The sequence below is a fragment of the Pseudomonas sp. Irchel 3H9 genome (assembly GCF_900187495.1).
GTDB lineage: Bacteria > Pseudomonadota > Gammaproteobacteria > Pseudomonadales > Pseudomonadaceae > Aquipseudomonas > Aquipseudomonas sivasensis.
In genome coordinates this window covers 397,745-446,894 of sequence record NZ_FYDK01000005.1, presented here as the reverse complement: position 1 = coordinate 446,894, position 49,150 = coordinate 397,745, and the positions used below count along the sequence as shown (strand labels likewise).

Genomic DNA, 49,150 nt, shown 5'->3' with positions numbered 1-49,150 from the left:
TGGAACCACCTGATCCCATCCCGAACTCAGTAGTGAAACGATGCATCGCCGATGGTAGTGTGGGGTTTCCCCATGTGAGAGTAGGTCATCGTCAAGATTAAATTCCGAAACCCCATTTGCGAAAGCAGATGGGGTTTTGTTTTGGGCGGGCGGAAAGTGCGAGGGCGGATCAGGGCGAGCTCTCGAATATCCTCAGGGACTGCGGGCCTGAACTGGCCTAATGATGTTGAACACTTCAATCGGGCGCTATATTGGTACCCAAGTCTGAGGTGTTTGGATACTTCGCCAAAAAGTGCGCCTGAAGTGCGCCTTTATCAAGCAGCGCACGGGCGACTACTCGATTCGACGGCTTTGCCTGACGCTGATAGTGCATCCCGGTGGTTATTACAGCGTGGTGGTCTGAGCCGCAATCTATACGCGCCAAAGACGACCAGCGACTGCTGGGTTTGATCAAGCATTCCTGGCTGGAGAGCGGCGGCGTTTACGGCTATCGCAAAATCCATGACGATCTGCGCTAGGTCTGTGAGGATTGTGGTGGTCATTGTGTGGCTAGGCTGATGCGTCTTTAAGGTATGCGTTCTCAGACAGGTTATCGACGCCGCCCCGGAAAGTGCGGCGGTAAGCCAGCGGTAGCATTACCCAATTTGTTGAAGCGCCAGTTCGATGTCTTGGAATCCAACAGGGTTTGGGTCACTGACATCACCTACATTCGTACGTATGAAACAACGTAAAACGCCGCCATGGTTTCAACAATCAGCTGCCATCGGTAGAGTTTGAAAAGCGTTACGCAACGAGCTTGCAAGGTGTCTAGAGAATCCGGGGCGATTCACACTGATTGAGAAGGCGCGGGATGACCGGCAAATAGTTAGGATTATTTTTGCCGTCCCAGTTCGGACGATCAATCGCATCTTGAACGTCAAGGATAACAATCAGGATAGGGGCGTATTGGTCCTTCATCTCATCTCCTTTGGGTAGGGCGGCAGGCCGAGTGTGCTGAGACGAGCCTCAACCAACAGTTGATTGCACTCGAAACCTGCCTACAGCTCTTTGCGAAGCCCTCCATAATGAATCTCAAACTTATGCAAGTTGAGTTCGGCAGACGCTTACCGATACGCGCACTGCCTGATGCGGAACATTTGCCAGGATTCCTACCGGATATTGCCTTCTACCTAAGCTAGAAATCTCTCAATGATCGAGCCTGGGTGTTGCCGACGCCTCGGCGTAGCCCAAATTCGTCCAATCGATAAGGCCGATATCGTAATTCGAGATTCGCGCGTTGGCTTATGCGTGATGGGAGGTGAGCGAGAGTGGGCTTTCGATGTCATCACAAGGCTTCTGGGGCGGGGCGTGAGCGCGCTCAACGATTTTTAAGGCGTGTAACTATCTTGTGGGCTGGTTTTGTCTGGTCTCGCCTTCTGGGCACCTTTGCCGGCCTCTGGCGACGTGACTTCACTTTTCCACAGACGAAAAAAAAGACCTTGAAATTCAAGGTCTTTTTTTAAGATGGTGCCCGAGGGAGACTCGCTTGCGCTATATATTACGGGGCATGCAAGCTAGTTTCAATCCTAGGGATACATGCGGGGATACAGTCCGGTGAGTGCTATGCAGCGACAGACTCAACGAGAAACCATTATCGCTCTCTCGTTGAGGAGCCAGCTGTTTTCCTGGCCAATACGTTTTTGATGATCACATAGCGATTCTTAGTCGGTAACAGGATCCCTGCCCGGAGATGTACACCGGAGGTTCTCCGGCTCGGCGTGAGTCGTGTCTTATGAGTTAACCTTACCGAAATACCGCTCGGAATGGATCTGATATGCGCCTGCTAGAGAACGGACCGGAGATTCCTGAATTGTTGATTGCAGCCCGTGAAGAAGGGCGTGTTGTCTTTTTCTGTGGCGCTGGTGTATCAGTGCCTGCTGGTTATCCTAACTTCTTGGATTTAACAATTGAAGTTATGACTCGGCTGGGCGTCTCATCTAGGGTGGATAATCAATTATTTGCCTATCTAACTATGATGGAAGATGCATGCAGTAATGAAGAGTCAAAAAAACAGAAACTGCCGTTCTCCTTTGACCAAGTCTTCTATTTGTTACAGCAGGAATATGGGGCAGCAGCTATCGAGCGAGAAGTTAGTGCTGTTCTAAAGGGGAAAAAATCTCCGTTCGTTGATTATCACAAGATTATTCTCCGGCTTTCAAGAAGTGCTAGCGGAGCGCCACAGGTTGTGACTACCAACTTTGATCTTTTGTTTGAGCATGCTCAGAAAGGAATAAAGGTACATGTGCAGCCAGCACTACCCGATTTGAACGTAGGTGTTGCACCTGAGGGTGTAGTATATCTGCATGGTCGATTGGATGCGAAAAGTCGTGCTGGCGGAAAGTCCAATCTCATAATTAGTAGCGCTGACTTTGGGCGTGCGTATCTTGCAGACGGCTGGGCTAATCGTTTTATAAAAGCACTTGCGAGCCAATATATTATAGTGTTGCTTGGTTATAGTGCGGAAGATCCTCCAGTGAAGTATTTGCTTGAAGGACTTCATGCAAAAAATGGGGATACCACAGGGTCGATATTTGCGTTTGAGAGGGGAGAAAAAGAGTCGGTTGAACAAAATTGGCGTCATCGTGGAGTCACGGGGATTGCTTACAATGAATATGATGATCTCTGGGACTCTTTAGCTTCGTGGGCTGAGTACTCTGACAATCCTGAGAAATGGCGATCTAATGCTTTGAAGCTCGCTCAAAATTCGCCTAGAACACTAACGGCATTTGAAAGGGGCCAGGTTGCACAGTTGATCAGTTCTGCAGTAGGTGCGGAGGAATTCTGTAACACAAATCCCCTGCCGAGCGCAGAGTGGCTTTGTGTTTTTGATCCCTATGTCAGAAATATGGAGGGTCGACTTGTAAGGCGTTACCCGGAGTCAGAGAGTTTTAACTTTTCTCCTAGGGATATTTTTGGTTTGGATCACGACCCATTGGTTGATTATAAAAGTAACGATAATCAATATTGGGGCGTAAATTATCTCTCGTCTCTAACTGATGATAAGTATGTTTTGTCTCGGGATAAGGCGTCTCTTGCGGGGGTCGCTCATAAAGAACTTCCTGCGCGACTGAAATTTATTGCCGGGTGGATTGCAAATAATGTAAATGACCCATGGGCTTTGTGGTGGGCGGCTGGCAAGTCAAATTTACATCAACATTTATTGAAGATGATCGAGTATAAACTAGGTCGTAAAGACCAAAAGCTCGATAAAAATGTCAATGAGTGGGGAGTGCTTATTGCTGAGAATGAACGTAATCCAAGTTCTAATTTAAATATGGAGTGGTATCAGTTTAAGGAGCTTGTCGGTGCGAGAGGGTGGGTTTTTTTAGCATTTCAGTACTTGGAAAGAGCGATTAAGCCAAGTCTTAAAATAAGGCGTAGTACTAGCCTGCCGCTGACAGAGATACAAGACGGTTTGGGCGTTGCAGAACTTGAATTAGAGTTGGTATCACTTAATGGCGAAGATTTTGATGTTCCGAGTGAGCACCTTTTGGAAGTGCTTTCATTGTGGAGGGACGCAATCTGTAGAGCTTCAAAACTTATCGGTGAGCTATCTTATTTTTCCGCTCCGGATATTTTTGAAGATAAAGACCGAGTAATTAATGATGAGGCATATGAATTTGTTAAAACTTTTTCAAATTTGTATGGAGAACTTGCAATAGCGGATCCGGAAAAAGCGAAATTAGAGTTCCTTATGTGGCCAGATTTTGAGCCGCATTTCTTTCCGCAGTTAAAAGTTTTTGCGCTTAATTTTCCAGGTTTGTTTAGCTCTGACGAAGTCTCGAAGTATCTCATGGCGCTCGGCGATTCTGGGTTTTGGCCTGAGGGATGTAGAAAACAGATATTGTTCATGCTCGTTAAGTTCTGGGGGCGGTTCACTGCAAACGCAAGAGCTCACTTGGAAGAGAGAATTATCAAAGGTCCGGTTGATAACGTTAATTTAAATGTATATCAAGCATACGATGGACAGTACGCCACCATTGATTTCCTCCTTGGTCTACGTGACGGTGGTTGCTCACTAAGTAGAACATCGCTCGATAGACTCGATGAGTTGAAGAAGATTGAGGGTTTAGATGATGATCTGGCGAGCACCAGTTTTAGAAACACCGTAAGACGTGCGGGGTGGGTAAACACAGATAAAGATGCAAGTCTTTTGATTGGGTGTGAATTAAAAGACGTAATCAAGATTTCTTTAGAGCGCATGCCTAGAATTGTTAATGGTTTTGTAGAGGAGCGACCTTTTGTCGGTTTAGTGGAGCAGAAGCCTTTAAGGGCTTTGAAGAGCTTGATACTCGAATCCAAAACGGCCTCTTATCCCTTAGTTCTTTGGCAAGAACTGCTTTCTGAATGGCCTAATACTGACGCCAGGCTCACCGCGCATGCCGCTCGGCGTTTGATTACCTTGCCTTCTAGTGAGGTTGCGAGGTTCTCTCAGGCATATTCCCAGTGGATGGGGAGTAATTTAAAGACAATCTTCAATCTGAACCCTGCGCTCGGGCTTTTTATTTGGGATTCGGCTGTTGATCTGCTAATTAACTGCGGAGATATCGCATTGGTAAGTGCGTATGACTTATCGGGATCTCCTACGTCAATTCCGCCAACGAGTATTCAAACGCTCGAAAGATCAAGAGCTTCGCCGATGGGGCGTATGACAGATGTTTTATTTGAAATGATGGATTACGGTGGGTTGAAGCAGGGCAAAGGTATTCAACCTGTTTTGAAAGACCGATTGAATCGCTTGTTGTCGATAGAGTTAGCTTGTCTTAAGTATATTGTTAGCGTTATCTCCCTTAAGCTAGGTTGGCTATTCTGGGTTGAGCCAGGGTGGACCACAGAAAAAGTTCTTCCTCTTTTCTCCATGGATAGTAAGTTTTCAGAAGTTGCCTGGGATGGCCGTTTGCATGACAACCGACACTTTAGCCCAGAACTATTTGCAGAAGTGAAGACGCAATTTATTAGTCTATTTAGTCGTCTTGGTGAATGGAAGTGGGGGCGAGATCGCTCTAGAATTCTCCATCAGCATCTAGTGTTGGCTTGTCGATATGGAATGCGTAAAGGTCTGGGGGTAAGCTTTCAGGAGGTTAGGGAGGTACTTCAGACTACTGATGATGCAGGTCGTGTAGATGTATTGAGATATTTATCTACATTGCTTAAGTCAAAATCTGATTGGAAAAAATTTGGAAGGCCATTTCTGGAAAGGGCATGGCCGCGAGAGTTACGTTATTTGAGTTGTGACACAACTAGATGTTTTATAAACTATGCTGATAAATCGTCCGATTATTTTCCTGATGTTGTTAGAATTGTTTTGCCATTGCTAACAGTAATGCCGCGATGTGACGCATTGTTTTTTAATTCTCATAATAATTCTCAGATTCCGTTATCTACTCAATATCCGGAGCAGATGCTCGCGTTACTCGATAAAGTTTTAGCTGATAACACGATACCTCCCTATGAGTTTGTGAAGATGCTTGGTCAGATAGTTGCGGCGGAACCTATGCTTGCTAGAGATAAGAGGTATCTCCGTTTAAGGAAGATATCAATTGAGAATGTTTGGTTTTAAACGTTTCGATTATCTTCGATTTCTTTTTTGATAAAAATCTCTCTCAGCCCGTTCTGACGGGCTTGAGAGTTTTGTTTTTTGGATTATTTCATTAATGGTTTATATAATTCATCAAGCAACTTATTTTGATTTATGATAGCCCTAGGTTTAAGGTATTCTATCTTTGAAGTTTCCGTTAAGGTCTCAGAGAAGACTTTGATTTCGCCATCGCCACCGGTTGTGTAATACCAGATTGAGTCTTTGTCCTTTCTGAATGCGCACCCAGTCGAGGTTTTCTCTCCTGATGTGACCTTTATTTCAAAACACTTAGATAGGAAAATCTGAGCTATTCTTGCTCCATCGGCCTGACCTTTTTCATAAGCTGCAAAACTTAAGTAAACTAATGCTCCTATGAAAATCAAGCTGCTCCAGCCGGCTATTGTTTTCAATGCAGATGTTAGATTGGCTGAGAAGCGACTGCTGCTAAGTTTTTTTAATAGTAGCGCCAATAGAATTATTATTGCTAATGTCGAAGTGACGTGAACGGTTAGATAAAGAGCTGCATTATAGAGCATCCTATAAAGTATTTCGTATATTATCATTCCGCCATCATAAAATACTTTATCCAGTGCAGGCTGGCTGAACTCAGGACTAAGCCTGAAGGAGCGCAAAAAAGCGTTATTTTGGCTCGTGCCGGCAGCGTAAACACATGCCGTGATTAGCAATGCGCTGCTTACCGGCTCTACTACTTTCATCAATTACTCCCAAGTTTTTGAAGTTTTATACCAAATTCAATGTTTTCCAAATTGCTTGTGTTCGGTTGTAGGAGTTCTAATTGCAGTGAGTCATTGATCGCTTTTGCGTATGTTCTTTCGCTAAGTTGGTTTATAGCGTTTTTTTGTCTTAATAGAGACTCTCTGATTTTGTCTAGTTCGGGCGTAGATGTTTGTTCGTCCCTGAACTTGTCGTTAAATAAGGTGTTTTCAATTTCTTCTGATGGTTTCGTAGAAGAAGGTGATATTCCACTTGAATCCACTTGGTTTTGAACGCTTGAGTTAGCGAGTGCGCTTTCTATTTCATGGATTCCAACAATGCCAGTGACTAACAAGCATGAGAGAACAGCGGTAGTTAGTGTTTTTGAGTTAAAGTTTCCTATCAAAGGAATCTTCGACCATGTGTCTCCCGGAGACATGAAGTCTGCTTTGGAAGTGGAGAGAACGACATTGGAAAAAATACTGAAGTCAACTTCTCTAAGAAGCTGTTCGGGATCTATATCTATATCGTTCAGCAATGCTGAAACAAGTGGGTTCACAAGTGAGATATTTTGGAAAAGCTTTCCAACTACTGCAGAATTAATGTCTCTTGTGCTTCTTATTTTGTTCGAAAAATATAAGTTTTGCCCGTCAGTATAAAAAGGGTATAAGAGGTGGTACACCATTTCTTTATATTGAGTTATTTCTGTCAGAGTGTTTCTGGCCAAGGAGTTTTTGAGGGCGTCGGGAATTTCACTCTCTCTGATTGTTGGCCCCCACGTTACATTTTTCCTCAGAGTGTATTTTAATTTAATCTTGTCCTGTGCGGAGGCACCCTCCACCTCCGCTGAAGCTAATGTAACTGGCTCTTTACTAAAATATGCTTCGTCTGAGTTGCAGATCCCGAACATGAATCCACCGGAAGCAGTTTTGGTAATTATTAAATCACCTATGCCAATGTCTTCCTTGAATTTGGTTATCGCGGCTTGAAGCTTCGCGCCGGACAGGTTTAATGATTTTGTTTCCTTTTTATCTTTGGTGTTGACTCGAAATTCGGAAAACTTGTCGTTAGTGAGCAGAGCACTTTTTATCGACTCTTTTGTGGGCATTACATCTAGTTCTGACTCATTGAAAACTTCGGAAAGATAGTCTGTGGCGATTAGTTTTCCAGATTTGAAGTGAGGTGCGTATCTTCCAGAAGATGATCTTACAAACCAAATTCGTTGTGTTTCGTCGAGTAGTGCTATTTTTATCGCGCTTAACATTGACTTCCCTTTCATTCTTCTGGAAAAGCCTAGAGTCTATAGCGACCAATTAAATTTGGGAACGCTCACCGTAAATTATGCTTGCGATGGATATTCGCATCAGTGTTGAGTTAGTCGGCACCTTTGGAGAGCTCATCCAGGTAAGACGGACATCCCTGCAGAAATTTGAGCTAGAGGAAACCTGCGAGTCTGATAACCCGTGTAGGGGGCCCCCCTTAGGGAGGACCCGTAAAATCCGCCGCTCCAACTCCTTCGCCTGGGAGGAGTTAGACACAGTAGATCGGTGGATCTGGAGCGATCCGTCGCGTCTGCTTGCGCTGAAGGTTCACGCCGTGAAAAGGGGCGAGGGGAATCCTAATCCTTGGGTGGCGAAAATGCGGTGTTCCATGTGTTCCATGTGTTCCGGAAACGCTAGAAGCCAAGTAAATAAAGGCTTTCAGAGGTGGAACACCAAATGCGATAAACCGGAACACCAGTAATGCGGAACACGTTTTGTGTTCCGCGAGTGATGCTCCGGTTTAGGAGGGAGCGTCACGACTGGTAGTCGCGACGCGGGCAATCAAGCGGCGATCAGTTGCTCAATGGAAATTGCACCCGCCTTCGCAGTGACCGTATCTTCATTGATGGCCATCGGTCCGAACGGTACGAGTAGTGGTACGTAGAGGTCAGTTAGAGAGCTCGAACGCCCCATCGCCTTTTCCGTCGCATGCAGATGTGCTGCGATGGCTGCGAAGTCCTGAGCTGCTTTGTCTAGACGGTCGGCCCACATGAACCGTGCTGCACGTAGCTGCTGGTATCGAAGATCTTTCAAGGTCTGGCTACTCTCTGCAATGGCTGCTTCGAGCTTCTCCACTTCATCTTTCAAAGCTTGCGTTGCAGTTGCAATGCCCCACTTGTCACGGGTTGCTTCTGCAAGCGCCTCTGAGGCTTGTCGGAGCGCCTTTTCCGCACGTTGTTCTTCCGCGTCATCTCCATCGCTCAACGCAACGGAGTAGCTCGCTGCCGCTTGTTTTTCGACGTATTGAGCCCTTTCAATTTCAGTGCGTTTCTCTTCTTCCAGTCTTTCGAGTTTGCTCGAAAGCTTGGCGCGTTTGTCTTGCTGCTTTCGCAGATCGTTCTGCATCTGGCTGATTTCTTTCTGTGCCTTTTTTATGTTACTACCGGCAGATCGAATTCCGTCCTCCCAATCGACCAACGTTTGCAGCCGTCTGATCTCGGAAGCATGGCGAGCTATTTCGGACCTCGCGTTGCTGAGAGCATTGATCACTTCATGTGGGTAAGGCGCTCGATTGTGACGCGTATGGGCGTACAGGCTTTTGGCTTCCTTGGCCGAGTTAGTGAGTTTCGGCAGTTTCTTTTCGAGTTGTTCCATTTCGATTTGGTGTTGCTTGATTTGCTTTTGGTAGTCGCTCATTGGAAGTCTTCCATTTCAGATTTTGATATTCGTTCGATTGGATCCCGGGTGGGCCAGACCCGAAGCGGCCGGCAGCTCTCCTCGATCCGCCAATACTTCACGCGGCTTCGGTTTCAGAGGAGAGGAGGGCATTGGCATGCACCACGTAAGCTCTTGTTTTGGCGAGTCCAGGTAGTCGCACCGATTGCGCAGCACGGCCCTCAGCGCTGGCTTCCAAAATCCCGCGCTCGATCAGCTCCCGATTGACCAAGGTAAGGCTCATGCCTTTGAACACTTCGGCCCTCCACGCGGTGGGCAGGAAGTAGTAGGTGACCAACGTGTAAACGCCATCGCCCATGCCGTGTTCAACTGTGCGCCGGAAACCGAGGCGGTCGGTGGTTCGTGGTGCGTGATCGTCGGTTTTGGCGGCAAGACCGTCCCAGCGTGTGAAGCGGCTTTCACCGAATCGCTCGATGACTTGCTGCAATCGACTCACGATGGCGTCACCTTCCATGTTCCCGGCGCCACCGCGCTCCTCGAGCCAAGCATTCAGGCAAACTTGCGCCGCTGTGGTCGCGGTGCCCTCCGGCCAGCCTGTTACACCGAGCGCCGTCGCGAGTTCACCTGCGGCAGCGGCAAGACCGAAGCGAGCAGCGGCACGATGCGCTTGACCGCTGGCGGAAGCAGGAAGGGCCTTGGCGATGAAGCGCTCCACCGTGCGCCGCAGCATGGCTGTCCAGCCGAGCATTTCACCTGGCTTGCACAGCGCTGACAGGAACGCGGTAAGCGGCGTACCGTAGTATTTGCCTACTCGTGCTTTGAGTGCGTCCGACAGGGCGGCGGCGTCTTCGAACCCGTTCAGCACGTCGAACATGCCCAGTCCTTTGCTCGCATCCGCAGGCACAGCGAGCATGCGGATTTCCATCCCTGCCTTTAGCTCTTTGTTCGCGTCGGCCATGTGCTGCGCCAGTGTCTTTTCGCCGGTCGAGAGAAATAGCAAGCGCCACTCTTGCACCTGACGGCCTGCTTGCCCTCGATCATTGGCGCGCGCTTTACCCGTGCCGTTGCCGAGCATGTACACCGTTTCACCGATAATGCGCGGATCGCACATACCTATTTCGTCGAGTACCAGAACGCCGTCCGAATGCGCGGCGGCAATCGACTCCAATGCGTTATCCGTCGAGCGCCAGGACCGGACTAGTCGCGGTCCGCCATAGACCGAGGCGGCAACTTGCAGGTGTGTCGTCTTACCGCCGGAGCTGTCTCCGTATAGATGAAAGCCACCTGATTCATGCCCCAGCAAATGCAAAAGCGGTCCGGCAAAGGCAACGCTGGCGACAAACGCCAAGCGGTGATTCCCAACGCAAAGCGAGCCGATCTGCTTTTGCCATTGCTCCAATGTGCCGGCCTCGCTAATGGGAGGAAGCTGCGCGCCGGAATCACAAAAGAACAGATGCTCATGGCTGTTGCCGATTTGCTGATCGGGTAGCAGGTATGCAGGTCCATGCCATCCAAGGCGAGTGACTAAGCGCGCCCGCTCGTTGCTGTCGAACCCTTGCAGGTAACTTTGAAGATCGTTGCGCGCATTGCGACCGGAGCGCGTTCCAGGCAAGCGCAATCCCATATCCACCAGCGGCCCTAAAACGTCTTTGCCGAAGTCGCCGGTCATGTTGCGAGCTGGAATGTTCCAGCGCTTTTTAGCCCCGTCCGGATCATCGAACTCAACCAGCAAACCCCAGTTGTGACCCTTTTCATCGCGAGTACGGGCGAGGAGTTCCAAGTAGGAACACACAGGCCGCGACTCACCATCATCGCTGGTATAGAAGACTCCTTCGGGGGCAAGTCGAAAACCACCCGGCAGCAAATCGTTTTTCGATTTTGCCGGTTGTTTGGCTGCTGCTTTTGGCTCTGCAGGTTCGTCGGACTGCTCGTGGTTGAGGGAGACGAAAAGCTCACCGCTGCGCTCCAGCTCGGCGACGTGTGCTGCCGTCCAACCTTTGGCCAGCGCGTCGGCGGCATCGTCGCCGTCGTCCCACGTGCCACCTTTGGCAAAGACTGCTTGATCGTCCTTCAAAGTGGGCTTGCGTTTGAACACAGTGAGCGCGACGAACCGGACCGATTCGGCGCCGATTTCGTGCAGCTTTTTGGCGACTTCTTCCATACACGACTTGCCGCTGCTGTCGTTGTCCGGCCAAAGCACAACCGAGCGCCCTTTGAGTGGTGTCAGGTCGGTCTTGTGCCAAGAGTTAGATCCGTTCGGCCAGCACGTTGCCACGTAGTCCAGCATCAATTCGCCTGCCGCATCGGCGGCTTTTTCGCCTTCGCACAACACGACAGGTGCGGCATCGCGCAGTGCCAACTCTTCCAAGCGCAGAAGCGGGCGCGGATCAGGCAATCCCTGCCAGCGCCATTGCGTGGTTTCGCTGTTAGAGCGCTGGCACCAGGTCAAAGGAGCGAAGGCCTTTTTGGGCTTGCCGTCTTCATCTGGACAGAGATCAAAACGGTAGAGAGCCATGAGTGGCTGACCGCTAGCGTCACGGTAGATCCAGACTTTCGACGGAGCACCGTGATCTCGATGGCGGACCGGGCAACGTTGCATAGCTTCGGCCGGGATCGGCTGTATGGCGGTCCATGTTGGTGCTTTGGTTTTACCTTGAGCGGGAGCCGACTGCGCCGCACCGACGCTCACGCTCAATAGTTCGGTGAGCTTAGCGCACGCCTCGACATCGGTGCCGCCGTCCAAGTAGCGCACCAAGTCAATAAGGTCTCCGCCCTTGTCGCCAGTGGCGAAGTCAGCCCACGTGCCTTTGTTCAAATTGACCTTGAGTGAACCTGCTCGCTTGTCGGTGCGCGTCGGATTAGGAGCGGTGTATTCCTTGCCGCCGTCCACGCGCTTTCCGTTGGGCAGCCAGTGCGCGAGGACACGTTCAATGCCCTTCAGCGAGGCAGCTTTTACGTCGGCGAAGCTCGGACGTTTTGCTTTGCTGCTCTGGCGCTGGCTCATGTGTCGGCCCTCGGCGAGAACAGGGTGTCAGCCACGTCATCAAGCAGCGCTTTAGCCATTTCACCTAGATACAGAGCAGGCCAACTAAACCGTTCGCATTGATCGCTCATGGCGGCGTCGCGGTTGAGCAGGTTTACGTGGTCTTGCAACTGAGAGGCTAGCTCCAGAGCATCTTCGATGGGGATGCCTGCGTTGACGCGAAATAACTTCAAGCCGCTGGCATTAGCAGGCGAAAAATCCGTGCGGCCAATCGTGGTCAACGCGTTCATAGCGCACCGCCCTCCTTCTCGGCTGGAACGGAAGTGGTATCACCGTGCAAAGCGAGGGTTTTGATCAAGCCGAGGGTGCCGCGAACATCCCAAATGACGGCGGCAATAACACGGTTGGAGAGGCGCGACTCACCTTCAAAGTGGTCTTCGAGTAACGTCAGCACCGAGTCCGCGCGCTCAAGTGCGCAGGCGATAGCGTCAATCGGTACACCAGCCCCGGCGCGCTGACTGACGCTGAGAATGTCTTCGGGCAGGGCAAAGCTCAGGGCATTGTTCATTGGGCGCCGCCTGCGGCTTCGAGAGCACGAGCTTTGGCCATATGTGCGTTGTAGCGGGCGAGACGTGTAGCAAGACTGGAGTTGGCGTGTAGAGCGGCGAGAGCCATTGCACGGTGTGCAGCGGCGCGATTTTTGGACGGAATGAGGGCGTGCATGGGTGGAGCTCCTTCTTAAGTAGGAACTGCCACGATTCGTCGCCAAACGAATTGGGGTGGCAGCTGTGCGCAGGTTGGCGAACCGGGTAAGAAGGAACCCGGCAGACCCTAAGGTCTCCCGCGCACAGCCGCCATAAAGCAGGAATGCGGGCACAAAAAAAGCGCCTGCAATCGATATGGTGGCGCCTGTGCGCCTTCTTAAACTCGGGTCGCCAAACCCGGTCGCTGAATTTGCAGCGACGGCGGCAGGATAACCCCGAGATTTTATTCGCGCAACCGGCACGAAGCCTTGCGCATTTTTTTGATGCGACATAAATTGACCGGGCATACAGATTGACCTCAAACGCCCCCGGTTGCCGCCGGGGGCGTTTTCGTTTCAGGCGTGGGCTTCCCAGCGCAGGTTGAGCAGGGGGAGGAAGCCGTAATGGATCATGGAGCGGGCGTCTTCGTAGGCTTCCGTTTGCTGGCCTTCATCAACGATCACCGCACCAGATTTTTCGCAATGAAGCGCGAGGGCGCACCATGTACCGTCGGCCCAGCTAAGTACGCTGACCACGCGCCCCTGTTTGTCCTGTCGGCCGCGATAGCGCTCGAGGCGCTGCATCGTGGCGGCTGAAAAGCCGATGCGGCGCAGCACTGAAAAGGGATGCATCAGGGCTTGATTGGCAATCGAGCGGCTCATGCGGCCACCTCATCACGTGCTTGAATGCGACCACGTGCCCACGCTTGAACTTCCGAAAAAACCCAGGCCACTGGAGCGCCGCGAGCGTTGCTGTTCGTGAGTTTTACGGTTTTAGGAAAACCGCTTTCTGGCTCATTCATCAGCTTGTAAATGGTGGGGCGCGCAAGACCTACAATAGCCATGACCTCGGCGATGCGGATGAGCGTCAGCGAAGGGTCGATTGGCGTAGAGTCGTTTGCAGAGGAGTGGAGGCGAGTGGATTTCATTTCTCGTTCCTCGCAGTTGCGGCAGCGCTGTGCGTGCGGCTTTCAAGCCACATCGACACATCCTTAGGCCGATATCGCACGCGGCTTCCGACTTTTACATACGGCAGCGGATTGCGACGCGAACTGCGCCAGGCGGCGAGCGTGCGATGCGAGAGGCCCAGAGTCGCTGCCACCTGATCGGGAGTGAGTAAATCAGTGGCGGAGGGTGAAAGCGGGATGATTGATCTAAGCGTCGTCGAAGTCATTTAGCGTTTCCTGTAGTCGTGGAGAGTTACAGGGATCACGCTAGATTGGTGAAGGGAAATGAACGGTAGTTAGCTTCCCATTTATTACAATGCAGAAGGGTCGCGATCAGCTCCGAAGCGGTTGATTTGCAAGCAAGCCATTCACCGTTTTGTCTCTTGTTAGCAAATAGATTGGTTTGGTAATCTGAGTTGGTTGGGCGAGTTTAAAGAATGGGATTTATCGTTGATAAATCCCAAAATAATAGTATTGAGTGATGCTACGCTGTTAAGTTGCAAACTGTTTCGGAAAGTCTTTTGAACGTTTTTTTGAAGTCATTTCGGCTTACCTTCATATTGTCTAATATGTTTCCGCCTTGCTCGATTTGTGCGTCAGTAAGTGCGTAGACTGGCACGTTATGCTTTTGAGCTTGCGCTATTAGGGAGTTGAAGTCCGCGATATTCTCCAAGTTGTATGGTTCGTCGCGTACAGAATATTCATCAAAAAGACTTTCGTCGATTGTCATGCCCAAAGGTGCCAGTGCAGGTACTAAGGATTTCGCAACTTCGTTGTTAATAATGTCAATCCAGCGTTGAAATGATTTCGCCGGTGCTCCGTTTCTTGGTCGGTATTTTTGAGAGATTATTCCAATGAATTTTGGAGGGTCAAGCGGAAGATGATATGTAAATTCTTGATCTCTAAATTCTTCGACTTCTTTGTGCCATTTTGGTATGACGCGTGTTAAAGATTTAATCGCTTGTGCACAAAAGAAATCGGGTGCTGTTGGAACAATAAAATAGTCGCTCGACATCAATAGGCATTGATTCAGGGCGCCAACGCTCGGACTCATATCTACTATCACGTAGTCAAATTCATATTTTTCAGCTGTCGAACGAACGCACTGGCCTAGCACTCCTGGGATATTTCTCATGGCCGGTAACTTCAGAGCGGTAGTCAAAGCAACGCTGATTTGTGTTTCTGCCTCAGAAAGCTGAAGGTTTCCGCATAATAAAGATAAATTAGGATGTGCAGTTTGTACTGGCACCGCTTCGATATGTCGGCCTTCGCCATTTAATACGGGCAAAATGCAACTATAAAGGTCGCAGTTTGGATTTTTTGAATAGAAGTCTGACGTGTCGTCAATGGATGTATAGCCAAGGACAAGTGCTGTCAAATTGCATTGGGGGTCTGTATCGACAATAAGTGTTCTATATCCTTGTTCTGCTAACATCCACCCTAAATTGAAGGTTGTGGTCGTTTTACTGACGCCACCTTTGTGATTGAACAAAGAAATGATTTTCATGCGGAGTCCCTAGGCATATTGAGCAGCCAAAGCTAGCCTTTTGATATTACCTTGTCGAGTTTAAAATTTTACCTAGGGTCTCATCACGCTAGGGGGACGCTGCTGCCTCAGAAGCACATTAATCGCTTCAGCATCTCAATTTCATTCTGATTTGTCCGTGGCTATCTTCAGTCGAAATACTTTGAATATGACAGTCAGGTCGCTTGCTTTGGCGTTTTGGTAGCAATCAATACCCCACCTGAAGCTAAAACGTTACGTATTTGCTTTGTGGATAGTTTTTCGGTGGCACCCGCTGCCTTCAATGCTGAATCAGTTCCAGCAATGATGCCCACAATTTCTCTCATGGATTTTCCGTTATTTAACAAACGCTTAGCATGTGAGCAAATTGCTGCATTTCGGTCGGTGATGGACTCGCGTCGTACCGCTGCTGAATTAGTACCGGCCTTACGAGCAGCAGTACTGATTCGAAGCTTCTCGCTGCTGCTCAGCAATGGGGAAGCGTACATTCTTGCAAGCGTAAGGTAATACCTCGATGCCCCGTGCAGATCCGCAACAGTTTCTCGTGTCTCTATTTCTCGCAGATGTTGATCACTACGTAATTCAGTCAGGAAGTCGATGAAGCCGTTCGGGTCATCTTCGGCCAAAATGGTTACATGCTCTCTTCCTATGGCATAAAGGTCTTCATCTACGTCTGCAAGCCAGCATCCTAAGGTCTCGACTGCACGACAAGCACTGTCTATCGCTAATGCGGCGACGATTTGAGAGTCGGCAACGGTTGAAGCAGACAGTTCACCGATAACCCAGCGGATGGCATGAGCTAGGTCGTCATCAAAAAGCGCAATGCGTTGGTGGATGCTAGAGGAGCGTCGTCTGACTTCCCCTAGAATACGGATAGCGTCCGCCGTCCACTCTCCATCTTCGTTCTGATGGGACGCCCAATGCCGTTCTCCCTCGCGTATGAACTCGACTAAGTCATTTATACGCTCCGCGAACTCTTCGTACAGCGTCACATATTCCAACGCCTCGATGCTTTCCCAGCCCTCGACGTCGAGGGGGGCGCTTAAATAAAGTCTGTTACTCATCATTCGCCCCTCGCCCCATTCCCGGGGCCGAAAAAACGCGAGCGCCTGCGCCCGGCGAAGCTAGAAGACCGCCAGCGAGGGCAGGGGAGTCCTGCTCGTAAGTGTTGCCGATTCTGGAACACCTTTTGTGTACCTTCGATGATGTGTTCCAGCTGATCGTTAGCTGTGTTCCACGCCCAGAAGTCCCGAATTTAAAGGTTCTCAGCAGTTTAGGAACACATGGAACACGCGGAACACCGCTTTTTTGAGGATTCAGGATTCGCATGATCAAATGGCCTGTCCGAACCGGCCCTGTACGACGCCCTCACTCTGCAACCTGTCCAGATGATCGGCATACCACTGCATCATGGTTGTCCGTTGCTCGAGGTACTGAGCTTTGTTGTAAACCCCCGAGATGCCCTCTTCTTTATGGGCTAATTGCGCCTCAACGTGTTCCTTTGGCCATCCATGTTCACGGAGCAGCGTGCTAGCGGTGTGCCGCGTGCCGTGCCCAACAAGGCGTCCTTTGTAGCCAATGGTCGCAAAAACTTTGTTGATCGTGTTTTCGCTGATAGTCGGATTCTTCGCACCAACTCCAGGAAATAGCCAACGGCTGCGCCCGGTTAAAGAGTGCAGCTCTCTAAGTGCGATCAGCGCTTGGCGCGGAAGGGGACACACGAAATCTCGGCGCATCTTCATCTTTGAGGCCGGTGTAGTCCACAGGGCTTTATCAAGATCAAACTCTTTCCACTCCGCTAGACGAACCATTCCAGGTCTCGAGGCTGTCCACAGGCAAAGCCATGCTGCCGTACGGGCCGTGAGTCTGCTGGGGGTGTTCTTTAAAGCGATGAGAAATTCGCCGAGTTCGGGCTCTAGCAAATGAGGGTGTTGTTGAGTCTTTGGTGCTTGAGCCGCAATGTCGCGTAGACGACTGCCCGGATCGTTTTCGGTCAGGCCTAAGCCGATTGCTCTGCCGAAGATCTGGTTGACCCAGGTCCGACACTTTTCCGCTACGTTATGCGCCTCCCGAGCTTCGAGGGATGCTTGGAGATTTGCACAATCGGTTCGGGTTATTTCATCTAGAGGTTTATCACCAATCGCTGGAAGAATGTCTTTGTCGAGATAGGTGCGGATTTTATTGAGAGTGGAGGAGGCGAGACCTTTTTCCTCTTTTGCCTTGAGCCAAGCTTCCGCAGCCGCTTTGAAGGTGCGTGTTCGAGCGGCATCGATTGCAGCTTTTGCTGAGCGCCTTTGTTCAAGAGGGTCGGCTCCGCTACTGACAACCTTCCGTAGGTCGGCTGCTTTTTCGCGGGCAAGTGCGCCGCTGACTTCTGGATAGCCGCCGAGGCCCATCCATGCCCATTTACCTGCAGGACGCTTGTACCGGAGTTGCCATGACTTGCCCCCGTCCGGTTTGACCCGAAAATACAGCCCGTTTCCATCCAGTTCTCGGTATTCCTTTGTTTCTGGCTCTAGTCCAGCAAGCGTGGTATCGGCGAGAGGGCGGCGCTTGATGTCTGCGCGTTTCATCCTTGTATCCCAAAGTTCGGTATTTTTCTCAGGATACAAGCAGGGATACAGGGATACAACGGATAAGGGGAGACGGGGATAAACAAGCAGACACAAAAAAACCGGCCAAGTGGCCGGTTTCTCTGGGTCTGAGAGGCTGGTAGAGACTCTCAGATACTGCTATGTGGTGCCCCGAGGGAGACTCGAACTCCCACTCCTTTCGAAAACGGATTTTGAATCCGCCGCGTCTACCAATTCCGCCATCAGGGCTCAATGGCGGCGAAGTATAGAGATGAGATTACCGTTGGTCAATCACGTTTCATGGTCTATTTTCACTATTTCCGCTAAACTTCCCGGCCCTGCTAGACGAACCCCATCATGCGCGTTTCTGACTTTACTTTTGAACTCCCTGATTCGCTGATCGCACGCCACCCTTTGGCCGAGCGTCGCGCCAGCCGACTGCTTACCCTGGAAGGGGGCAGCGGTGCCCTCGCACACCGTCAATTCACTGATTTGCTTGAGCATTTAAACCCAGGCGACTTAATGGTATTCAACAACACCCGCGTAATTCCTGCGCGGTTGTTTGGCCAAAAAGCCTCCGGCGGCAAGCTGGAAATTCTGGTGGAGCGCGTGCTGGACAGCTATCGCGTGCTAGCCCATGTGCGCTCCAGCAAATCACCGAAGCCGGGTTCGAGCATTCTGATCGAAGGCGGCGGCGAAGCCGAGATGGTGGCGCGCCATGATGCATTGTTCGAGCTCAAGTTCGCCGAAGAGGTTCTGCCTCTGCTGGAGCGCGTCGGCCATATGCCGCTGCCTCCCTATATCGACCGCCCTGATGAAGACTCGGACCGCGAGCGCTATCAGACGGTGTACTCCCAGCGCCTAGGCGCGGTTGCCGCGCCAACGGCCGGACTGCATTTCGACCAACCGCTGCTGGATGCTATTGCGGCCAAGGGCGTCGAGACGGCCTATGTGACCCTGCACGTGGGGGCCGGCACCTTTCAGCCGGTGCGTGTGGATAACATCGAAGACCACCATATGCACAGCGAGTGGCTGGAAGTCAGCCAGGAAGTTGTCGATGCGGTAGCTGCGTGCAAGGCTCGTGGCGGGCGTGTAGTCGCAGTGGGTACCACCAGCGTGCGCTCCTTGGAGAGCGCGGCGCGTGATGGTGTGCTCAAACCGTTCAGTGGCGACACCGATATATTTATCTTCCCAGGCCGGCCGTTCCACGTCGTCGATTGCCTGGTCACCAATTTCCATCTGCCGGAATCCACGCTCTTGATGCTGGTGTCGGCATTTGCCGGTTACCCGGAAACCATGGCGGCTTATCAAGCGGCCATCAATAATGGGTACCGTTTTTTCAGCTACGGTGATGCGATGTTTATCACCCGTAACCCGGCGCCACGCGGCCCAGAGGAAACCTTATGAGTCGTATGTCGTTTGAATTATTGGCCACCGACGGCAAAGCCCGTCGCGGTCGCCTTACTTTCCCTCGCGGTACGGTAGAGACGCCGGCGTTCATGCCGGTTGGCACCTACGGCACCGTAAAGGGCATGCTGCCCCGTGACATCGTCGCCACCGGTGCCGAGATCATTCTTGGTAACACCTTCCACCTGTGGCTGCGTCCGGGCACGGAAGTGATCAAGAAGCACGGCGACCTGCACGATTTCATGAAGTGGCAAGGCCCAATTCTCACCGACTCCGGTGGTTTTCAGGTGTTCAGCCTGGGCGCCATGCGCAAGATCAAGGAAGAGGGCGTAACGTTCGCCTCGCCGGTGGATGGTTCTAAAGTATTCATGGGGCCGGAAGAGTCGATGCAGGTACAGCGTGACCTGGGTTCGGACATCGTGATGATTTTCGACGAGTGCACGCCTTACCCGGCCGATGAAGATGTCGCGAGAATCTCCATGGAGTTGTCGCTACGTTGGGCTCAGCGGTCGAAGAACGCCCACGGTGATAACACCGCTGCGCTGTTCGGTATCGTCCAGGGCGGTATGCATGAAAGCTTGCGTAAACGCTCGCTTGAAGGCCTCGACAAAATCGGGTTCGATGGCCTGGCCATCGGCGGTTTGTCGGTAGGCGAACCCAAACACGAGATGATCAAGGTGCTGGACTACTTGCCAGGCCTGATGCCCGCTGACAAACCTCGTTACCTTATGGGCGTTGGCAAACCGGAAGATCTCGTAGAGGGTGTGCGCCGCGGTGTGGACATGTTCGATTGCGTGATGCCAACCCGTAATGCCCGCAATGGGCATCTGTTTATCGATACAGGCGTGCTGAAGATCCGTAACGCGTTCCATCGCCATGATGATTCGCCGCTGGATCCCTCCTGTGATTGCTACACCTGCCAGAACTTCTCCCGTGCTTATCTGCACCATCTGGACAAATGCGGGGAAATGCTGGGTAGCATGTTGAATACCATCCACAATTTGCGTCACTACCAAGTCCTGATGGCTGGTTTGCGCGAGGCTATTCAACAGGGTACATTGGCCGCCTTCGTCGATGCCTTCTATGCCAAGCGCGGGCTCCCTGTGCCGCCCTTGGACTGAGTTTTCCGACCCTAAGATTCACTATTTGCAACTGGAGTGCTAAATGAGCTTTTTTATCTCTAACGCCATGGCTGACGCCGCTGCGCCTGCTGCTGCCGGCCCTATGGGCGGTGGTTTCGAGTGGATTTTCCTGGTCGGCTTCCTGGTCATCTTCTACCTCATGATCTGGCGTCCACAGGCCAAGCGTGCCAAAGAGCAGAAAAACCTGCTGGGCAGCCTGCAGAAAGGTGACGAAGTTGTGACTACTGGCGGTATCGCCGGCAAGATCACCAAGGTTTCCGACGCTTTCGTGGTTCTGGAAGTCTCCGACACTGTAGAAATGAAGTTCCAGAAGGGCGCCATCGCCGCCACGCTGCCAAAAGGCACGCTCAAAGCGATCTAAGTAACAACCTTTACCAATCGACGGGGCGCGCAAGGCGCCCCGCGTTATAAGCGGGCGGCGTGATGCTGAACAAATACCCTCTGTGGAAATACGTACTGATCCTGGCGGTGCTGGCGATCGGTTTTATTTATTCCGCTCCCAATCTCTATCCTGATGATCCGGCGATCCAGATCACTGGCGCCAGCACTTCGTTGCAGGTCAATCAGGCTGACCTGGAACGCGCGAGCAAGGCTCTGAACGACGCGGGTATCCAAGTTAAAGCGGCAACATTGGCGGCTGGTGCGAAGGGCGGCTTGTTGCGCCTGACCAAGCAAGAAGACCAATTGCCGGCCAAAGACGTCGTGCGCAAGGCCATGGGTGACGACTACGTCGTTGCGCTGAACCTGGCACAGACCACGCCGCAATGGCTGCGCAGCATTGGCGCGCACCCGATGAAGTTGGGTCTGGACTTGTCCGGCGGTGTGCACTTCCTGCTGGAAGTCGACATGGACAAAGCCCTCGACGCACGCCTGAAAGTCTATGAAGGCGATGTGAAGAGCCTGCTGCGCAAAGAAAAGTTGCGTTATCGCAGCCTGCCGCAGCTCAACGGCGCCATCCAGTTGGGCTTCTCAGACGAAGCTTCCCGCGAACAGGCCCGTGCGCTGATCCGCAAGAACTTCAACGATTTTGACATCGTACCGGCTGACCTGAACGGTCAGGCCGTGCTGCGTCTTGCAATGAGCCCGGCCAAGATCGCCGAAATCCGCGAGTATTCCATCAAGCAGAACTTGACCACGGTACGTAACCGCGTCAACGAGCTGGGCGTGGCCGAGCCGATCGTTCAGCGCCAGGGCGCCAACCGCATTGTGGTTGAGCTGCCAGGCGTGCAGGACACCGCTGAAGCCAAGCGTATCCTGGGTAAAACTGCCAACCTGGAATTCCGTCTCGCAGCTGAGCCAGGCGCTTCCCGCGCGACTTCCGAGGAGTTCGAATTCCGTGAAGGCAATCGTCCGCCGGCGCAAATCGAGCGTGGTTTGATCATCACGGGTGATCAGGTAACCGACGCCAAGGCCGGGTTCGGCGAGCACGGCACACCTGAAGTTAACATTCGCCTGGATGGTCACGGCGGCGAACTGATGAGCCGCGCCACGCGCAGCAACGTCGGTCGCAGCATGGCGGTGATCTTCATCGAGCAGCGTCCTGTTACTACCTACACCAAGCAGATCGTCAACGGCGTCGAGAAAGACGTGCCGGTGCAGACCTTCAAGGAAGAGAAGAAGATCATCAGCCTGGCGACCATCCAGTCGCCGCTGGGTGCTCAGTTCCGTATCACTGGCCTGAACGGCCAGGGTGAATCCTCGGAGCTGGCACTGCTGCTGCGTGCTGGTGGCCTGGCGGCGCCGATGTACTTCGCTGAAGAGCGCACCATCGGCCCAAGCCTGGGTGCAGACAACATCACCAAAGGCGTGGACGCTGCACTGTGGGGCATGTTGTTCGTGTCGCTGTTCATCATCGCCATCTACCGCTTCTTCGGCATCATCGCTACCGTAGCCCTGGCGGGCAACATGGTGATGCTGCTGGCTTTGATGTCGCTGCTGGGCGCTACGCTGACCTTGCCGGGTATCGCCGGTATCGTACTCACCATGGGTATGGCGGTAGATGCCAACGTGCTGATCTTCTCGCGGATACGTGAAGAGATCGCCGCAGGCATGACTGTGCAGCGCGCAATCAACGAAGGCTTCGGCCGGGCATTTACCGCGATTCTCGACTCCAACCTGACCACATTGCTGGTTGGCGGGATTCTCTTTGCCATGGGCACCGGCCCTGTCAAAGGTTTTGCGGTGACCATGTCCCTCGGTATCTTTACCTCGATGTTCACGGCCATCATGGTGACCCGCGCAATGGTCAACCTGATCTTTGGCGGGCGTGACTTCAAGAAGTTGTGGATTTAAGGGGCTGCCATGTTACGTACAATCAACTTCATGGGCGTTCGCAACATTGCGTTCGGCGTCACTGTGCTCCTTACCGTTCTGGCGTTGTTCAGCTGGTTCCATAAGGGCCTGAACTACGGTTTGGATTTCACCGGGGGTACGCTCATTGAGCTGACCTACGAGAAGCCGGCCGACGTTACCTTAGTGCGCAACGAGCTGGTAAAGGCCGGTTATCACGAGGCCGTGGTGCAGAGCTTTGGTGCGACCACCGACCTGCTGGTGCGCATGCCAGGCGAAGATCCGCAACTGGGTCACCAAGTAGCCGAAGCCTTGCAAAAGGTTGGCGGCGACAATCCCGCGTCGGTCAAGCGCGTCGAGTTTGTCGGCCCGCAAGTAGGTGAAGAGCTGCGCGACCAAGGCGGCCTTGGCATGCTGATGGCACTCGTCGGCATCATGATTTACCTGGCTTTCCGCTTTCAGTGGAAGTTCGGTGTCGGTGCGATTGTGTCGCTGATCCACGACGTGATCGTGACCGTAGGTATTCTGGCGTACTTCCAGATAACCTTCGATCTGACCGTACTGGCGGCTGTGCTGGCGATTATTGGTTACTCGCTCAACGACACAATCGTGGTATTCGACCGGGTTCGTGAGAACTTCCGCGTATTGCGCAAGGCGACGTTGATCGAGAACATCAACATCTCCACCACTCAGACCCTGCTGCGTACCATGGCGACATCAATCTCCACTTTGCTGGCGATTGCTGCGCTGATGATCTTCGGCGGTGACAACTTGTGGGGCTTCTCCCTGGCGCTGTTTATCGGCGTTCTGGCGGGTACTTACTCGTCGATCTACATCGCCAACGTGGTGCTGATCTGGTTGAACCTCAACAGCGAAGACTTGATCCCTCCAGCCGCGACTGGCAAGGAGGTCGACGACCGCCCTTAATGAGCGCTTGTTGATCTGCTGTTACAAGAAAGGCACGAGTATTGAACTCGTGCCTTTTTTTTTGCTCCAAGGCTGGGTATAGCGCGGATCTTTCGGTCCGTTTGTGATGGTCAGGAGGTTCAACGTGAACAAGTCGTTACTGGTTGGTGCGGTATTGGGTGCTGTCGGTGTAACTGCCGGGGGTGCTGTCGCCACCTACAGCCTGGTAAAAAGCGGCCCTGAGTATGCGCAAGTGCTGGCGGTGCAGCCGGTAAAAACCCAGATCAAGACCCCTCGCGAAGTCTGTAAGGACGTCGCAGTTACTCGGCAGCGACCGGTGCAGGACCAGCATCAAATCGCAGGTACCGTTGTAGGTGCCCTGGCGGGTGGTTTGCTGGGTAATCAGATCGGTGGCGGTAACGGTAAGAAGCTAGCGACGGTAGCCGGTGCGGTCGGTGGTGGTTATGCCGGTAACAAGGTTCAAGAGGGTATGCAGAATCGCGATACCTACACCACCACACAAACGCGTTGTAACACCGTCAACGACATCAGCGACAAGGTAGTCGGCTATGACGTGCGTTACACCTTGGATGGCAAGGAAGGCTCGGTGCGGATGGATCGTGATCCGGGTGGCCAGATTCCGGTCGATAAAGAAGGTCGTTTAGTGTTGGGTCAAAACCAGCAATAATTTGAGGCTTGTCATAGTTGAAGGTGTGGGAGGGTGCTTGCTCTTGATGTGGGTGCATCGGTTAATGAGTCTGTAACTGAGCTGCTGTCATCGGAGGCAACATCCCTTTCACATTGATTGGTAGCGTTGCTGGTATTCAAGTTCGCACCAAATCGCAGGCATAAAAAAGCACCCCGAAGGGTGCTTTTTTTATGCTCGCTAGCTTAGCGCTTCAGCGAGGCTGGCAGGTGTGGCTGTATAGCCGTCAGCACTGCCTTGAAGCATTTGGTGTTGCCAGCAACGACGTGGCCTTTTTCCAGGAAGTCGTGACCACCGGTGAAGTCGCTCACCAAGCCACCGGCTTCCTGGATCAGCAGAGCGCCTGCAGCCATATCCCACTCGGACAGGCCTGACTCCCAGAACGCATCAAAACGACCGGCAGCAACATAGGCCAGGTCCAGGCTGGCTGCGCCAGCGCGACGGATGCCTGCGGTCTGGCCAACCAGGGCGCGGAACATGCCCAGGTAGTTTTCCAGGTTGTCCATCTGGTCGTCACGGAATGGGAAGCCGGTACCCAGCAGGGCGCCGTCGAGACTGGTACGGCCGCTGACTCGCAGGCGACGACCGTTCAGCTGGGCGCCACGGCCACGGCTGGCGGTGAATTCTTCCTGGCGAACCGGGTCGAGGACGACGGCATGTTCCAGGCGGCCACGGTATTTGCAGGCGATACTTACTGCGAAGTGGGGGATGCCGCGCAGGAAGTTGGTGGTGCCATCCAGTGGGTCGATGATCCACAGGTAGTCTTCGCCTTCGCCGCTACCTTTATGCAGGCCGGTTTCCTCACCCAGGATGCCGTGGGTAGGGTAAGCCTTGCGCAGTGCGTCGATGATTTTCTGTTCGGCGGCGCGGTCTACCTCGGATACATAATCCTTGGCGTCTTTTTCGTCGACCTTGATGGTATCCAGGCGCTCGATGGAGCGGAAAATCAATTCACTGGCGCTGCGGGCGGCGCGCAGCGCGATATTCAGCATGGGCTGCATGGATGTGTCACCTAAGGTTGTTAAAGAAAGCCGAGCATTCTAGCAGAAACTTTCTTCAGGTGAAGGACGACGTTAGCTTTCATGGCATAACCTTAGGCTGTTCTGTAAGATTTGCTCCCCTTTCCCGTGTCCGAGAGCGCCTCCCTTGCTGCAAAACATTCGTGTCGTCTTGGTCAATACCAGTCATCCAGGCAATATCGGTGGGGTGGCGCGTGCCATGAAAAACATGGGGCTGACGCGCCTGGTGCTGGTCGAACCGCGTGTGTTCCCGCATCACGAGGCCGATGCCCGTGCATCCGGTGCCAATGACATCCTTGAAAAAGCCCAGATCGTCGCCACCCTGGAGGATGCTTTGGTCGGCTGCAATCTGGTGCTCGGCACCAGCGCCCGTGATCGTCGTATCCCCTGGCCTTTGCTGGATCCCCGTGAGTGCGGCGGCAAAGTGGTGGAAGAGGCTGCTGGTGGCGCTGAAATCGCCTTAGTGTTTGGTCGTGAAGACTCCGGCCTCACCAATGAGGAGCTGCAGCGATGTCACTACCATGTGCACATTCCATCGGACCCTGAATTCAGTTCACTGAACCTCGGGGCTGCGGTGCAGGTGCTGACTTACGAAGTGCGCATGTCGTGGCTGGCAGCTGCCGGTCAGCCAAGCAAAATGGAAAAGGAAGAAGTTGCGTCGACCAAAAGTGGCGAGCTGGCCACCATGGATGAGCTGGAGCGGTTCTATGAGCACCTGGAGCAAACCCTGGTGGCTATCGAATTCCTTGACCCTGACAAGCCGCGGCACTTGATGGCGCGCCTGCGTCGGTTGTACGGGCGCAGTTCGGTAAGCCGGGCGGAAATGAATATATTGCGTGGCATCCTCACGGAAACCCAAAAAGCGGCCCGTGGCGAGCTTCTTAAGCGGAAGGATTAAAAATGTTCGAGCGTTTGCGAGAAGATATCCAGAGTGTTTTCCACCGTGACCCGGCGGCCCGCAACGCCTTTGAAGTGCTGACCTGCTATCCGGGTATGCACGCGATCTGGATTCATCGGTTATCCGGCGCCTTTTGGGGCATGGGCTGGAAGTGGCTGGCGCGACTGGTGTCGAACTTCGGCCGCTGGTTGACGGGTATCGAGATTCATCCGGGGGCCAAGGTGGGGCGCCGTTTTTTTATCGATCATGGTATGGGTATCGTCATCGGTGAAACTGCTGAGATTGGCGATGATGTCACGCTCTATCAAGGTGTGACGTTGGGCGGCACTAGCTGGAACAAAGGCAAGCGCCACCCAACGTTGGGCGATGGCGTGGTGGTAGGGGCCGGCGCCAAGGTGCTAGGGCCATTCACTGTAGGTGCTGGCGCTAAGGTCGGCTCCAATGCGGTCGTAACCAAGGCTGTACCGCCTGGCGCAACCGTGGTGGGTATTCCGGGCCGAATCATCGTCAAGCCGGAAGTTGGCGATGAGCAGGAAGCAAAGCGCAAGGCAATGGCCGAGAAGATTGGCTTTGATGCCTATGGAGTCAGTGAAGACATGCCTGATCCGGTCGCGCGCGCCATCGGCCAGTTGCTTGACCACTTGCAGGCGGTGGACGGGAAGCTGGACGGTATGTGCGGTGCGCTGAAGGAGCTGGGCAGCAGTTACTGTGCGAAAGAACTGCCTGAACTGCGCGAAGAGGACTTCGCCGAGATCAAGGACGAAGCTGCGACGAAGACTGGTTAAGGTCTTCCAAGCACTGAAAGTCACCTGTGGGAGGTGGCTTGCTCTCGATAGCGGTTCCTCAGTCGTTCACTACGTGGGCTGGTCCGCTGCTATTGGGAGCAGCTGCCTCCTACATCTTGACCTCCATTGGTCTCGGAGTAGCCGCTAGGCCCTGTTCCCGCTGTTCGTCCCCACCCCATCCTGCTATGATTCGCGCGCCCTTTTTACGGGTAATCCTGACTAAAGTACTAGGTCTTATAGTTGACTTAAATACTCGGGAATCGCATACTTGCCCACATTCTGAAACACCTTGGTAATTGTCCATGAGACTGACTACAAAAGGCCGATACGCGGTGACTGCCATGCTCGACCTGGCTCTGCACGCGCAAACTGGGCCGGTGTCCCTGGCCGATATCTCCGAGCGCCAAGGCATTTCCCTGTCCTATCTTGAGCAACTGTTCGCCAAATTGCGCCGTAGCAATCTGGTTTCCAGCGTGCGTGGGCCAGGTGGCGGCTATCAGTTGTCCCGCGATATGCAGGGCATTCAGGTGGCCCAGGTGATCGATGCGGTCAACGAATCCGTTGACGCGACCAAATGCCAGGGCCTGGGTGACTGCCATGCAGGCGACACCTGCCTGACGCACCATTTGTGGTGTGACTTGAGTCTGCAGATCCATGAGTTTTTGAGTGGTATCAGCTTGGCTGATCTTGTGACTCGCCGTGAGGTACAAGAAGTAGCCCAGCGTCAGGACCAGCGCCGTTGCAACACTAAGGCGCCGCGTCTGGACAAGATTGAAGCGTCCGCCGTCGAGTGACAGCCGAAGAGCTAACGGCACGCCAGCCAGCCTGATTTAGGAGAAAGTCCATGAAATTGCCGATTTACCTTGATTACTCAGCGACCACCCCGGTTGATCCGCGTGTCGCGCAAAAGATGAGCGAGTGCCTGCTGGTCGACGGAAACTTCGGCAACCCGGCCTCCCGTTCCCATGTATTCGGCTGGAAAGCCGAGGAAGCGGTCGAGAATGCTCGTCGCCAAGTCGCCGACCTTGTTAATGCCGACCCGCGCGAAATCGTCTGGACTTCCGGCGCCACTGAGTCCGACAACCTGGCAATCAAGGGCGCGGCGCATTTCTACGCGACCAAAGGCAAGCACCTGATCACCACCAAGATTGAGCACAAGGCTGTCCTCGACACCATGCGTCAACTGGAGCGTGAAGGTTTCGAAGTTACCTACCTTGAGCCGACCACCGACGGTATCGTCACCCCGGCCATGATTGAAGCCGCGCTGCGTGAAGACACAATCTTGGTTTCCGTGATCCACGTAAACAACGAAATCGGCACCATCAACGACATCTCGGCCATCGGCGAGCTGACTCGCTCCAAGGGCATTCTGTTGCACGTCGACGCTGCTCAGTCCACCGGCAAGGTTGATATCGACCTGTCCAAGCTGAAAGTTGACCTGATGTCGTTCTCGGCCCACAAGACTTACGGGCCTAAAGGTATCGGCGCGCTGTACGTGAGCCGTAAGCCACGCGTGCGCATCGAGGCCACCATGCACGGCGGCGGTCACGAACGCGGCATGCGTTCTGGCACCCTGGCGACCCACCAAATCGTAGGCATGGGCGAAGCCTTCCGTGTAGCCAAGGAAGACATGGCTGCCGAAAACGTGCGCATCAAGGCCCTGAGCGATCGCTTCTACAAGCAGGTCGAGAACCTTGAAGAGCTGTACATAAACGGCAGCATGACCGCCCGCGTACCGCATAACTTGAATTTGAGCTTTAACTACGTCGAAGGCGAGTCGCTGATCATGGCGCTCAAGGACCTGGCGGTTTCGTCCGGTTCGGCCTGCACCTCGGCCTCTCTTGAGCCTTCGTACGTACTGCGCGCCCTGGGCCGCAACGACGAACTGGCACATAGCTCGATCCGCTTTACGTTCGGCCGCTTCACCACCGAAGAACAAGTCGACTACGCCGCGCAGAAAGTCTGCGAAGCCGTCAACAAGCTGCGCGTTCTGTCGCCGCTTTGGGACATGTACAAAGACGGTGTCGATATTTCCAAGATCGAGTGGGCGGCACACTAACTATAGAAGCCGCCACCCAAGCTCTGTAGGAACGTGGCGGAAAACGCAGGCGTTTTTACAGGGTTCCAGAGCGGCCCTGATGAGTGAGGATTCAGTACCATGGCTTACAGCGAAAAGGTCATCGACCACTACGAAAACCCGCGCAACGTCGGCAAGATGAACGCGGAAGATCCTGATGTCGGCACCGGCATGGTCGGCGCTCCGGCGTGCGGCGATGTGATGCGCCTGCAGATCAAAGTCAACGAAGCTGGCGTCATCGAAGACGCCAAGTTCAAGACTTACGGTTGCGGTTCGGCCATCGCCTCCAGTTCTCTGGCAACCGAATGGATGAAAGGCAAGACTCTGGATGAGGCTGTGACTATCAGCAACACCCAGTTGGCCGAAGAACTGGCCCTGCCGCCAGTGAAAATCCACTGCTCCGTACTCGCAGAAGACGCCATCAAGGCGGCCGTTCGCGACTACAAGCAGAAGAAAGGCTTGATCTAAGCATTTGGCGACGAGTAAGGAGTCAACGATGGCTATCAGCATGACAGAAGCGGCTGCGCAGCACATTCGCCGCTCCCTGAATGGGCGCGGTAAAGGTGAGGGGATTCGTCTGGGTGTTCGCACCACGGGCTGTTCCGGCCTTGCCTACGTGCTGGAGTTTGTCGACGAGGTGGTTGAGGAAGACCAGGTGTTCGAAAGTCACGGCGAGAAAGTGATCATCGATCCTAAAAGCCTGACCTACCTGGACGGCACCGAACTCGATTTCGTCAAGGAAGGGTTGAACGAGGGCTTCAAGTTCAACAACCCCAACGTACGCGGTGAGTGTGGCTGCGGCGAAAGCTTCAACATCTGAGGCTATTCGTGGGTACTCCTTGTCATTTCGCTTTATTCGAGCTGCAGCCGAGCTTTCGGCTGGACCTTGAGCAGCTTGCCACGCGCTACCGAGAGTTGGCGCGTGGGGTGCATCCTGACCGCTTCGCTGACGCTTCCGAGCGTGAGCAGCGCCTGGCCCTGCAGCAGTCGGCCAGCCTCAACGAGGCCTATCAGACACTGAAGAGTCCGCCAAAGCGCGCGCGTTACCTGCTCGCCATGAACGGCGGCGAGTTGCCGATTGAAGTCACGGTTCACGATCCCGACTTCCTGATGCAGCAAATGCAGTGGCGCGAAGAGCTCGAAGACCTACACGACGAGGCTGATGTGGCTGGTGTCGCCGTCTTCAAGCGCCGTCTGAAAGTGGCCCAGGATGAGCTCAACGAAAGCTTCGCAGCCTGTTGGGATGATGCAGCGCAACGTGAACAGGCTGAACGCCTGATGCGACGTATGCAGTTCCTCGACAAGCTCACCTACGAAGTGCGCCAGCTAGAAGAGCGCCTCGACGATTAACCCAGTGCTGCCCGTGATGCACGCCTGATAGACAGATAAGACCTGATTACCATGGCATTACTGCAAATCGCCGAACCCGGCCAAAGCCCTCAACCGCACCAGCGTCGCCTGGCGGTCGGGATTGACCTGGGCACCACCAATTCCCTGGTCGCTGCCCTGCGCAGTGGCCTTTCCGAACCGCTGCCGGACGCTGATGGGCAGGTCATCCTGCCCTCGGCCGTGCGCTATCACGCTGATCGCACCGAGGTCGGTGAGTCTGCCAAGTTGGCGGCATCTAGCGATCCTTTGAACACTGTGCTGTCTGTCAAGCGCTTGATGGGGCGTGGCTTGTCCGACGTCAAGCAGCTCGGCGACCAACTGCCGTATCGCTTTGTCGGCGGCGAATCCCACATGCCTTTCATTGATACTGTCCAGGGGCCGAAAAGTCCGGTGGAAGTGTCGGCTGATATTCTCAAGGTGCTGCGCCAGCGCGCAGAAACGACCTTGGGCGGCGAATTGGTCGGTGCAGTGATCACGGTTCCCGCTTATTTCGACGACGCACAGCGTCAAGCCACCAAGGATGCGGCGAAGCTTGCCGGCCTCAACGTGCTGCGCCTGCTCAACGAGCCGACTGCTGCTGCTGTGGCCTACGGTCTGGACCAGCACGCCGAAGGTCTGGTTGCCATTTATGACCTGGGCGGCGGCACTTTTGATATTTCGATCCTACGCCTGACCGGCGGTGTGTTTGAGGTGCTGGCTACTGGTGGCGACAGCGCGCTGGGCGGCGATGACTTCGACCACGCGATCGCAGGCTGGATCATCAGCAGTGCCGGCTTGTCCGCGGACTTGGATCCAGGCGCACAGCGCAACTTGCTGCAAACTGCTTGTGCCGCTAAAGAAGCGCTGACTGATGCTGCCTCTATTGACGTGTCTTACGGCAACTGGTCGGCACCGCTGACGCGCGAAGCCTTCGATGCGTTGATCGAGCCAATGGTCGCCCGCAGCCTCAAGGCGTGCCGTCGCGCCGTACGTGATTCCGGTATCGAGTTGGAAGACGTCGGTGCCGTGGTCATGGTGGGTGGTTCGACCCGTGTGCCGCGTGTTCGTGGGGCAGTTGCCGAGGCTTTTGGTCGCGAGCCACTGACCGAAATCGACCCCGATCAAGTAGTCGCCATCGGCGCAGCGATCCAGGCAGACACCTTGGCCGGCAACAAGCGCGATGGTGGCGAACTGCTGCTCCTCGACGTGATTCCGTTGTCGCTGGGGCTGGAGACCATGGGCGGCTTGATGGAGAAGGTGATTCCGCGCAACACCACCATCCCCGTCGCCCGCGCCCAGGACTTCACCACTTATAAAGACGGCCAGACGGCCATGATGATTCATGTGCTGCAAGGCGAGCGCGAGCTGATCAGTGACTGCCGCTCCCTGGCGCGTTTCGAATTGCGTGGTATCCCCGCGATGGTAGCCGGTGCTGCGAAAATTCGTGTGACCTTCCAAGTCGACGCCGACGGCCTGCTTAGTGTCGCGGCCCGTGAGCTGGGGTCTGGTGTTGAAGCCAGCATCCAGGTGAAGCCTTCCTACGGCCTCACCGATGGCGAAATCGCCAAGATGCTCAAGGACTCGTTCCAGTACGCCGGTGACGACAAGGTCGCCCGTGTGCTGCGCGAACAGCAAGTAGATGCACAGCGCCTGCTTGAAGCGGTGCAGGGCGCCCTTGAGGCTGACGGCGAACGCCTGCTGGATGCCGAAGAGCGCATGGTCATCGACCTGCAGATGCATGAATTGGCCGAACTGATGAAAGGCACTGATGGTTATGCTATCGAGCAACAGACCAAGCGCTTGTCGCAAGTGACCGATGCCTTTGCCGCCCGCCGTATGGACCAGACGGTAAAAGCCGCCCTGGCGGGACGCAACCTGAATGAAATCGAGGAATAATTAATGCCGCAGGTCATTTTTCTGCCACACGCCGAGCATTGTCCGGACGGTATGGTTGTGGAGGCTGAGACCGGCAAGTCCATCCTCGAAGTTGCCCATGACAACCACATCGAGATCGAAAGCGCTTGTGGTGGCGTGTGCGCCTGTACCACTTGTCACTGCATCATTCGCGAGGGTTTCAATTCGCTTGAAGAAGCCGACGAGCTGGAAGAGGACTTTCTCGATCGTGCCTGGGGCTTGGAAGCGCAATCGCGTCTAAGCTGTCAGGCAAAGGTGGGAACTGAGGACATCACTGTCGAAATTCCGAAATATTCGCTCAACCATGCGGCCGAAGCGCCGCATTGATTCAAGGAACTGTCATGAGCCTGAAATGGGTTGATGTACAAGAAATCGCTATACAACTTGCTGAAGCTCATCCTGAGGTCAATCCTCTTACCGTGAACTTCGTCAAACTGCGTGATCTCGTAATGGCGCTGCCGGAATTCGATGACATCCCGGATCGGGGTGGCGAAAAGGTTCTGGAGGCGATTCAGGGCCTGTGGATCGAAGAAGCAGACTGAGCCGCCTTTTACGCAGTTAGGCAATACCCAATAACCCGCGTATAATTCGCGGGTTTAATTTTTCGTAAATTACCGTTTCTGGAGTTACACCATGGCTGTTCAACGTACTTTCTCCATCATCAAGCCTGACGCTGTTGCAAAAAACGTCATCGGCGAGATCACCACTCGTTTCGAAAAAGCCGGCCTGAAGGTTGTAGCTTCGAAACTCAAGCAACTGTCCAAGGCTGAAGCTGAAGGCTTCTACGCTGAGCACAGCGCTCGTGGCTTCTTCGGCGACCTGGTTGCCTTCATGATCTCCGGTCCTGTTGTTGTTCAGGTTCTGGAAGGCGAAAACGCTATCGCTCTGAACCGTGAGCTGATGGGCGCTACCAACCCTAAAGAAGCTGCTGCCGGCACTATCCGTGCTGACTTCGCTGAATCCATCGACGCCAATGCTGTACACGGCTCGGACTCCGAAGCTGCCGCTGCTCGCGAAATCTCGTACTTTTTCGCTGCTACTGAAGTAACCGCTCGCTAAGCATTGGCTTAAAGAGTGAGGGTGAATCCATGACTACATCGACTGTTAAAACCAACCTGCTGGGTCTGACTCAGCCGGAAATGGAGAAATTCTTCGACTCAATCGGGGAGAAGCGCTTCCGTGCCGGTCAGGTAATGAAATGGATTCACCACTTTGGTGTCGACGATTTCGACGCCATGACGAACGTCAGCAAGGCCCTGCGCGACAAGCTCAAGGCCATTGCTGAGGTCCGTGGCCCCGAAGTTGTCAGCGAGGACATTTCCACCGACGGCACCCGTAAATGGGTGGTGCGCGTGGCGTCCGGCAGCTGCGTCGAGACCGTGTACATTCCCCAGGGCAAACGTGGCACCTTGTGCGTTTCGTCCCAGGCAGGCTGTGCCCTGGATTGCAGTTTCTGCTCCACCGGCAAGCAAGGCTTCAATAGCAACCTCACTGCCGCCGAAGTCATCGGTCAGGTGTGGATTGCCAACAAATCCTTTGGCAGCGTCCCGGCGACCGTCGACCGTGCCATCACCAACGTGGTGATGATGGGCATGGGTGAGCCGCTGCTGAACTTCGACAACGTGATTGCGGCCATGCATCTGATGATGGACGACCTGGGCTACGGCATCTCCAAACGCCGTGTGACCCTGTCGACCTCCGGTGTGGTACCGATGATTGATGAGCTGGCCAAGCACATCGACGTATCCCTGGCGTTGTCGCTGCACGCACCTAATGACGCATTGCGTAACCAATTGGTGCCGATCAACAAGAAGTATCCGCTTAAGATGCTGCTCGAATCTTGCCAGCGTTACATGGCGACTTTGGGTGAGAAACGCGTGCTGACCATTGAGTACACCATGCTCAAGGACATCAACGACAAGGTCGAACACGCGATCGAGATGATCGAGTTGCTCAAGAACACCCCGTGCAAGATCAACCTGATCCCGTTTAACCCGTTTCCCCATTCTGGCTACGAGCGGCCGAGCAACAACGCCATTCGTCGTTTCCAGGATCAACTGCACCAGGCAGGCTACAACGTCACCGTACGCACCACTCGTGGTGAAGACATCGACGCCGCCTGCGGCCAATTGGTAGGACAGGTGCTGGATCGCACCCGTCGCAGCGAACGTTATATCGCCGTGCGTGAACTGAATGCCGCCGACGACATGCCGCAAATCGCTGTGAATCGAATCTGAGAGAGGATCTCTATGCCCTTGCGCCTTGCGCTGCTTCTGCTTGTTACCGGCCTCGCGGCCGGTTGTGTTTCATCGGGCCATGAGAGCCCTTTGCAAACCGGTAAAGGTCGTGATGAGGCGCGAGTTGCCTATGTGCAACTGGGGTTGGGTTACCTGCAGCAGGGCATGAGCGAGCAGGCCAAGGTGCCTTTGAAAAAGGCCCTTGAGCTGGACAACAACGATGCCGACGCCAACGCTGCATTGGCCTTGGTGTTCCAAGCCCAGGCCGAGCCTGAACTTGCCGATCAGTATTTCAGAAAGGCTTTGGCCTCCCGTCCTGCCGACCCTCGGCTGCTGAACAATTACGGCAGCTTCCTGTTCGAACAGAAACGTTATGACCAGGCTTCCCGTTATTTCCAGCAAGCTTCTGCCGACACCCTTTATCCAGAGCGTTCGCGGGTCTTCGAGAACCTTGGGGTGACCTCAATGCGTCTCGGCCAGCGCGACAGTGCTCGCCAGCAATTGGAAAAAGCCCTGCACCTGAACAGTCGCCAGCCGCGGGCATTGCTCGAAATGGCTGAGTTGTCTTACGAAGACAGGCATTATGTGCCGGCACGTGACTATTACGAGCGTTTTAGCCTGCTCAGCGGGCAAAATGCACGTAGTCTATTGCTCGGTGTGCGCCTGGCGACAGTTCATGAAGAACGCGACACGGCCGCACATTTTGGCCAGCAACTCGAACGACTCTATCCCGGTACGCCGGAATATCAGCAATACCTGTCGGAGCAATGATGAAAGCGGCGCACCCGGAAGTTGTAGCAGCTAATCGCGTAAACCCAGGCGAAACCTTGCGTCAGGCCCGCGAAAGCAATGGTTGGTCGCTGGCGGAAGTGGCCCTCAAGCTCAATTTGACCACCACGTCCTTGGGCAATCTGGAAGCTGGCGCGTTCGATAAGCTGCCTGGGCACACCTTCGCCCGAGGCTATATCCGCGCATACGCCAAATTGCTGGGTATCGACCAGACCGTTCTGGTTCAGGAGTTCGACCAATTCACCGGCACCGATTCCCAGGGCAGCAGTGTTCATGGCCTGGGTCGTATCGAAGAGCCAGTGCGCGTTTCCCACACCATTTTGCGAATTGTTAGCCTGTTGCTGCTTGTTGCGGTGATCGGTGGCGGGTTTGTCTGGTGGCAAGACCAAGCCTCTCAGCGCAGTAAAGATCTGACCAGCAGCGCGATGGAGCACGTCGAAGTCGAAAGCGCCGATGGCACCACTCAGATCCATCCGTTGGATGAACCGGAAGACCAGGCTGTTGCCGAGGGGCAGGCCACGTCTGAAGCGCCGCTCGCGACCGAGCAACCGGCACCGGAAACCGCTCCTGCGACAACCGCCGCTGTGCCTGCTCCTGTAACGCCAGCGACTCCGGCAGCGCCCACCGCCCAGGCTCATACGCCGGCAGCACCCGCGTCCGCGCCCCCCGCTCCAGCAGCCTCGGCTACGCCAGCTATTTCGCCACCTACCACTCCAGCATTGATCGCCGGTGACGGGCGCGTACAAGTGACCTACATTGCTGACTGCTGGACGCAAGTCACCGATGGCAACGGTAAAGTGCTGTTTAGCGGTCTTAAGCGTAAGGGAGATACTCTTGACCAAGGCGGTAAGCCTCCTCTGACGCTGCGTCTGGGCTTCGCCCGTGGCGCGCAAGTGGCCTACAACGGTCAGCCTGTGGACGTGGCGCCGTTCACCAGTGGCGAGACTGCTCGCCTCAAGTTGGGACAATAGTCATGCACGGCGAATCTCCAATCAAACGTCGCGTATCGCGCAAGATCTGGGTCGGCTCGGTGCCGGTGGGCGGCGACGCCCCCATCGCAGTACAAAGCATGACCAACAGCGACACCAATGATGTAGCCGCCACTGTGGCCCAGATCAACCGTTTGGAAGCCGCTGGCGTGGACATAGTGCGGGTTTCCGTGCCGGACATGGACGCTGCGGAAGCCTTCGGCCGCATCAAACAGTTGGTCAAGGTGCCGTTGGTTGCAGACATTCACTTCGACTACAAGATCGCGTTGCGCGTGGCTGAACTGGGTGTCGATTGCCTGCGTATCAACCCAGGCAACATCGGTCGTGAAGACCGTGTGCGCGCGGTGGTGGATGCTGCCCGTGATCGGGGGATCCCGATCCGCATCGGCGTCAACGCAGGTTCTCTGGAAAAAGACCTGCAAAAGAAATACGGCGAGCCCACTCCGGCGGCGCTGGTTGAGTCGGCATTGCGCCACGTTGAACACCTTGAACGCCTGAATTTCCAAGACTTCAAAGTCAGCGTAAAGGCCTCCGACGTGTTCATGGCGGTTGAAGCTTACCGGCTGCTGGCGAAGGAAATCGTGCAGCCATTGCACTTGGGTATCACCGAGGCTGGCGGTTTGCGCTCAGGCACAGTGAAATCTGCGGTAGGTCTCGGTATGCTGCTCGCCGAAGGGATTGGCGATACTATCCGCATTTCGTTGGCGGCAGACCCTGTAGAGGAAGTGAAAGTCGGTTACGACATTCTCAAATCCCTGCGTTTACGTTCCCGTGGCATCAACTTCATTGCCTGCCCGAGCTGCTCGCGGCAGAACTTCGACGTGGTGAAAACCATGAACGATTTGGAGTTGCGCCTTGAAGACCTGCTGGTACCGCTGGATGTTGCGGTGATCGGTTGCGTGGTCAACGGGCCGGGTGAAGCCAAGGAAGCGCATGTGGGCTTGACCGGCGGTACACCGAACCTGATTTACATCGACGGCAAGCCGTCGCAGAAGTTAACGAATGACAATCTTGTGGATGAGCTGGAAAAGCTGATCCGCGAGAAAGCGGCCGAAAAGGTCGCCGCTGACGCAGCGCTGATCGCTCGCGGCTGATTGAACGAATTTAAGGATTTGATGTGAGCAAGTCTCTGCAAGCCATTCGTGGCATGAACGACATTCTGCCGGAGCAGACGCCCCTGTGGCGCTACTTCGAGAATACTGTCGCGCGTCTGCTGGATAACTACGGTTACAAGCAGATCCGCATGCCGATCGTCGAGTTCACCGAGCTGTTCAAGCGCTCCATCGGTGAAGTGACCGATATCGTCGAAAAAGAGATGTACACCTTTGAAGACCGTAACGGCGACTCCCTGACTCTGCGTCCGGAAGGCACTGCCGCGTGCGTGCGCGCTGTGCTTGAGCACGGCCTCACCGGTGGCGGCCAGCCGCAAAAACTATGGTACATCGGTCCGATGTTTCGCCACGAGCGTCCGCAAAAAGGCCGCTATCGTCAGTTCCACCAGATCGGCCTGGAAGTATTCAACCTCGACGGTCCGGACATCGATGCCGAGCTGATCGTGATGACGTGGCGCTTGTGGGGCATGCTTGGCATTCGTGATGCGGTCAAGCTTGAACTCAACAGTCTGGGCACCAGCGAATCCCGTGGCCGCTACCGCGTCGCACTGGTCGAGTACCTGTCTGCGCATCTGGACAAGTTGGACGAAGACAGCCAGCGCCGTCTGAAAACCAACCCGTTGCGCGTGCTGGACACCAAGAACGCCGACACGCAAGCCGTACTGGTCGATGCGCCGAAAATGGCCGACTACCTGGATGACGAATCCCGCGTGCACTTCGAGGGCCTCAAGGCTCGCCTGGATGCGGCCGGCATTCCCTACGTAATCAACCCTAAGTTGGTGCGTGGTCTCGATTACTACAGCAAAACCGTGTTCGAATGGGTCACTGACAAACTTGGCGCCCAAGGCACTGTGTGCGCGGGTGGCCGTTACGACGGCTTGGTCGAGCAGATGGGCGGCAAGCCGACCACCGGCGTGGGTTTTGCCATGGGCATCGAACGGCTGATCCTGCTGTTGGAAACTCTGGAACAAATCCCCGCAGAAATCTCCCGTCAGGTGGATGTGTACCTGTGCGCCTTTGGTGAGGCAGCCGAACTGGCGGCCCTGGCCTTGAGCGAGAGCGTGCGCGACCAGCTGCCGAACCTGCGCCTTCAGATCAATGCCGGCGCGGGCAGCTTCAAGAGTCAGTTCAAGAAGGCCGACAAGAGCGGTGCACTGTATGCACTGATCCTCGGCGATGACGAGTTGGCCCAGCAAGTGATAGGTTTCAAACCCCTGCGTGGCCAGGGCGAGCAACAGAACATTGCCTTTGATGCGCTCGCTGCGCACTTGGCCACCTGCGTCGTGCAGGGTTGAAGCTGTCGAACAGCCGAATTTAGCGATTAAGGAGTATTGGGGTGTCGAGTACTGATGATGAGCAGTTGGCCGAGTTCAAGGACTGGTGGCAGCGTAACGGCAAGCCCCTGGTTACTGGCGGTCTGCTGGCTTTAGTGGTGGTGTTCGGCTGGCAAGCCTGGACAAAATATCAGGCCAACCAGTCCCAGGGCGCCTCTATCCTCTATCAGCAATTGCTGGAAACCACCCTGACGCCGGACGGCAAGCCCGACCCTGCGCAAGTGGCGGACCTGGCCGGCAAGCTGAAGAACGAATTCGGCGGTAGCACCTACGCCCAATACGGCAGCCTGTTCGTCGCGAAGGTCGCGGTCGATACCGGCAAGCTGGATGACGCCGCTGCAGAACTGAAGGCTATCGCCGACAAGCCGACCAACCCGACCCTGGGTGAAATCGCACGTCAGCGCCTGGCCCAGGTGTTGGCGGCACAGAACAAAGCTGACGAAGCACTCAAACTGCTCGACGGTGATGCGGACAAGGCATTTGTTGCTACTCGCGAAGAGCTCAAGGGCGACCTGTTGGTCCAATTGGGTCGTACCGATGAAGCCAATGCTGCGTACAAGAAAGCCAAGGCGGCGCTGTCTGATGAAGCGGCGGTCGGTGGCTTACAAATCAAGCTCGACGACTTGGCCAAAGGGGATGCGTGACGTGATCCGTTGGAAACATGCAGCATTGCTGGCTCTGGCCGTTCTGGCCGCGGGTTGCAGCAGCAACAGTAAAAAAGAACTGCCTCCGGCCGAGCTGACCAGCTTCAAGGAAGAAGTAGTCCTGCAAAAGCAATGGAGCCGCTCCATCGGTGACGGCCAGGGCGAGACCTACAACATGTTGGTTCCGGCAATCGACGGTGACAACATTGTGGCTGCTGACGTGACCGGCGTAGTGATCTCCATGGATCGCATGAACGGCGATGTGAAATGGAAGACTGACCTCGAATTGCCTGTGTCCGGCGCCGTAGGCGTTGGTTATGGCCTGGTGATGGTCGGCACGCTGAAAGGCGAAGTGGTTGCCCTCGATTCCAGCACCGGTGAAGAGAAATGGCGCGCTCGCGTGACCAGTGAAGTCCTTGCACCCCCTGCCACCAACGGCGACATCGTTGTGGTGCAGACCCAGGATGACCGTGTAATCGGTCTGGATGCCGCTACCGGCAACCAGCGCTGGTTGTACGACAGTACTCCTGCGGTGTTGACCCTGCGTGGTACCAGTGGTCCGGTTGTAACCAACAATCTGGCCGTTGCAGGCCTGTCGACCGGTAAAGTGGTCGCCCTGGACACCCAGAACGGCGTGCCGGCCTGGGAAACCCGTGTGGCAATCCCGCAAGGTCGTTCCGAGCTGGATCGTGTAGTGGATATCGACGGTGGCTTGCTGCTGTCGGGTGAAACCCTCTACGTCGCCACCTATCAGGGCCGTGTTGCGGCGCTGGACCTGCAGAGCGGCCGCGTTAACTGGCAGCGTGATGCTTCCAGCTACGCCGGTGTCTCCCAAGGGTTTGGCAGCGTCTACGTCAGCCTGGCATCCGGCACTGTTGAAAGTGTCGACGAGCGTTCCACCACCGCGTTGTGGAGCAACGACTCCCTGGCTCGCCGTCAACTGTCGGCACCGGAAGTGTTCTCCAGCTACGTAGCGGTCGGCGATTTCGAAGGCTACTTGCATCTGCTGAGCCAGGTGGATGGTCGCTTCGTAGGTCGTGAGCGTATCGACAGCGACGGCCTGCGCGCGCGTCCGCTGGTGGTGGGTAACATGCTTTATGTGTATGGCAACAGCGGCAAGCTGGAAGCCCTGACCATCAAGTAAGAACTATGCTTGGGGTAACACCCAGGCGGCCCCGTTTCGGCGGGGCATGCGGCATCTGACGATGCTGCCCCGAGCACCAGCCGCTGCCCTGCAGCGGCTTTTGTATTTTCTGAAATAACGAAGTGGAGAGCCGCATGGTTCCCGTAATCGCCCTGGTGGGCCGACCTAACGTCGGCAAGTCCACCTTGTTCAACCGCCTGACCAGGACTCGCGACGCTATTGTCGGCGACTTGTCCGGTCTGACCCGTGATCGCCAATACGGTGAGGCAAAGTGGCAAGGGCGCTCCTACATTATTGTCGACACCGGTGGTATCTCCGGTGATGAGCATGGCATGGACGAAAAAATGGCCGAGCAGTCGCTGCTGGCCATTGAAGAAGCCGATGTCGTGTTGTTCCTGGTGGACGCCCGCGCTGGCTACACCGCTGCCGACCAGATGATCGGCGAGCACCTGCGCAAGCGTAACAAGCGTTCCTATTTGGTCGCGAACAAGATCGATAACATTGATCCTGAGGCGGCCCGTGCTGAATTCAGCCCGATGGGCCTGGGCGACGCGATCCCGGTTGCCGGTGCCCACGGCCGCGGCATCACGCAGATGCTGGAAATCGCTCTGCGCGACTTCCCGAAGGATGATGCTGAGGAAGAAGAGGGCGAAGAAGAGATCGTTGCCGAAGGTGAGGAAGCCAAGCGTATTCCTGGCCCTAGTGAAAAAGACGGTATCAAGATCGCCATCATCGGCCGTCCTAACGTCGGCAAGTCGACCCTGGTCAATCGTATGCTCGGTGAAGACCGGGTAATCGTGTACGACCAGCCTGGCACCACCCGCGACAGTATCTACATCCCGTTCGAGCGTAACGACGAGAAGTACACGCTGATCGACACAGCCGGTGTGCGCAAGCGCGGCAAGATCCACGAGGAAGTTGAAAAGTTTTCCGTGGTGAAAACCCTGCAAGCGATCAAAGACGCCAACGTGGTGATCTTCGTGATGGACGCCCGCGAAGGCGTGGTGGACCACGACCTCAACTTGCTGGGCTTTGCCCTGGAAGCGGGCCGGGCATTGGTCATCGCGATCAACAAGTGGGACGGCATGACGCCGAGCGAGCGCGATTTCGTCAAGATCGAGCTGCAGCGCCGCCTGTTCTTCGTCGAGTTCGCCGATATTCACTTTATCTCGGCATTGCACGGTACTGGCGTGGGTAACCTGTACGCTTCCGTACAGAATTCGTTCAAGTCCGCAGTCACCCGCTGGCCGACCAACCGTCTCACCCAGATCCTGGAAGATGCGGTGGGCGAGCATGCGCCGCCGATGGTCAACAACCGCCGGATCAAACTGCGTTACGCCCACTTGGGTGGTGCCAACCCGCCGATTATCGTGATCCACGGTAACCAGATCGAGAAGGTGCCTAAGTCCTACGTGCGTTACTTGGAAAACACCTACCGCCGTGTCTTGAAGCTGGTCGGTACGCCGATCCGTATCGAGTTCAAGGGGGGCGAGAACCCATACGAAGGCAACAAGAACACACTGACTGACCGTCAGGTGAACAAGAAGCGTCGTTTGATGACTCACCACAAGAAGGCCGACAAGAAGCGCCGCGACAAGCGCTGATTCAAGCTTTAAAAAGGCGCCGGTGGCGCCTTTTTTACGCCTGCGATTCGGAAAAATAACACGCCAGCAGGAAGGTTGGTTCAAGCGTGAGGCCTGATAAGGACATCAATACGAGCAATCGTTTTTGTTGGTCCATGACCAGCCCAATGGGCTCGCTGAACTGCTGGTTGAAGTCCAGCTCAACGATGCCGGTGCCGTTAGGCCCGAAGCTTGTATCTATCTCGCCATTGCTATTGAAGCGCGCCATCACGGCCGTTTTGTTCAATACCTCTTCAAGGGTGCCGACCGCTACGATTTTGCCAGCGTCCACCAGCAACTTGTGCCAACGGGTCACGTTTGCCGTGATTACCGGTAGGCCATTGTTGAAGCCGGGATCCGGCACGCCGTCGGGGTCTAGTGAGATAAGCAGTGCTCCTTGCGCAGCAGAGCCGCACGCAAGGATCTTTTCATGGGTGGCAACGAGATCAAGGTATTGATGATCCTGGGTTCGGTACTCGCCGCTGATCGCGAAGGTTGTATCTACCGCACCTTCCGAGGTGTAACGGTGGACGATTCCCGTCTTGATACCCCTGACATGGACGCTGTGGCCGTAAGCGAGAATCTTGTCGTCCGCTTGAATGGCGAGGCCTGCTAAAGCCGTGTTCTCGCCCGCCTTAAGGGTGTCGATATAGCCACGGCCACTATTGAAGGCGAGGTCGGTTTGGCCGTCGGCATTTATACGGGCTATCAGAGCTCCCCAGTGTCCGGGTTCGCCTGTGTACAAGTGCAGGGTGATTATCTTCCCGGTACTTTGAAGGGCCGCGTCCACGCCTGGCGCTTGGTTGGGGCCTTGTTCGTAGGTGATTGGCAGATTCAGTACCGATAGGCCGTTTTTACCGAATTGAGGGACGGGGGCTCCGGTTAGTTGGCTTTTAGCTACTGCGGGTACGGGAGTGCTTGAGTTGTGCGTCAGGGCTCCGCACAGCAAGTAGGACTGGTGATCCGCCGTGAGCACTTTCAGGCCATTTGAGGGCCATTGCTGATCCGATGGTTCAAAGAGCCCTGTCACGATTCCATTTTTACCGAAACCTTGATTGGGCTGCCCATCTGCTTGCAGGTTGAAATAGACGAAGTGGCCTTGGGTGTAAGTGTTCATATCCTTCAGAACACTGGCGGAAACCAGTAACTTGTCGTCAATGCTGTTCAGTCCATATGCCCTGAAAATCGCTCCATCTTCGATGTTGAGCGGCAAGACTCCGCGTTCACCAAACGACGGATCCAGTTCACCGGTTTTGTGGAGGAGAGTGGTTGACATGGGTTGCCTCGCTGATGGGGTAAGCCTGATTAGTTAGGCGCTTTTTTCTTCGTTGAGGTAACTGTCAGAAATACCTGTTATGCACACTGAGACAGTCCGTTCGTCGCAGAGGACGCGGTAGAAGGCCGATACTGGTCATGGCTATCAATGGCGCGTGCCGGCTTTTTTTCTGACAACCGCATGGGCTATCCTCGACCCTTACCGCGCCATTGCAGCGACAGGTGTTCAGCAGGGACTCACCGAATGATCAACAGCAAGTTACCGAATGTCGGCACCACTATTTTCACCACTATGTCGCAATTGGCTGCCGAAACCGGTGCGCTCAACCTCTCCCAGGGGTTTCCCGACTTCAACGGCCCCCAGGCTTTACTCGATGCCGTGGGCAAACATGTTGCCAGCGGGCATAACCAATACTCCCCGATGACCGGCCTTCCGGCGCTGCGTCAACAGGTGGCGGGCAAGATCGCTCGCAGCTATGGCGCCACGGTCAACCCGGACAGCGAAGTGACCATCACCCCCGGTGCCACGGCTGCGATCTTCTGTGCGATCCAGGCGGTGATCCGCAGTGGCGATGAAGTCATCGTGTTCGATCCCTGCTACGACAGCTATGAGCCCTCGGTCGAACTGGCCGGGGGACGCTGTGTCCATGTGCAACTGAGCCTGCAAGGCTTTGCATTGGACTTTGAGAAGATCAAGGCCGCGCTGTCGCCACGCACGCGCATGATCATCCTCAACACCCCGCACAACCCGACTGGCGCGCTGATCAGCCGCGCCGAGCTGGACCAGTTGGCCGAACTGATCCGCGATCGCGATATCTACCTGGTCAGCGATGAGGTCTACGAACACCTGGTATTCGACGGCGTGCCCCACGTGAGCGTGCTGGCCCATAAAGAGCTGTACCTGCGTGCGTTCGTGGTCAGCTCCTTTGGCAAGACCTACCATGTCACCGGCTGGAAAACCGGCTACGTGGTCGCGCCACCGGCCCTGACGGCTGAATTGCGCAAGGTGCATCAATACGTCAACTTCTGTGGCGTAACCCCGTTGCAGTTCGCCTTGGCCGATTTCATGGCCGAACACCCGGAGCACGTCGACGAACTGCCTGCGTTCTATCAGGCCAAGCGCGATCTGTTCTGCGACCTGCTGGCGCCGTCGCGCTTCAGCTTTACCCGGGTGACCGGAACCTACTTCCAATTGGTGGATTACTCACAAATACGCCCGGACCTGGATGACGTCGCCATGTCCCTGTGGATGACCCGTGAACACGGTGTGGCGACTATCCCGGTCTCGGTGTTCTACCAGACCCCACCCCAAGGCCAGCGCCTGGTGCGCCTGTGCTTTGCCAAACGCGAGGAAACGCTGCAACAGGCAGCTGAAAAACTATGCGTGATCTGAGTGCACTGCCGAATTTGAATATCGCCCTGGTCCAGACCACCCTGGCCTGGCACGACCGCCAGGCCAACCTCGAACATTTCGACGGGCTGCTGGAGCAGGCCCGCGGCGCCGACCTCATCGTGCTCCCGGAGATGTTCACCACCGGTTTCTCCATGGACTCGCAAACCCTCGCCGAGCCGGAAAACGGCCCGACCCATCATTGGCTCCAGGCCCAGGCTGCGAAGTACAACGCGGTGATCACCGGTAGCGTGATCATCCAGGCCGCTGATGGCAGCCACCGCAACCGCCTGTTGTGGGCGCGGCCGGATGGCGAGGTGTTGCACTACGACAAGCGTCATTTGTTTCGTATGGCCGGTGAACACAATCACTACACACCCGGCGAGCGCCAGGTGCAGTTCGAGTTAAAAGGTTGGCGTGTTCGGCCGCTGATTTGCTACGACCTGCGCTTTCCGGTGTGGAGTCGGGATCCCCAGGACACTGACTTGCTGCTGTACACCGCCAATTGGCCGGGCGCGCGGCGCCAGCATTGGAACCGGTTGTTGCCGGCGCGGGCTATCGAGAACCTGTGCTACGTAGCGGCGGTCAATCGAGTGGGCACCGACGGCAAGGGCTTTGCCTACACTGGCGATAGCCAAGTGCTGGATTTCCAGGGCGAGAGCCTGCTGAGTGCGGGGGAGGCGGACGGGGTGTTCCAGGTGTGCCTTGACGCGGCTGAGCTCGCTGCGTATCGCACCAAGTTTCCGGCGAATCTGGATGCCGATAGCTTTCAGTTTGTCTGACAGACCGCTATCGGGGGGGGGCAAGCCTCCTCCCACACTTTGATTTGTGAATACATTCAAAATGTGGGAGGGGGCTTGCCCCCGATGCGTCCCTGACAGGCAATCCAAATCTGAAACTCAATAAAAAGGCCCCTGGGTTCTCACCCAGGGGCCTTATGTATGACGGCGAAGGTTACGCCGCTTTGGCTTCCTGCTGGCTCAGCGATCGGTTCAGCGCACTGAACAGCGCCTTGAAGCTCGCCGTGGTGATGTTTTCATCAATGCCCACGCCATGCACTGGACGTTCACCGTTCACACGCAGTTCGATATACGCCGCTGCCTTGGCGTTGGTGCCCGCGCCGATCGCATGTTCGTTGTAGTCCATGATTTCCACGCCAATCGGCAGGCCAGCCACTAGGGCTTCCAGTGCGCCGTTGCCCTTGCCCTTCCAGTGCAGGTTGGTTTCGCCCTGGCCCTTGCCCGAGACTTCCACTTCGACAAAGCTGTTGCCGTTCTCTTCCTGCAGGCGATGGCTGACCAGCGCGTACGGAGTGTTGGCTTGCAGGTATTCACGCTGCAGCAAGGCGTAGATCTGTGGTGCGGTCATCTCCAGGCCCACGCGGTCGGTTTCGGCCTGGACTACCTGGCTGAATTCGATCTGCATGCGGCGTGGCAAGCTGATGTCGTATTCCTGTTCCAGCAGGTAGGCGATGCCGCCTTTGCCCGACTGGCTGTTCACGCGGATCACCGCCTCGTAGCTGCGACCGATGTCAGCCGGGTCGATCGGCAAGTACGGCACTTCCCACAGGGCATCATCTTTCTGTTGGGAGAAGCCTTTGCGGATCGCGTCCTGGTGGGAACCGGAGAACGCGGTGTGCACCAGATCGCCGACGTACGGATGACGGGGGTGTACCTGGATCTGGTTGCACTCCTCGACGACTTTGCGCACACCGTCGATGTCGGAGAAGTCCAACTGCGGGTCCAGACCCTGGGTGTACATGTTCAACGCCACGGTGACGAGGTCGACGTTACCGGTACGCTCGCCGTTACCGAACAGGCAGCCTTCGACACGGTCGGCGCCGGCCATCAGACCCAGCTCGGTAGCGGCCACGCCGGTACCACGGTCGTTGTGGGTGTGCAGGCTGATGATCACGCTGTCACGGCGGTTGATATGGCGGCCGAACCACTCGATCTGATCGGCATAGATGTTAGGCGTGGCGCACTCCACGGTGGCTGGCAGGTTGAGGATCATCTTGTGCTCAGGCGTCGGGTTCCACACCTCGATCACCGCGTCACACACTTCCTTGGCGAACTCCAGTTCAGTGGCGCTGAAGGTCTCAGGGGAATACTCGAAGGTCCACTGGGTTTCCGGCTGCTGGGCAGCGTATTTGACGAACAGCTTGGCCGCATTGACTGCGATGGCCTTGATGCCGTCCTTGTCCTGGTTAAACACGATGCGGCGGAACGACGGCGAGGTGGCGTTGTACAAGTGCACGATGGCTTTCTTGGCGCCGCGCAGGGATTCGAAGGTGCGTGCGATCAAGTCTTCACGGCCCTGGGTCAGCACCTGGATGGTGGTGTCCTCGGGGATGTGATTGTCTTCGATCAGGGTGCGCACGAAGTCGAAGTCGGTTTGCGACGCGGCAGGGAACGATGCCTCGATTTCCTTCACGCCGACGGCTACCAGGGTCTTCCAGAAGCGCAGTTTTTTCACTGCGTCCATCGGCTCGATCAACGACTGGTTGCCATCACGCAGGTCGGAGCTGCACCAGATCGGCGCGGTGGTGATGGTCTTCGATGGCCAAGTGCGGTCCGGGATATCGATGGTCGGAAACGCGCGGTACTTCGAAGACGGGTCTTTGAGCATGCTCATCGGGAAATCCTTTGTTGTAGGGGCCGAGAAAAGGCGGCCTGCCGTGGAACTGTTTTTGGGGATAAAGCGTAGAGACGAGGCAGATCGATTCAGCCTGGCAGTCGTGCGCTGACGAGGCACAGGCTGCGGTGCTGGCGGAGCTGAATGAGGGTGTGAGAGGTTTTCATAAGCTCAACCCTAACCGCCGGGGTGAAAGATGGCAAGCAGTCGAGAAAAATTGAGAGAAGTTCTGCTATTTACGTAGGAGGCGAGATTTTATGCCTGAAAATTCGGTGGGTTCTGAATTTAATTGCGCGCGCTTTGCGGCGCACGCAATCGAGTCATTCACGGCTGGAACGCGCCGATAAAGATCGCAGGGTCCACCCGCGCATCGTTGAGGCTGACGTTCCAGTGCATATGTGGACCGGTGGCGCGGCCGGTCGCGCCGACCTTGCCCACCACTGTCCCACGCACCAGTTGCTGGCCGACCTTCACGTCTATCTTCGACATATGACAGAACATGCTGATAAAGCCCTGGCCGTGGTCGACGAATACGGTGTTGCCGTTGAAGAAGTAGTTACCGACCAGAATCACCTTGCCGTTCGCCGGCGTCTTGATCGGCGTACCGGCCGGCACGGCGAAATCCAGGCCCGAATGCGGGTTGCGCTCTTCGCCGTTGAAGAAACGGCGCACGCCGAACTTGCTCGACAGGGGCCCGTTTACCGGTTTATCCAGCACCAGGTTACTCGGCAGGTTGGGGCTGAAGCTGCGGTAGGCCTTGAGCTGTACGGCCAGTTCGCCTTCGATGCGCTTCAGTTGAGCCGGGTCGGGGTTGACCTGGCTTTTGTTTTTCAGGGTGATGCGCTGTTCCGGGTATTTCTTATAGCCGACGATAAACGGCAGACTGCGCCCGCCGCTGCTGATGCGCTCGTTACCCGGCTTGACGCTCAGTGGGATACCGACAATCGCCAGCCAATTGTCCTGTTCCTTGACCACCAGCACCGGCTTGCCTTGATAGGTCGCTTTCGGCGCTGCCGCCGAAGGGCCCAGGTCGACCACGGCCACACCACCCGGCACCGGTTTGTTCAAGGTACGGCTGATATAGCTATCGGCGTGGGCATTAAAGGTAAGGCACAAGAGCATCAACAAACTAAAGAGACGAGGCATCAATCAATCCAATAACGAAAGGGTGACGGGTGTCAGGTGGTTGTCTTCCACGCGCACTTGCAATTGGCCTTCACCGAGACGCGCGGTGAGACGCTGGCCGGTGTGGGTTTGCGCCGCGATGCGAATGGCATGGCCGCGCTCATCCAGCAGGATGCTGTAACCACGGCCCAGGGTCGCCAGCGGGCTGACCACCTGCAATGTCTGCACCTGGCTTTGCAGTTGCAGGCGACGGGCCTTCAGGCCTTCGCGCATGGCGCGGGGCAAGCGTTCGGCGAGGCTGTTCAGGCGCTGGCGCAATAGCGCCAGTTGACGGCCGGGGTGCTGGCCGGCGAGGCGGGTTTCCAGGCGGATCAGGCGCTCGCGACGGGTATTGAGGCTGCGTTCAAACGCGCGGCGCAGGCGCATATCCAGATCATCCAGGCGCTGGGCCTGCTGGCGCAGACGTTCGCCGGGATGGCGCAGGCGACGGGCCATGCCTTCCAGACGCAGGCGGTCGTGGGTCAGGCGGTTACGCATCAGCATGACCAGGCGGCGATGCAGGTTTTCCACCTGACGCACCAGATGG

Annotated in this window: 46 protein-coding genes, 1 tRNA gene, 1 rRNA gene and 1 pseudogene (1 of these 49 only partly in view); 30 read left to right on the top strand and 19 right to left on the bottom strand. The window is 55.3% G+C overall.

Annotated elements, in window-relative coordinates:
• A 5S ribosomal RNA gene (gene rrf, locus CKW32_RS20730) occupies positions 1-97 on the top strand; the annotation flags it as partial.
• Between the two features lie 180 nt (positions 98-277).
• Positions 278-722 (top strand): annotated as a pseudogene (locus CKW32_RS20725) (IS3 family transposase); the annotation flags it as partial.
• Between the two features lie 85 nt (positions 723-807).
• On the opposite strand, the gene CKW32_RS20720 reads toward CKW32_RS20725, so the two are convergent.
• Positions 808-957, bottom strand: coding sequence for a hypothetical protein (locus tag CKW32_RS20720; protein ID WP_256585350.1), 150 nt, complete (start codon positions 955-957; stop codon positions 808-810).
• Positions 958-1,813: 856 nt separating this feature from the next.
• On the opposite strand from CKW32_RS20720, the gene CKW32_RS20715 reads away from it, so the two are divergent.
• On the top strand, positions 1,814-5,599 hold the full coding sequence (locus CKW32_RS20715; protein ID WP_095185835.1) for an SIR2 family protein: 3,786 nt from the start codon (positions 1,814-1,816) through the stop codon (positions 5,597-5,599).
• 83 nt (positions 5,600-5,682) lie between these two features.
• On the opposite strand, the gene CKW32_RS20710 is transcribed toward CKW32_RS20715, so the two are convergent.
• The 13 genes from CKW32_RS20710 to CKW32_RS20650 form a co-directional block, all read right to left on the bottom strand.
• A complete protein-coding gene (locus CKW32_RS20710; protein ID WP_095185834.1) occupies positions 5,683-6,333 on the bottom strand; it encodes a hypothetical protein in 651 nt (216 codons plus the stop codon).
• The gene (locus tag CKW32_RS20705) at positions 6,333-7,595 is read right to left on the bottom strand and encodes a hypothetical protein (protein ID WP_143499419.1); all 1,263 of its coding nucleotides are present in this window, start codon (positions 7,593-7,595) and stop codon (positions 6,333-6,335) included. The genes CKW32_RS20710 and CKW32_RS20705 overlap by 1 nt, the downstream gene beginning before the upstream one ends.
• A 559-nt stretch (positions 7,596-8,154) precedes the next feature.
• Positions 8,155-9,009 (bottom strand): hypothetical protein, encoded by an 855-nt coding sequence (locus CKW32_RS20700; protein ID WP_095185832.1) that lies wholly within the window; start codon positions 9,007-9,009, stop codon positions 8,155-8,157.
• A gap of 97 nt (positions 9,010-9,106) precedes the next feature.
• Positions 9,107-11,992 carry a DUF927 domain-containing protein gene (locus CKW32_RS20695; protein ID WP_095185831.1) on the bottom strand — a complete coding sequence of 962 codons (2,886 nt, stop codon included), beginning with the start codon at positions 11,990-11,992 and terminating at the stop codon, positions 9,107-9,109.
• Complete coding sequence (locus CKW32_RS20690; protein WP_095048365.1) at positions 11,989-12,261, bottom strand: DUF3077 domain-containing protein; 273 nt, start codon at positions 12,259-12,261, stop codon at positions 11,989-11,991. Before CKW32_RS20690 ends, CKW32_RS20695 begins: the two co-directional genes overlap by 4 nt.
• Positions 12,258-12,539, bottom strand: a complete 282-nt coding sequence (locus CKW32_RS20685; RefSeq protein ID WP_095185830.1) for a hypothetical protein — start codon at positions 12,537-12,539, stop codon at positions 12,258-12,260. The genes CKW32_RS20690 and CKW32_RS20685 overlap by 4 nt, the downstream gene beginning before the upstream one ends.
• 531 nt (positions 12,540-13,070) lie before the next feature.
• Complete coding sequence (locus CKW32_RS20680; RefSeq protein WP_095185829.1) at positions 13,071-13,376, bottom strand: hypothetical protein; 306 nt, start codon at positions 13,374-13,376, stop codon at positions 13,071-13,073.
• The gene (locus tag CKW32_RS20675) at positions 13,373-13,642 is read right to left on the bottom strand and encodes an AlpA family transcriptional regulator (protein ID WP_095185828.1); all 270 of its coding nucleotides are present in this window, start codon (positions 13,640-13,642) and stop codon (positions 13,373-13,375) included. Before CKW32_RS20675 ends, CKW32_RS20680 begins: the two co-directional genes overlap by 4 nt.
• Positions 13,639-13,887 carry a helix-turn-helix domain-containing protein gene (locus tag CKW32_RS20670; protein ID WP_095185827.1) on the bottom strand — a complete coding sequence of 83 codons (249 nt, stop codon included), beginning with the start codon at positions 13,885-13,887 and terminating at the stop codon, positions 13,639-13,641. Before CKW32_RS20670 ends, CKW32_RS20675 begins: the two co-directional genes overlap by 4 nt.
• A 257-nt stretch (positions 13,888-14,144) precedes the next feature.
• Complete coding sequence (locus tag CKW32_RS20665; protein ID WP_095185826.1) at positions 14,145-15,167, bottom strand: ParA family protein; 1,023 nt, start codon at positions 15,165-15,167, stop codon at positions 14,145-14,147.
• A gap of 194 nt (positions 15,168-15,361) precedes the next feature.
• Complete coding sequence (locus CKW32_RS20660; RefSeq protein ID WP_143499417.1) at positions 15,362-16,249, bottom strand: TraB/GumN family protein; 888 nt, start codon at positions 16,247-16,249, stop codon at positions 15,362-15,364.
• A gap of 267 nt (positions 16,250-16,516) precedes the next feature.
• Positions 16,517-17,758 carry an integrase arm-type DNA-binding domain-containing protein gene (locus tag CKW32_RS20655; RefSeq protein WP_095185824.1) on the bottom strand — a complete coding sequence of 414 codons (1,242 nt, stop codon included), beginning with the start codon at positions 17,756-17,758 and terminating at the stop codon, positions 16,517-16,519.
• Positions 17,759-17,922: 164 nt separating this feature from the next.
• Positions 17,923-18,007 (bottom strand) — tRNA-Leu (locus CKW32_RS20650).
• Positions 18,008-18,115: 108 nt separating this feature from the next.
• Here CKW32_RS20650 and queA point away from each other — a divergent pair.
• The 6 genes from queA to CKW32_RS20620 all read left to right on the top strand — a co-directional run bounded on the left by queA (position 18,116) and on the right by CKW32_RS20620 (position 24,190).
• Positions 18,116-19,165, top strand: a complete 1,050-nt coding sequence (gene queA, locus CKW32_RS20645) for a tRNA preQ1(34) S-adenosylmethionine ribosyltransferase-isomerase QueA (protein WP_095185823.1) — start codon at positions 18,116-18,118, stop codon at positions 19,163-19,165.
• Between the two features lie 5 nt (positions 19,166-19,170).
• Positions 19,171-20,286 carry a tRNA guanosine(34) transglycosylase Tgt gene (tgt, locus tag CKW32_RS20640; protein WP_177434298.1) on the top strand — a complete coding sequence of 372 codons (1,116 nt, stop codon included), beginning with the start codon at positions 19,171-19,173 and terminating at the stop codon, positions 20,284-20,286.
• 43 nt (positions 20,287-20,329) lie between these two features.
• Positions 20,330-20,668 carry a preprotein translocase subunit YajC gene (gene yajC, locus CKW32_RS20635; protein WP_003175975.1) on the top strand — a complete coding sequence of 113 codons (339 nt, stop codon included), beginning with the start codon at positions 20,330-20,332 and terminating at the stop codon, positions 20,666-20,668.
• Positions 20,669-20,730: 62 nt separating this feature from the next.
• Positions 20,731-22,599 carry a protein translocase subunit SecD gene (gene secD / locus CKW32_RS20630; protein ID WP_032890673.1) on the top strand — a complete coding sequence of 623 codons (1,869 nt, stop codon included), beginning with the start codon at positions 20,731-20,733 and terminating at the stop codon, positions 22,597-22,599.
• 9 nt (positions 22,600-22,608) lie between these two features.
• Positions 22,609-23,523, top strand: a complete 915-nt coding sequence (gene secF, locus CKW32_RS20625; RefSeq protein WP_032890676.1) for a protein translocase subunit SecF — start codon at positions 22,609-22,611, stop codon at positions 23,521-23,523.
• A gap of 124 nt (positions 23,524-23,647) precedes the next feature.
• A complete protein-coding gene (locus tag CKW32_RS20620; RefSeq protein ID WP_032890678.1) occupies positions 23,648-24,190 on the top strand; it encodes a glycine zipper 2TM domain-containing protein in 543 nt (180 codons plus the stop codon).
• A 203-nt stretch (positions 24,191-24,393) separates the two neighbouring features.
• On the opposite strand, the gene suhB is transcribed toward CKW32_RS20620, so the two are convergent.
• Complete coding sequence (suhB, locus tag CKW32_RS20615; RefSeq protein WP_003175971.1) at positions 24,394-25,209, bottom strand: inositol-phosphate phosphatase; 816 nt, start codon at positions 25,207-25,209, stop codon at positions 24,394-24,396.
• Positions 25,210-25,354: 145 nt separating this feature from the next.
• Here suhB and trmJ point away from each other — a divergent pair, with 145 nt between their 5' ends.
• The 19 genes from trmJ to der all read left to right on the top strand — a co-directional run bounded on the left by trmJ (position 25,355) and on the right by der (position 42,122).
• Complete coding sequence (gene trmJ / locus CKW32_RS20610) at positions 25,355-26,125, top strand: tRNA (cytosine(32)/uridine(32)-2'-O)-methyltransferase TrmJ (RefSeq protein ID WP_095185821.1); 771 nt, start codon at positions 25,355-25,357, stop codon at positions 26,123-26,125.
• 2 nt (positions 26,126-26,127) lie between these two features.
• Positions 26,128-26,910 carry a serine O-acetyltransferase gene (cysE, locus tag CKW32_RS20605; RefSeq protein ID WP_095185820.1) on the top strand — a complete coding sequence of 261 codons (783 nt, stop codon included), beginning with the start codon at positions 26,128-26,130 and terminating at the stop codon, positions 26,908-26,910.
• A 302-nt stretch (positions 26,911-27,212) separates the two neighbouring features.
• Complete coding sequence (iscR, locus tag CKW32_RS20600; protein ID WP_003194020.1) at positions 27,213-27,704, top strand: Fe-S cluster assembly transcriptional regulator IscR; 492 nt, start codon at positions 27,213-27,215, stop codon at positions 27,702-27,704.
• A 50-nt stretch (positions 27,705-27,754) separates the two neighbouring features.
• Positions 27,755-28,969, top strand: a complete 1,215-nt coding sequence (locus tag CKW32_RS20595) for an IscS subfamily cysteine desulfurase (RefSeq protein WP_032890684.1) — start codon at positions 27,755-27,757, stop codon at positions 28,967-28,969.
• Between the two features lie 99 nt (positions 28,970-29,068).
• Positions 29,069-29,455: a Fe-S cluster assembly scaffold IscU gene (gene iscU, locus CKW32_RS20590; RefSeq protein ID WP_003209682.1), complete on the top strand. Its 387-nt coding sequence runs from the start codon at positions 29,069-29,071 to the stop codon at positions 29,453-29,455.
• A 28-nt stretch (positions 29,456-29,483) separates the two neighbouring features.
• Positions 29,484-29,807: an iron-sulfur cluster assembly protein IscA gene (gene iscA / locus CKW32_RS20585; protein ID WP_003209680.1), complete on the top strand. Its 324-nt coding sequence runs from the start codon at positions 29,484-29,486 to the stop codon at positions 29,805-29,807.
• An 8-nt stretch (positions 29,808-29,815) separates the two neighbouring features.
• Entirely contained in the window at positions 29,816-30,337 is a 522-nt protein-coding gene (gene hscB, locus CKW32_RS20580; RefSeq protein WP_032890686.1) for a co-chaperone HscB, read from the top strand.
• A gap of 51 nt (positions 30,338-30,388) precedes the next feature.
• Positions 30,389-32,251 carry a Fe-S protein assembly chaperone HscA gene (gene hscA / locus CKW32_RS20575; protein ID WP_032890687.1) on the top strand — a complete coding sequence of 621 codons (1,863 nt, stop codon included), beginning with the start codon at positions 30,389-30,391 and terminating at the stop codon, positions 32,249-32,251.
• Between the two features lie 3 nt (positions 32,252-32,254).
• On the top strand, positions 32,255-32,596 hold the full coding sequence (fdx, locus tag CKW32_RS20570; protein WP_032890689.1) for an ISC system 2Fe-2S type ferredoxin: 342 nt from the start codon (positions 32,255-32,257) through the stop codon (positions 32,594-32,596).
• A 14-nt stretch (positions 32,597-32,610) separates the two neighbouring features.
• Complete coding sequence (gene iscX, locus CKW32_RS20565; RefSeq protein WP_032890702.1) at positions 32,611-32,811, top strand: Fe-S cluster assembly protein IscX; 201 nt, start codon at positions 32,611-32,613, stop codon at positions 32,809-32,811.
• Between the two features lie 91 nt (positions 32,812-32,902).
• Positions 32,903-33,328: a nucleoside-diphosphate kinase gene (ndk, locus tag CKW32_RS20560; RefSeq protein WP_003175956.1), complete on the top strand. Its 426-nt coding sequence runs from the start codon at positions 32,903-32,905 to the stop codon at positions 33,326-33,328.
• Positions 33,329-33,357: 29 nt separating this feature from the next.
• The gene (gene rlmN / locus CKW32_RS20555; protein ID WP_032890704.1) at positions 33,358-34,506 is read left to right on the top strand and encodes a 23S rRNA (adenine(2503)-C(2))-methyltransferase RlmN; all 1,149 of its coding nucleotides are present in this window, start codon (positions 33,358-33,360) and stop codon (positions 34,504-34,506) included.
• A 12-nt stretch (positions 34,507-34,518) separates the two neighbouring features.
• Positions 34,519-35,277 carry a type IV pilus biogenesis/stability protein PilW gene (gene pilW / locus CKW32_RS20550; RefSeq protein ID WP_032890706.1) on the top strand — a complete coding sequence of 253 codons (759 nt, stop codon included), beginning with the start codon at positions 34,519-34,521 and terminating at the stop codon, positions 35,275-35,277.
• On the top strand, positions 35,277-36,266 hold the full coding sequence (locus CKW32_RS20545; protein ID WP_032890708.1) for a RodZ family helix-turn-helix domain-containing protein: 990 nt from the start codon (positions 35,277-35,279) through the stop codon (positions 36,264-36,266). Before pilW ends, CKW32_RS20545 begins: the two co-directional genes overlap by 1 nt.
• A 2-nt stretch (positions 36,267-36,268) precedes the next feature.
• Positions 36,269-37,378 carry a flavodoxin-dependent (E)-4-hydroxy-3-methylbut-2-enyl-diphosphate synthase gene (gene ispG / locus CKW32_RS20540; RefSeq protein ID WP_003175952.1) on the top strand — a complete coding sequence of 370 codons (1,110 nt, stop codon included), beginning with the start codon at positions 36,269-36,271 and terminating at the stop codon, positions 37,376-37,378.
• Positions 37,379-37,401: 23 nt separating this feature from the next.
• Complete coding sequence (gene hisS, locus CKW32_RS20535) at positions 37,402-38,691, top strand: histidine--tRNA ligase (RefSeq protein WP_032890710.1); 1,290 nt, start codon at positions 37,402-37,404, stop codon at positions 38,689-38,691.
• 41 nt (positions 38,692-38,732) lie between these two features.
• Complete coding sequence (locus CKW32_RS20530) at positions 38,733-39,374, top strand: YfgM family protein (RefSeq protein WP_032890712.1); 642 nt, start codon at positions 38,733-38,735, stop codon at positions 39,372-39,374.
• Positions 39,367-40,518: an outer membrane protein assembly factor BamB gene (gene bamB, locus CKW32_RS20525; protein WP_032890714.1), complete on the top strand. Its 1,152-nt coding sequence runs from the start codon at positions 39,367-39,369 to the stop codon at positions 40,516-40,518. Before CKW32_RS20530 ends, bamB begins: the two co-directional genes overlap by 8 nt.
• A 134-nt stretch (positions 40,519-40,652) precedes the next feature.
• Positions 40,653-42,122: a ribosome biogenesis GTPase Der gene (der, locus tag CKW32_RS20520; protein WP_032890716.1), complete on the top strand. Its 1,470-nt coding sequence runs from the start codon at positions 40,653-40,655 to the stop codon at positions 42,120-42,122.
• A gap of 34 nt (positions 42,123-42,156) precedes the next feature.
• Here der and CKW32_RS20515 read toward each other — a convergent pair whose 3' ends face one another.
• Positions 42,157-43,416, bottom strand: coding sequence for a hypothetical protein (locus tag CKW32_RS20515; protein WP_095185819.1), 1,260 nt, complete (start codon positions 43,414-43,416; stop codon positions 42,157-42,159).
• A 243-nt stretch (positions 43,417-43,659) separates the two neighbouring features.
• On the opposite strand from CKW32_RS20515, the gene CKW32_RS20510 reads away from it, so the two are divergent.
• Positions 43,660-44,808, top strand: coding sequence for a pyridoxal phosphate-dependent aminotransferase (locus CKW32_RS20510; RefSeq protein WP_032890720.1), 1,149 nt, complete (start codon positions 43,660-43,662; stop codon positions 44,806-44,808).
• On the top strand, positions 44,796-45,587 hold the full coding sequence (locus CKW32_RS20505) for an amidohydrolase (protein WP_095185818.1): 792 nt from the start codon (positions 44,796-44,798) through the stop codon (positions 45,585-45,587). Before CKW32_RS20510 ends, CKW32_RS20505 begins: the two co-directional genes overlap by 13 nt.
• A gap of 172 nt (positions 45,588-45,759) precedes the next feature.
• Here CKW32_RS20505 and leuA read toward each other — a convergent pair whose 3' ends face one another.
• The 3 genes from leuA to xseA all read right to left on the bottom strand — a co-directional run.
• A complete protein-coding gene (leuA, locus tag CKW32_RS20500; protein WP_017530007.1) occupies positions 45,760-47,439 on the bottom strand; it encodes a 2-isopropylmalate synthase in 1,680 nt (559 codons plus the stop codon).
• A gap of 324 nt (positions 47,440-47,763) precedes the next feature.
• Complete coding sequence (locus CKW32_RS20490) at positions 47,764-48,585, bottom strand: M23 family metallopeptidase (protein WP_032890722.1); 822 nt, start codon at positions 48,583-48,585, stop codon at positions 47,764-47,766.
• 3 nt (positions 48,586-48,588) lie between these two features.
• A protein-coding gene (gene xseA / locus CKW32_RS20485; protein WP_095185817.1) for an exodeoxyribonuclease VII large subunit crosses the window boundary here: on the bottom strand, positions 48,589-49,150 show its final stretch. It continues 818 nt past the right edge of the window; only the last 562 of its 1,380 coding nucleotides appear in the window; the start codon falls outside the window, past its right edge; the stop codon is at positions 48,589-48,591.

Bases quoted from the DNA above. Each gene is read 5' to 3' on its own strand.
- CKW32_RS20720 (WP_256585350.1), bottom strand. From the start codon at position 957: ATGAAGGACCAATACGCCCCTATCCTGATTGTTATCCTTGACGTTCAA.
- CKW32_RS20715 (WP_095185835.1), top strand. From the start codon at position 1,814: ATGCGCCTGCTAGAGAACGGACCGGAGATTCCTGAATTGTTGATTGCA.
- CKW32_RS20710 (WP_095185834.1), bottom strand. From the start codon at position 6,333: ATGAAAGTAGTAGAGCCGGTAAGCAGCGCATTGCTAATCACGGCATGT.
- CKW32_RS20705 (WP_143499419.1), bottom strand. From the start codon at position 7,595: ATGTTAAGCGCGATAAAAATAGCACTACTCGACGAAACACAACGAATT.
- CKW32_RS20700 (WP_095185832.1), bottom strand. From the start codon at position 9,009: ATGAGCGACTACCAAAAGCAAATCAAGCAACACCAAATCGAAATGGAA.
- CKW32_RS20695 (WP_095185831.1), bottom strand. From the start codon at position 11,992: ATGAGCCAGCGCCAGAGCAGCAAAGCAAAACGTCCGAGCTTCGCCGAC.
- CKW32_RS20690 (WP_095048365.1), bottom strand. From the start codon at position 12,261: ATGAACGCGTTGACCACGATTGGCCGCACGGATTTTTCGCCTGCTAAT.
- CKW32_RS20685 (WP_095185830.1), bottom strand. From the start codon at position 12,539: ATGAACAATGCCCTGAGCTTTGCCCTGCCCGAAGACATTCTCAGCGTC.
- CKW32_RS20680 (WP_095185829.1), bottom strand. From the start codon at position 13,376: ATGAGCCGCTCGATTGCCAATCAAGCCCTGATGCATCCCTTTTCAGTG.
- CKW32_RS20675 (WP_095185828.1), bottom strand. From the start codon at position 13,642: ATGAAATCCACTCGCCTCCACTCCTCTGCAAACGACTCTACGCCAATC.
- CKW32_RS20670 (WP_095185827.1), bottom strand. From the start codon at position 13,887: ATGACTTCGACGACGCTTAGATCAATCATCCCGCTTTCACCCTCCGCC.
- CKW32_RS20665 (WP_095185826.1), bottom strand. From the start codon at position 15,167: ATGAAAATCATTTCTTTGTTCAATCACAAAGGTGGCGTCAGTAAAACG.
- CKW32_RS20660 (WP_143499417.1), bottom strand. From the start codon at position 16,249: ATGAGTAACAGACTTTATTTAAGCGCCCCCCTCGACGTCGAGGGCTGG.
- CKW32_RS20655 (WP_095185824.1), bottom strand. From the start codon at position 17,758: ATGAAACGCGCAGACATCAAGCGCCGCCCTCTCGCCGATACCACGCTT.
- queA (WP_095185823.1), top strand. From the start codon at position 18,116: ATGCGCGTTTCTGACTTTACTTTTGAACTCCCTGATTCGCTGATCGCA.
- tgt (WP_177434298.1), top strand. From the start codon at position 19,171: ATGTCGTTTGAATTATTGGCCACCGACGGCAAAGCCCGTCGCGGTCGC.
- yajC (WP_003175975.1), top strand. From the start codon at position 20,330: ATGAGCTTTTTTATCTCTAACGCCATGGCTGACGCCGCTGCGCCTGCT.
- secD (WP_032890673.1), top strand. From the start codon at position 20,731: ATGCTGAACAAATACCCTCTGTGGAAATACGTACTGATCCTGGCGGTG.
- secF (WP_032890676.1), top strand. From the start codon at position 22,609: ATGTTACGTACAATCAACTTCATGGGCGTTCGCAACATTGCGTTCGGC.
- suhB (WP_003175971.1), bottom strand. From the start codon at position 25,209: ATGCAGCCCATGCTGAATATCGCGCTGCGCGCCGCCCGCAGCGCCAGT.
- cysE (WP_095185820.1), top strand. From the start codon at position 26,128: ATGTTCGAGCGTTTGCGAGAAGATATCCAGAGTGTTTTCCACCGTGAC.
- iscR (WP_003194020.1), top strand. From the start codon at position 27,213: ATGAGACTGACTACAAAAGGCCGATACGCGGTGACTGCCATGCTCGAC.
- CKW32_RS20595 (WP_032890684.1), top strand. From the start codon at position 27,755: ATGAAATTGCCGATTTACCTTGATTACTCAGCGACCACCCCGGTTGAT.
- iscU (WP_003209682.1), top strand. From the start codon at position 29,069: ATGGCTTACAGCGAAAAGGTCATCGACCACTACGAAAACCCGCGCAAC.
- iscA (WP_003209680.1), top strand. From the start codon at position 29,484: ATGGCTATCAGCATGACAGAAGCGGCTGCGCAGCACATTCGCCGCTCC.
- hscA (WP_032890687.1), top strand. From the start codon at position 30,389: ATGGCATTACTGCAAATCGCCGAACCCGGCCAAAGCCCTCAACCGCAC.
- fdx (WP_032890689.1), top strand. From the start codon at position 32,255: ATGCCGCAGGTCATTTTTCTGCCACACGCCGAGCATTGTCCGGACGGT.
- iscX (WP_032890702.1), top strand. From the start codon at position 32,611: ATGAGCCTGAAATGGGTTGATGTACAAGAAATCGCTATACAACTTGCT.
- ndk (WP_003175956.1), top strand. From the start codon at position 32,903: ATGGCTGTTCAACGTACTTTCTCCATCATCAAGCCTGACGCTGTTGCA.
- rlmN (WP_032890704.1), top strand. From the start codon at position 33,358: ATGACTACATCGACTGTTAAAACCAACCTGCTGGGTCTGACTCAGCCG.
- pilW (WP_032890706.1), top strand. From the start codon at position 34,519: ATGCCCTTGCGCCTTGCGCTGCTTCTGCTTGTTACCGGCCTCGCGGCC.
- CKW32_RS20545 (WP_032890708.1), top strand. From the start codon at position 35,277: ATGAAAGCGGCGCACCCGGAAGTTGTAGCAGCTAATCGCGTAAACCCA.
- ispG (WP_003175952.1), top strand. From the start codon at position 36,269: ATGCACGGCGAATCTCCAATCAAACGTCGCGTATCGCGCAAGATCTGG.
- bamB (WP_032890714.1), top strand. From the start codon at position 39,367: ATGCGTGACGTGATCCGTTGGAAACATGCAGCATTGCTGGCTCTGGCC.
- der (WP_032890716.1), top strand. From the start codon at position 40,653: ATGGTTCCCGTAATCGCCCTGGTGGGCCGACCTAACGTCGGCAAGTCC.
- CKW32_RS20515 (WP_095185819.1), bottom strand. From the start codon at position 43,416: ATGTCAACCACTCTCCTCCACAAAACCGGTGAACTGGATCCGTCGTTT.
- CKW32_RS20510 (WP_032890720.1), top strand. From the start codon at position 43,660: ATGATCAACAGCAAGTTACCGAATGTCGGCACCACTATTTTCACCACT.
- CKW32_RS20505 (WP_095185818.1), top strand. From the start codon at position 44,796: ATGCGTGATCTGAGTGCACTGCCGAATTTGAATATCGCCCTGGTCCAG.
- leuA (WP_017530007.1), bottom strand. From the start codon at position 47,439: ATGAGCATGCTCAAAGACCCGTCTTCGAAGTACCGCGCGTTTCCGACC.
- CKW32_RS20490 (WP_032890722.1), bottom strand. From the start codon at position 48,585: ATGCCTCGTCTCTTTAGTTTGTTGATGCTCTTGTGCCTTACCTTTAAT.